The 57,671-nt window shown below is 59.9% G+C and carries 50 protein-coding genes (2 of these 50 cut by a window edge); 18 read left to right on the top strand and 32 right to left on the bottom strand.

Going from position 1 to position 57,671, the window contains the following annotated elements; genetic code table 11:
• Both EAH74_RS20235 and EAH74_RS20230 read right to left on the bottom strand, forming a co-directional pair.
• A protein-coding gene (locus EAH74_RS20235; protein ID WP_140680639.1) for a phasin family protein crosses the window boundary here: on the bottom strand, positions 1-318 show its 5' portion. It extends 105 nt beyond the left edge of the window; the window shows 318 of its 423 coding nt (coding positions 1-318); its start codon is at positions 316-318; its stop codon lies beyond the left edge, outside the window.
• Positions 319-543: 225 nt separating this feature from the next.
• Positions 544-819, bottom strand: coding sequence for a polyhydroxyalkanoic acid system family protein (locus tag EAH74_RS20230; RefSeq protein ID WP_074872865.1), 276 nt, complete (start codon positions 817-819; stop codon positions 544-546).
• Between the two features lie 155 nt (positions 820-974).
• On the opposite strand from EAH74_RS20230, the gene ubiE reads away from it, so the two are divergent.
• From ubiE to EAH74_RS20180, 10 genes are all read left to right on the top strand, one after another.
• A complete protein-coding gene (gene ubiE, locus EAH74_RS20225; RefSeq protein WP_007948968.1) occupies positions 975-1,745 on the top strand; it encodes a bifunctional demethylmenaquinone methyltransferase/2-methoxy-6-polyprenyl-1,4-benzoquinol methylase UbiE in 771 nt (256 codons plus the stop codon).
• Entirely contained in the window at positions 1,745-2,368 is a 624-nt protein-coding gene (locus tag EAH74_RS20220; RefSeq protein ID WP_140680637.1) for a ubiquinone biosynthesis accessory factor UbiJ, read from the top strand. The genes ubiE and EAH74_RS20220 overlap by 1 nt, the downstream gene beginning before the upstream one ends.
• Positions 2,365-3,969 carry a ubiquinone biosynthesis regulatory protein kinase UbiB gene (gene ubiB, locus EAH74_RS20215; RefSeq protein ID WP_046052145.1) on the top strand — a complete coding sequence of 535 codons (1,605 nt, stop codon included), beginning with the start codon at positions 2,365-2,367 and terminating at the stop codon, positions 3,967-3,969. Before EAH74_RS20220 ends, ubiB begins: the two co-directional genes overlap by 4 nt.
• Before the next feature lie 80 nt (positions 3,970-4,049).
• Complete coding sequence (hisI, locus tag EAH74_RS20210) at positions 4,050-4,451, top strand: phosphoribosyl-AMP cyclohydrolase (protein WP_140680635.1); 402 nt, start codon at positions 4,050-4,052, stop codon at positions 4,449-4,451.
• A complete protein-coding gene (locus tag EAH74_RS20205) occupies positions 4,444-4,776 on the top strand; it encodes a phosphoribosyl-ATP diphosphatase (protein WP_007899279.1) in 333 nt (110 codons plus the stop codon). The genes hisI and EAH74_RS20205 overlap by 8 nt, the downstream gene beginning before the upstream one ends.
• A 25-nt stretch (positions 4,777-4,801) precedes the next feature.
• A complete protein-coding gene (locus EAH74_RS20200) occupies positions 4,802-5,074 on the top strand; it encodes a twin-arginine translocase TatA/TatE family subunit (protein WP_140680633.1) in 273 nt (90 codons plus the stop codon).
• Positions 5,075-5,084: 10 nt separating this feature from the next.
• Positions 5,085-5,537, top strand: coding sequence for a Sec-independent protein translocase protein TatB (tatB, locus tag EAH74_RS20195; RefSeq protein WP_140680631.1), 453 nt, complete (start codon positions 5,085-5,087; stop codon positions 5,535-5,537).
• On the top strand, positions 5,534-6,328 hold the full coding sequence (tatC, locus tag EAH74_RS20190; RefSeq protein WP_123366959.1) for a twin-arginine translocase subunit TatC: 795 nt from the start codon (positions 5,534-5,536) through the stop codon (positions 6,326-6,328). Before tatB ends, tatC begins: the two co-directional genes overlap by 4 nt.
• Positions 6,325-7,032 (top strand): 16S rRNA (uracil(1498)-N(3))-methyltransferase, encoded by a 708-nt coding sequence (locus EAH74_RS20185; RefSeq protein WP_140680629.1) that lies wholly within the window; start codon positions 6,325-6,327, stop codon positions 7,030-7,032. The genes tatC and EAH74_RS20185 overlap by 4 nt, the downstream gene beginning before the upstream one ends.
• A gap of 245 nt (positions 7,033-7,277) precedes the next feature.
• Entirely contained in the window at positions 7,278-9,194 is a 1,917-nt protein-coding gene (locus EAH74_RS20180) for a methyl-accepting chemotaxis protein (RefSeq protein ID WP_140680627.1), read from the top strand.
• 157 nt (positions 9,195-9,351) lie between these two features.
• Here the strand turns inward: EAH74_RS20180 and EAH74_RS20175 are convergent, their stop codons facing one another.
• The 21 genes from EAH74_RS20175 to hutC all read right to left on the bottom strand — a co-directional run bounded on the left by EAH74_RS20175 (position 9,352) and on the right by hutC (position 35,500).
• On the bottom strand, positions 9,352-10,086 hold the full coding sequence (locus EAH74_RS20175) for an amino acid ABC transporter ATP-binding protein (protein ID WP_140680625.1): 735 nt from the start codon (positions 10,084-10,086) through the stop codon (positions 9,352-9,354).
• Complete coding sequence (locus tag EAH74_RS20170; protein ID WP_140680623.1) at positions 10,079-11,038, bottom strand: amino acid ABC transporter permease; 960 nt, start codon at positions 11,036-11,038, stop codon at positions 10,079-10,081. The genes EAH74_RS20175 and EAH74_RS20170 overlap by 8 nt, the downstream gene beginning before the upstream one ends.
• Positions 11,039-11,185: 147 nt before the next feature.
• Positions 11,186-11,983 (bottom strand): transporter substrate-binding domain-containing protein, encoded by a 798-nt coding sequence (locus tag EAH74_RS20165; protein WP_046052327.1) that lies wholly within the window; start codon positions 11,981-11,983, stop codon positions 11,186-11,188.
• 287 nt (positions 11,984-12,270) lie between these two features.
• The gene (mdoH, locus tag EAH74_RS20160) at positions 12,271-14,841 is read right to left on the bottom strand and encodes a glucans biosynthesis glucosyltransferase MdoH (protein WP_140680621.1); all 2,571 of its coding nucleotides are present in this window, start codon (positions 14,839-14,841) and stop codon (positions 12,271-12,273) included.
• A complete protein-coding gene (locus EAH74_RS20155) occupies positions 14,834-16,669 on the bottom strand; it encodes a glucan biosynthesis protein G (RefSeq protein WP_140680619.1) in 1,836 nt (611 codons plus the stop codon). The genes mdoH and EAH74_RS20155 overlap by 8 nt, the downstream gene beginning before the upstream one ends.
• 321 nt (positions 16,670-16,990) lie before the next feature.
• Positions 16,991-17,428: a D-aminoacyl-tRNA deacylase gene (gene dtd / locus EAH74_RS20150; RefSeq protein WP_008149496.1), complete on the bottom strand. Its 438-nt coding sequence runs from the start codon at positions 17,426-17,428 to the stop codon at positions 16,991-16,993.
• Positions 17,425-18,396, bottom strand: coding sequence for a prolyl aminopeptidase (pip, locus tag EAH74_RS20145; protein ID WP_111449393.1), 972 nt, complete (start codon positions 18,394-18,396; stop codon positions 17,425-17,427). The genes dtd and pip overlap by 4 nt, the downstream gene beginning before the upstream one ends.
• Before the next feature lie 113 nt (positions 18,397-18,509).
• Positions 18,510-19,457: an alpha/beta hydrolase gene (locus tag EAH74_RS20140; protein WP_140680617.1), complete on the bottom strand. Its 948-nt coding sequence runs from the start codon at positions 19,455-19,457 to the stop codon at positions 18,510-18,512.
• A 147-nt stretch (positions 19,458-19,604) separates the two neighbouring features.
• Complete coding sequence (locus EAH74_RS20135; RefSeq protein WP_140680615.1) at positions 19,605-20,552, bottom strand: choline ABC transporter substrate-binding protein; 948 nt, start codon at positions 20,550-20,552, stop codon at positions 19,605-19,607.
• A 273-nt stretch (positions 20,553-20,825) separates the two neighbouring features.
• A complete protein-coding gene (gene hutG, locus EAH74_RS20130; RefSeq protein ID WP_140680613.1) occupies positions 20,826-21,629 on the bottom strand; it encodes an N-formylglutamate deformylase in 804 nt (267 codons plus the stop codon).
• 10 nt (positions 21,630-21,639) lie between these two features.
• Positions 21,640-22,845, bottom strand: a complete 1,206-nt coding sequence (gene hutI / locus EAH74_RS20125; RefSeq protein WP_140680611.1) for an imidazolonepropionase — start codon at positions 22,843-22,845, stop codon at positions 21,640-21,642.
• Positions 22,846-22,862: 17 nt separating this feature from the next.
• Entirely contained in the window at positions 22,863-24,272 is a 1,410-nt protein-coding gene (locus tag EAH74_RS20120; protein WP_140680610.1) for an amino acid permease, read from the bottom strand.
• A gap of 110 nt (positions 24,273-24,382) precedes the next feature.
• The gene (gene hutH / locus EAH74_RS20115) at positions 24,383-25,915 is read right to left on the bottom strand and encodes a histidine ammonia-lyase (protein WP_140680608.1); all 1,533 of its coding nucleotides are present in this window, start codon (positions 25,913-25,915) and stop codon (positions 24,383-24,385) included.
• 115 nt (positions 25,916-26,030) lie between these two features.
• Positions 26,031-27,554: a histidine ammonia-lyase gene (hutH, locus tag EAH74_RS20110; RefSeq protein WP_140680606.1), complete on the bottom strand. Its 1,524-nt coding sequence runs from the start codon at positions 27,552-27,554 to the stop codon at positions 26,031-26,033.
• 140 nt (positions 27,555-27,694) lie between these two features.
• On the bottom strand, positions 27,695-28,525 hold the full coding sequence (locus EAH74_RS20105) for a quaternary amine ABC transporter ATP-binding protein (RefSeq protein ID WP_008149478.1): 831 nt from the start codon (positions 28,523-28,525) through the stop codon (positions 27,695-27,697).
• On the bottom strand, positions 28,522-29,373 hold the full coding sequence (locus tag EAH74_RS20100) for an ABC transporter permease (protein WP_140680604.1): 852 nt from the start codon (positions 29,371-29,373) through the stop codon (positions 28,522-28,524). Before EAH74_RS20100 ends, EAH74_RS20105 begins: the two co-directional genes overlap by 4 nt.
• Positions 29,374-29,443: 70 nt before the next feature.
• Positions 29,444-30,412: an ABC transporter substrate-binding protein gene (locus tag EAH74_RS20095; RefSeq protein ID WP_140680602.1), complete on the bottom strand. Its 969-nt coding sequence runs from the start codon at positions 30,410-30,412 to the stop codon at positions 29,444-29,446.
• Positions 30,413-30,481: 69 nt separating this feature from the next.
• Positions 30,482-31,954, bottom strand: a complete 1,473-nt coding sequence (locus EAH74_RS20090) for a purine-cytosine permease family protein (RefSeq protein ID WP_140680600.1) — start codon at positions 31,952-31,954, stop codon at positions 30,482-30,484.
• A 151-nt stretch (positions 31,955-32,105) separates the two neighbouring features.
• The gene (gene hutU, locus EAH74_RS20085; RefSeq protein WP_140680598.1) at positions 32,106-33,794 is read right to left on the bottom strand and encodes a urocanate hydratase; all 1,689 of its coding nucleotides are present in this window, start codon (positions 33,792-33,794) and stop codon (positions 32,106-32,108) included.
• Positions 33,795-34,265: 471 nt separating this feature from the next.
• Complete coding sequence (locus EAH74_RS20080) at positions 34,266-34,835, bottom strand: HutD/Ves family protein (protein ID WP_140680596.1); 570 nt, start codon at positions 34,833-34,835, stop codon at positions 34,266-34,268.
• Positions 34,832-35,500: a histidine utilization repressor gene (gene hutC, locus EAH74_RS20075; RefSeq protein WP_240050539.1), complete on the bottom strand. Its 669-nt coding sequence runs from the start codon at positions 35,498-35,500 to the stop codon at positions 34,832-34,834. Before hutC ends, EAH74_RS20080 begins: the two co-directional genes overlap by 4 nt.
• Positions 35,501-35,700: 200 nt before the next feature.
• On the opposite strand from hutC, the gene EAH74_RS20070 reads away from it, so the two are divergent.
• On the top strand, positions 35,701-37,065 hold the full coding sequence (locus EAH74_RS20070) for a formimidoylglutamate deiminase (protein ID WP_140680592.1): 1,365 nt from the start codon (positions 35,701-35,703) through the stop codon (positions 37,063-37,065).
• Positions 37,066-37,158: 93 nt separating this feature from the next.
• Here EAH74_RS20070 and EAH74_RS20065 read toward each other — a convergent pair whose 3' ends face one another.
• Both EAH74_RS20065 and EAH74_RS20060 read right to left on the bottom strand, forming a co-directional pair.
• Complete coding sequence (locus tag EAH74_RS20065) at positions 37,159-37,728, bottom strand: lipocalin family protein (protein WP_123366981.1); 570 nt, start codon at positions 37,726-37,728, stop codon at positions 37,159-37,161.
• 31 nt (positions 37,729-37,759) lie between these two features.
• A complete protein-coding gene (locus EAH74_RS20060; protein WP_033055306.1) occupies positions 37,760-38,014 on the bottom strand; it encodes a lipoprotein in 255 nt (84 codons plus the stop codon).
• 30 nt (positions 38,015-38,044) lie between these two features.
• On the opposite strand from EAH74_RS20060, the gene EAH74_RS33005 reads away from it, so the two are divergent.
• A complete protein-coding gene (locus EAH74_RS33005) occupies positions 38,045-38,221 on the top strand; it encodes a hypothetical protein (RefSeq protein ID WP_161600337.1) in 177 nt (58 codons plus the stop codon).
• Positions 38,222-38,296: 75 nt separating this feature from the next.
• The gene (locus EAH74_RS20055) at positions 38,297-40,189 is read left to right on the top strand and encodes a methyl-accepting chemotaxis protein (RefSeq protein ID WP_153269340.1); all 1,893 of its coding nucleotides are present in this window, start codon (positions 38,297-38,299) and stop codon (positions 40,187-40,189) included.
• A 131-nt stretch (positions 40,190-40,320) separates the two neighbouring features.
• Here the strand turns inward: EAH74_RS20055 and EAH74_RS20050 are convergent, their stop codons facing one another.
• The 5 genes from EAH74_RS20050 to EAH74_RS20030 form a co-directional block, all read right to left on the bottom strand.
• Positions 40,321-40,923, bottom strand: a complete 603-nt coding sequence (locus tag EAH74_RS20050) for a DUF924 family protein (RefSeq protein ID WP_140680589.1) — start codon at positions 40,921-40,923, stop codon at positions 40,321-40,323.
• Between the two features lie 3 nt (positions 40,924-40,926).
• Positions 40,927-41,937, bottom strand: a complete 1,011-nt coding sequence (locus EAH74_RS20045; RefSeq protein ID WP_140680587.1) for a class 1 fructose-bisphosphatase — start codon at positions 41,935-41,937, stop codon at positions 40,927-40,929.
• 238 nt (positions 41,938-42,175) lie between these two features.
• Positions 42,176-43,549 carry a DUF3999 domain-containing protein gene (locus tag EAH74_RS20040; protein ID WP_140680585.1) on the bottom strand — a complete coding sequence of 458 codons (1,374 nt, stop codon included), beginning with the start codon at positions 43,547-43,549 and terminating at the stop codon, positions 42,176-42,178.
• The gene (locus EAH74_RS20035) at positions 43,546-47,133 is read right to left on the bottom strand and encodes a DUF2339 domain-containing protein (protein ID WP_140680584.1); all 3,588 of its coding nucleotides are present in this window, start codon (positions 47,131-47,133) and stop codon (positions 43,546-43,548) included. The genes EAH74_RS20040 and EAH74_RS20035 overlap by 4 nt, the downstream gene beginning before the upstream one ends.
• A 185-nt stretch (positions 47,134-47,318) precedes the next feature.
• The gene (locus EAH74_RS20030) at positions 47,319-49,769 is read right to left on the bottom strand and encodes a glycogen/starch/alpha-glucan phosphorylase (protein ID WP_140680582.1); all 2,451 of its coding nucleotides are present in this window, start codon (positions 49,767-49,769) and stop codon (positions 47,319-47,321) included.
• Between the two features lie 254 nt (positions 49,770-50,023).
• On the opposite strand from EAH74_RS20030, the gene EAH74_RS20025 reads away from it, so the two are divergent.
• Entirely contained in the window at positions 50,024-50,467 is a 444-nt protein-coding gene (locus tag EAH74_RS20025) for a YkgJ family cysteine cluster protein (RefSeq protein ID WP_123366988.1), read from the top strand.
• A 167-nt stretch (positions 50,468-50,634) separates the two neighbouring features.
• Here EAH74_RS20025 and typA read toward each other — a convergent pair whose 3' ends face one another.
• Together typA and thiI are read right to left on the bottom strand one after the other, a co-directional pair.
• On the bottom strand, positions 50,635-52,455 hold the full coding sequence (gene typA, locus EAH74_RS20020) for a translational GTPase TypA (protein WP_033055293.1): 1,821 nt from the start codon (positions 52,453-52,455) through the stop codon (positions 50,635-50,637).
• A gap of 139 nt (positions 52,456-52,594) precedes the next feature.
• The gene (gene thiI / locus EAH74_RS20015) at positions 52,595-54,049 is read right to left on the bottom strand and encodes a tRNA uracil 4-sulfurtransferase ThiI (protein ID WP_140680580.1); all 1,455 of its coding nucleotides are present in this window, start codon (positions 54,047-54,049) and stop codon (positions 52,595-52,597) included.
• Positions 54,050-54,379: 330 nt separating this feature from the next.
• On the opposite strand from thiI, the gene glnA reads away from it, so the two are divergent.
• The 4 genes from glnA to glnL all read left to right on the top strand — a co-directional run.
• Positions 54,380-55,786 carry a glutamate--ammonia ligase gene (gene glnA / locus EAH74_RS20005; protein ID WP_046045568.1) on the top strand — a complete coding sequence of 469 codons (1,407 nt, stop codon included), beginning with the start codon at positions 54,380-54,382 and terminating at the stop codon, positions 55,784-55,786.
• Between the two features lie 244 nt (positions 55,787-56,030).
• Positions 56,031-56,540 carry a DUF4124 domain-containing protein gene (locus EAH74_RS20000; RefSeq protein WP_140680576.1) on the top strand — a complete coding sequence of 170 codons (510 nt, stop codon included), beginning with the start codon at positions 56,031-56,033 and terminating at the stop codon, positions 56,538-56,540.
• Positions 56,537-57,157, top strand: a complete 621-nt coding sequence (locus tag EAH74_RS19995; protein WP_140680574.1) for a DUF4124 domain-containing protein — start codon at positions 56,537-56,539, stop codon at positions 57,155-57,157. Before EAH74_RS20000 ends, EAH74_RS19995 begins: the two co-directional genes overlap by 4 nt.
• 230 nt (positions 57,158-57,387) lie before the next feature.
• On the top strand, positions 57,388-57,671 hold the start of the coding sequence (gene glnL / locus EAH74_RS19990; protein ID WP_008024908.1) for a nitrogen regulation protein NR(II). It continues 802 nt past the right edge of the window; the window shows 284 of its 1,086 coding nt (coding positions 1-284); its start codon is at positions 57,388-57,390; its stop codon lies off the right edge, out of view.

The following is a 57,671-nucleotide window of genomic DNA, read 5'->3' as shown; positions in this document are numbered from 1 at the left end:
ACTTGCGACACGCGAGTCAAAAGCCTTCTCGACCTTGTCGAGTTGAAGTTCGACTTTGCCTTTGAAAGTGCTCACTTCACTCTTGGCTTCATCGATCTCGGCATTGGCCGCTTCAAGTTTCTCGGAAACTACTTTTTTGCCTTTCTTTTCAACAGCTTGACCCGCCTGGATCAACTCTTGAAAGTACTCGCTGCCCTCTTGGCCGACCTTGGTGTAGGCACCCAGGCCTGCCAGCCAGATCTTGCGGGCATAAGATTTAACGTCGCTCAGAGCAGTCGTCGAAGCGTCGATTTTTTTCTTCAAAATAACTTTGGCCATGGTGCACCTCACGCGCAGAAGGTTTGAGGAACTGCCCGCGAAAGAGTCGGGCTCAGGCACAAAGTAGTGAGAATAATTAGAAACGGCACCCTAACAACTGACATGAATCGGTGGTGCCTTTGGGAAAAAGATCGCAGCCTCGTTTCACTCGACAGCTCCTACAGAGGATGGCGGTGCTCACCTGTAGGAGCTGTCGAGTGAAACGAGGCTGCGATCTTTTCGGCATCACGCCAACGCTTTGTCGAGGGCCTTCTCGATTTCCGATTTGATCGTGCCGCTCATGGCCGACATCAACAGGCCCAGTTCGACATCGACCTTGATCGAATCCTCACCCACATACACCGCGCCTTTCACACCGGAACGCTTGAGGTTCAGGGTGTCGCCGGACCATTGCGGCTCCAGGCCATATTGATCGGACAGTTTCTGCGCCAACAGATCGGCCTTCTCGCGGGCCGCTTCCTTACCCAGGCCATGGGCACGCTCAACACTAATACGGGCCATCGAATGACTCCTGCTTTATGAATACTTTCCCGAAGCATCCTGACCGCTACTGCGGCAAAACGTCCCGGTGGTTACCTATCTTACCTGCAGCCTTGCCAAGACAAAGCAGGCCACCGGGATTAGAATGTCCCGCATTCTCTTCTGGTGACAGCGATATGACTGATCAGCGCAAAGGCAGCGATGCCGAACCCACCACTCACTTCGGTTTCAAAAACGTTCCGGAAAGCCAAAAAGCGGAAAAAGTCGCTGAGGTGTTCCACTCGGTAGCCGCCAAGTACGACTTGATGAACGACCTCCTGTCGGGCGGCATGCACCGTCTGTGGAAGCGTTTCGCGATCGAGCTGTCGGGCGTTCGCACCGGTAACCGCGTGCTGGACATCGCTGGCGGCACCGGCGACCTGACCAAGAAGTTCTCGCACCTCGTTGGCCCGACCGGCCAGGTCGTATTGGCCGACATCAACGAATCCATGCTCAAGGTCGGTCGTGACCGTTTGCTGGACCTGGGTGTGGCCGGCAACGTCGAATTCGTCCAGGCCGATGCTGAAAAGCTGCCGTTCCCGGACAACCATTTCGATTGCGTGACCATCGCCTTCGGCCTGCGCAACGTTACCCATAAAGAAGACGCCCTGCGCTCGATGCTGCGCGTGCTGAAACCGGGCGGCCGCTTGCTGGTGCTGGAGTTCTCCAAGCCGACCAATGCGCTGATGTCCAAAGCCTACGACGCCTACTCGTTCGCCTTCATGCCGCTGATGGGCAAGCTGATCACCAACGACTCGGAAAGCTATCGCTACCTGGCCGAATCGATCCGCATGCACCCGAATCAGGAAACCCTGAAGTCGATGATGGTCGAGGCCGGTTTCGACCGCGTGACCTACCACAACATGACCGCAGGCATCGTCGCCCTGCACCGTGGCATCAAACCCTGATGTTGCTGGCCGGCCTGCTCGCCAGCGTTGAACTCGGTCTGAACCGAGTGCTGCGTCTCGACAGCACAGCGCTGCCGCGGCTGGCGCATTTGAGTGGCAAGGTGATTGCCGTCGACTGCCGCAGCCCGGCGCTGCAAGTGTTCATCCTGCCCAGCGACGAAGGCTTGATGCTGGCTTCCCACTGGGAAACCGGCGCCGACTGCACCTTGCGCGCACCGGCCTCCAGCCTGTTGAAACTGGCCATGAGCAAGGACAAGACTTCGGTCCTGCATGCTCCTGAAGTCGAGCTCGATGGCGACAGCGGCGTGCTGCTGGAACTGGCGGCGATCCTTCAGGACCTTGAGCTGGACTGGGAGTACGAACTCTCGCGCTGGCTGGGACCTGTCACCACGCAACTGCTCGGCGGTCACCTGCGCAGTCGCGCACGCTGGTATCAGCAAGGGTTCGCCAGCCTGAACCAGAATCTTGGCGAGTACCTGGCCGAAGAATCGCGCACCCTCGTCGGTCAGCGCGAAGCCGAAGCCCGTTTCAGTGAACTGGACCAGATCAAACTCGATCTGGAACGTCTCGAGGCGCGTTTTGAGCGCCTCTCCCGATCCCTCGACCCAAGCGATAACGCATGAAGCTGCTTGCCGTCCGCCGTTTGTTGCGCATCCAGCGCGTTGTGATTCGCTACCGCCTCGATGACCTGTTGTTCGCCCTGCCACTGCCGTGGTTTCTGCTGGCGCTGCGCTACGCCTTGCCGTGGCGCTGGTTCCCGCGCAAGACGCTGGACCTGAGCCGCGGCGCCCGATTGCGTCTGGCGTTGCAGGACCTGGGACCGATTTTCATCAAGTTCGGGCAAATCCTGTCCACCCGCCGCGACTTGCTGCCGGAAGACATCGCCGATGAGCTGATGAAGCTGCAGGACCGCGTGCCGCCGTTCGATTCGCAAGTGTCGGTCAATCTGATCGAAGAACAGCTCGGCAAAAAGATCAGTGAAGTCTTCAGCCGCTTCGACGTCGAACCGCTGGCCTCGGCCTCGGTGGCACAAGTGCATGCCGCGCAGCTGAAAACCGGTGAAGAAGTGGTGGTCAAGGTCATCCGCCCGGGCCTCAAACCGATCATCGCGCAGGATCTGGCGTGGCTGTTCATCCTCGCCCGCGCCGCCGAAAAGCTCTCGGCCGACGCGCGCCTGCTGCACCCGGTGGACGTGGTCCAGGACTACGAAAAAACCATCTACGACGAACTCGACCTGCTGCGCGAGGCGGCCAACGCCAGCCAGTTGCGACGTAACTTCGACGGCTCGCCGCTGCTCTACGTGCCGCAAGTCTATTGGGACTGGTGCCGGCCGAAAGTGCTGGTGATGGAGCGCATCTACGGCATTCAGGTCACCGACCTGACAACCTTGGCCGACCAGCGCACAGACATGAAAATGCTCGCTGAGCGCGGCGTCGAGATCTTCTTCACCCAGGTGTTCCGCGATAGCTTCTTCCACGCCGACATGCACCCCGGCAACATCTTCGTCAGCACCGTGAACCCGTGGAGCCCGCAGTACATTGCGATCGACTGCGGCATCGTCGGCAGCCTGACCCCGGAAGACCAGGATTACCTGGCGCGCAACCTGTTCGCGTTCTTCAAGCGTGATTACCGTCGTGTCGCGCAGCTGCACATCGATTCGGGCTGGGTGCCGGCGGAAACCAAACTCAACGAATTCGAGGCGGCGATCCGCACCGTGTGCGAGCCGATCTTCGAAAAACCGTTAAAAGATATTTCTTTCGGCCAGGTGCTGATGCGCCTGTTCCAGACCGCTCGACGCTTCAACATGGAAGTGCAGCCGCAGCTCGTTTTGCTGCAAAAAACCCTGCTGAACATTGAAGGCCTGGGTCGTCAGCTGTACCCGGACCTCGATTTGTGGAACACCGCCCAGCCATTCCTCGAACGCTGGATGCGTGAGCGCGTCAGCCCCAAAGCCTTGATCGGCAACGTGCAGAGCCAGTTCGAACAGCTGCCGCACCTGGCCAACATGGCCCGCGACCTGCTCGAACGCATGTCCCAGCCCCACGCCTACGACCCGCCGCCACCGTGGCACCGCCGCAAGGACGATTGGCTGCTGCGACTGCTCGGCTGTGCGCACCTGGCCGGCGGCACAATACTCGCTGCCGGTGGGCCGCTGAACGAACTGGGACATTGGCCGGCCGGCATCATGGTGGCGGTTGGTTTGTATCTGGTCGTTCGCCGATAGCCAGCGCCCCCGCACGCTGGCACACTGTTTCAACGCTTGGGTTCTACTCATGAAGTGTGGAACCGCTGTCGGAGTCGAAGATGAAAAACTGGCTGGACGAGATCAAGTGGGACGCCGATGGCCTTGTGCCGGCGATTGCCCAGGATCACAAGACCGGGCGCGTCCTGATGATGGCCTGGATGAACCGTGAAGCGCTGGAACTGACCGCTGCCGAGAACCGTGCTATTTACTGGTCACGTTCCCGTGGCAAGCTGTGGCGCAAGGGCGAAGAGTCCGGCCATGTGCAAACCCTGCATGAGATGCGCCTGGACTGTGACGCTGACGTGATCATCCTGATGGTCGAGCAGATCGGCGACATCGCTTGCCATACCGGCCGTCAGAGCTGCTTCTACCGCGTCTTCGAGAACGACGACTGGAAAACCGTCGACCCGGTGCTCAAGGACCCGCACGCCATCTATTCCGCAGGACACAGCCATGAGTGACACGTTGACCCGTCTGGCCCAGGTGCTGGAGGAGCGCAAAGGCGCCGCCGCCGACAGCTCGTATGTCGCCAGCTTGTACCACAAGGGCTTGAACAAGATTCTGGAAAAAGTCGGCGAAGAGTCGGTCGAAACCATCATTGCCGCCAAGGACGCCGCCATCAGCGGTGACTGCAGCGATGTGATCTACGAAACCGCCGATTTGTGGTTCCACAGCATGGTCATGCTCGCCCAACTGGGGCAGCATCCACAGGCTGTACTCGATGAACTGGACCGTCGTTTCGGTCTGTCCGGACACGCCGAGAAAGCCTCGCGCCCGTCCGCCTGAACAATTATTAGAGAGGAGCAGCAACATGGGCATTTTTGACTGGAAACACTGGATCGTCATCCTGGTTGTTGTCGTACTGGTGTTCGGCACCAAAAAACTGAAAAACCTGGGCACCGATGTCGGCGAATCGATCAAGGGCTTCAAGAAAGCCATGAACGACGACGAAAAACCGGCCGATCCGACCGTGACGCCGTCCCAACCGGTACCGCCGGTTCAGCCGCAGTCCTCGGTGAACCAGCCGCACACCATCGACGTGCAGGCGCAAAAAGTCGAAGAGCCGATCCGCAAAGACGTGTGAGCACTGACTAATGTTTGGTATCAGCTTCTCTGAACTGCTGCTCGTCGGCCTCGTGGCCCTGCTGGTGCTGGGCCCCGAGCGTCTGCCGGGTGCTGCGCGCACCGCCGGCCTGTGGGTCGGCCGTCTGAAGCGCAGCTTCAACGCGATCAAACAGGAAGTTGAACGTGAAATCGGTGCCGACGAGATTCGTCGGCAACTGCACAACGAGCACATTCTGTCGCTGGAGCAGGAGGCGCGGAAGATTTTCACGCCGACTCAGCAGGAGGCTACGCCGGTTCAGCCGGTTGAGCCTGTGGCGGAGCAGACGATTCATGCTCCAGCCGCTGCCGAACCTGCACCTGTTGTAGCAGCCGTTGAACCTGCGCCCGTTGTTGCAGTAACACCGGTTGAACCTGTTACGCCTGCGGCTGCGCCTGTTGCGCCGGCCCCTCATGACCCAACACTGCCGCCGCGAGCCCCATGAGCGAACTCCCCGAAAACGACCAGCACATGCCGCTGGTTTCGCACCTCACCGAGTTGCGTACCCGCCTGCTGCGTTGTGTAGCGGCGATCTTCATCATCTTCGCCGGGTTGTTTGCCTTCACCCAGCAGATCTACACCTTCGTCTCCACGCCGCTGCGCGCGTACCTGCCAGCCGGCGCGACGATGATCGCCACCGACGTGTCGTCGCCGTTCCTGACGCCACTGAAGTTGACCATGATGGTTTCGCTGTTCCTGGCGATTCCGGTGATCCTGCATCAGATCTGGGGCTTCATCGCACCGGGCCTGTACAAGCATGAGAAGCGCATCGCGGTGCCGTTGCTGATGTCCAGCATCGTGCTGTTCTACACCGGCATGGCGTTCGCCTATTACCTGGTGTTCCCGTTGATCTTCAAGTTCTTCGCCGCCGCCACCCCGGCCGGCGTGGAAATGATGACTGACATCACCAGCTACCTCGATTTCGTCATGACGCTGTTCTTCGCCTTCGGCGTGGCGTTTGAAATTCCGGTGGCCGTGGTGTTGCTGGTGTGGATCGGCGTGGTCGACGTCAAATACCTGAAGAAAATCCGCCCGTACGTGGTCATCGGCTGCTTCGTGGTCGGCATGATCCTGACGCCACCGGACATCTTCTCGCAGACCCTGTTGGCCGTACCGATGTGGCTGCTGTTTGAAATCGGCATCCTGTTCGGCAGCCTGGTCAGCAAGCGCGGCGAGCACCCTGACGACCAGCCGGCCGACGATCACAACGACCAGCCGCCAGCGACTCAACCGTGAACCTGCTGCTGCTCGAAGAGGCCGACTTCATTGCGGCCGACCGGGCCATCCTGCGTGATCGCCGGTTAACGCACATGCAAGAAGTCCACCGCTCCGTTGTCGGCGACAGCCTGCGAGTCGGGCGTATCGGCGGGCTGATGGGCTCGGCCGAACTGCTGCGCCTGGACGCCGACGAAGCCGAGTTGCGCGTCACCCTCGACCAGCCGCCACCGGCCAAGCTGCCGCTGACCCTGGTGCTGGCCCTGCCACGGCCGAAAATGCTGCGCAGGGTGTTTCAAACCGTAGCGGCCATGGGTGTGCCACGAATCATTCTGGTGAACAGCTATCGCGTCGAGAAGAGCTTCTGGCAAACCCCGTTCCTGGGCCCAGAGGCGATTCGCGAGCAACTAATCCTCGGCCTTGAACAGGCCCGGGACAGCGTGCTGCCGGAAATCGTCATCGAGAAGCGCTTCAAGCCGTTCGTCGAAGACCGTCTGCCGGCGATCACCGAGGGCACCCTCGGCCTCGTCGGCCACCCCGGCAACTACCCGCCCTGCCCTCGCGGCCTGAACGAACCGGTAACCCTCGCCATCGGCCCCGAAGGTGGCTGGATTCCTTACGAAATCGACCTGCTCGGCAAGGCCGGCCTGCAACCGGTACAGCTTGGCGACCGCATCCTGCGGGTCGAAACCGCCGTCACTGCGCTGCTCTCTCGCCTCTTCTAAACACCGCAAACCTGTAGCAGCTGGCGAAGCCTGCGTTCGGCTGCGCAGCAGTCGCAAATCGGGCGCCGCGGTCTTTCAGGTTTACCAAGTACGCCGGATTGACGACTGCTTCGTCCGAACGCGGCCCGAGCCGAACGCAGGCTTCGCCAGCTGCTACAAGGAAAGCGCCCTGGCATCTACAGAATGTCGCCACACGGCCGATACAGCCCCTATAAAACCAACAAATGGTTCGAGGGAGTTGCAGCATGTACCGATGGCTAGCCGAGAAACTGGGGAACGTCAGCGTCAATCGCAAACTGGGTGCCGGCTTCGGTCTGGTGCTGCTGCTTACCTTGTTGATCACCTTCACCGGTTGGACCGGCCTGAGCGGTGTGATGAGTCGCGGCGATAAGCTGGGGTTTATTGCCAGCCTCAATGACCTGACCAAAGACCTGCACCTGGCCCGCCTGGAATACGAAATGCGTCGCGGCGAACAAGGCCCCGGTGCGGTCAACGACCTGCTCGGCCAACTCGATACTGGCCTGAAAACCGCGCGCACGTTGATCGAGCAACCGGCCGACGTGGCTATGATCGACCAGCAACTGGCCGCCGTCAGTGAGTACAAACAAGCCTTCACGGCCATGACCCAGGCCGGCGCCAACCGCGAAGACGCCCGTGGCAAACTCGGCGCCACCGCCGACAACGCCGTGGCCCGTGTCGCCGAAGTCGAAAAATCCATGCTGCAAGGTGACAGCGTCGCCGATTTCAACAGCGTGATCGACCTGAGCAAACTGATCCAGCAAGCGCGCTTTCAGGTGCGCGGTTACACCTACAGCGGCAAAACCGAGGCCGAGCAACCGGCGCTGGACGCCATCGACAACGCGTTGAAAAACCTCGAAAGCCTGCCCTCCAAACTGCCGGAACAGCACATCGCCAACCTGCAGCAGGCCACTGACTCGCTCAAGGCCTATCGCGCCGCCGTCAGCCAGTTCCGTGACTCTCAGGTTGCCAGCGCCGCGGCCCTCCAACGTATGGCCGATCAAGGCCAGATCCTGCGCGACACCAGCAAAAAACTTACCGTGTCGCAAACCATCGTCCGTGACACCGACGCCGCGCACGCCAAAAACCTGCTGCTGCTGGCCACCCTCCTGGCGCTGGCCTTCGGCATGCTTGCCGCGTGGGCCATCACTCGCCAGATCGTGATTCCCCTGAGCCAGACTCTCAAAGTGGCGGAGCGCGTTGCTGCCGGTGACCTGACCCAAAACCTTATCTCTGAGCGTCAGGATGAACTCGGTCAGCTACAGCGTGCCATGCAGAGCATGACCCTGGGCCTGCGCGAATTGATCGGTGGTATCAGTGACGGCGTCACGCAAATCGCCAATGCTGCCGAAGAACTGTCGGCAGTTACTGAGCAGACCCGCACCGGGGTCAACAGCCAGAAGGTCGAGACCGACCAGGTGGCCACCGCCATGAACGAAATGACCGCCACCGTGCAGGAAGTCGCGCGTAACGCCGAAGAAGCGTCCGAAGCCGCCGTCGCCGCTGACCAGCAGGCCCGCGAAGGTGACAAAGTGGTCGCCGAAGCCATCGCCCAGATCGAGCGCCTGGCCAAGGAAGTCGGCAACTCCACCGAAGCCATGGGTCATCTCAAACGCGAAAGCGACAAGATCGGCAGCGTGCTCGACGTGATCAAATCCGTGGCCCAGCAAACCAACCTGCTGGCCCTCAACGCCGCCATCGAGGCCGCCCGTGCCGGTGAGGCCGGACGTGGTTTTGCGGTGGTCGCCGACGAAGTCCGCAGCTTGGCCCAGCGTACCCAGAAGTCCACCGAAGAAATCGAAGAGCTGATCGTCGGCCTGCAAACCGGGACCCAGCAAGTGGCGACCATCATGGACAACAGCCGCAGCCTGACCGACAGCAGCGTCGAACTGACCCGCCGCGCCGGTGGCTCGCTGGAAAGCATTACCCGCACCGTCTCGGCGATTCAGTCGATGAACCAGCAGATCGCCGCCGCTGCCGAGCAGCAGAGCGCGGTGGCCGAAGAGATCAACCGTAGCGTGCTGAACGTGCGCGACGTGTCCGAGCAGACCTCGGCAGCCAGTGAAGAGACCGCGGCGTCCAGCGTTGAGCTGGCACGGCTGGGGACGCATCTGCAGATGCTGGTGGGACGGTTCAAGGTTTAAGGTGATGTGAGTGCCTCAGTCCGCTTAGGACCGAGGTGATGCATTCGCGAGCAGGCTCGCTCCCACAGAGGTTAGGCGTCGGACACAAGTTTTGTGTGCGCCGCCGGTCAATGTGGGAGCGAGCCTGCTCGCGAATGCGGTTCGTCAGGCGCAGAGGTTAGAGGACCTGGCGCAAAAAGGCCTGAGCCCGCGGATCCTTCGGCGCATCGAAGAATTCGGCCGGTGAAGCGTCTTCCAGCAATTTGCCGTGATCGAAGAACAGCACCCGATCCGCCACTTCCCGGGCGAAGCCCATTTCGTGGGTGACGCAAACCATGGTCATGCCTTCCACCGCCAGGGTTTTCATCACGTCCAGTACTTCGCCGACCATTTCCGGGTCGAGCGCCGAGGTCGGCTCATCGAACAGCATGACCTTCGGTTCCGTCGCCAGTGCCCGGGCGATGGCCACGCGCTGCTGCTGACCGCCGGACAGGCGCGACGGAAACTCGTTGGCCTTCTGCGCAATACCGACCTTCTCCAGCAACGCCAAGGCCTTGGCCTCGCGCTCCTTCTTGCCGCGCTTGCGCACGACTTTCTGGGCCAGGCAGAGGTTTTCCAGCACGGTCATGTGCGGGAACAGGTTGAAATGCTGGAATACCATGCCGACTTCGCGGCGGTAGGCATTCACATCGGTTTTGGGGTCGGCCAGTTGCAAGCCGTCGATACTCACCGAGCCCGAGTCAAACTCTTCCAGGCCGTTGAGGCAGCGCAGGAAGGTCGACTTGCCGGAACCGGACGGGCCGATCACCACCAGCACTTCGCCCTTGGCCACCTGTGTGGTGACGTTATCCACCGCGCGAACCACGTGGCCGCGGGTGTCGAAAACTTTTACCAGATCGCGGACTTCAATCACTTTGCGCGAGCCTCCGCTCAAGCCGGCTGGCGATTTTCGACAGCGGCAGGTTGATCAACAGGTACAGACCGGCCACGCAGAACAGGATTTCGAACGGCGAGAACGAGGTGGTGATGACTTCGCGACCGCTTTTGAGCAGCTCGGTGATGGCGATCACCGACACCAGCGAGGTGTCCTTGACCAGACTGATGAACTGACCGGCCAGCGGCGGCAGCACCCGTTTGAAGGCTTGCGGCAGCACCACGTGGCGCATCGACTGACCAGCGCTCAGGCCCAGGGAGCGCGCGGCTTCGTTCTGGCCACGGGCAATGGATTGCACGCCGGAACGGATGATTTCCGCCACATAAGCGCCGGTGAACAGCGACAGCGCGGCGATCCCGGCGAACTCCCGGGAGAGGTTCATCACGGTGCCGATGAAGAAGTAGAAAATGAAGATTTGCACCAGCAGCGGCGTACCGCGCACCAGTTCGACGTAGATCGTCGAGAGATCGCGCAGGGTCGGGTTGCTCGACAGTCGGCACAGGCCTGTCGCCAGGCCGATCAGCAGACCGAGCACACCTGAAACCACGGACAACCATAAGGTGGTCCAAAGTCCCCACATCAGCGGTCCGGCGGCCCAATGACGGGTCACGCCGATCACGTCGCCTTCGGCCACATCATCACCCTGGGCGACTTGCAGGCTGTTGTCGTCGACGGTCAGGTGCTGCTCGACGCCCGCATCATTGCGCAGGGTGACTTCAGCCTTGTCGCCCTTGCGCACCAGTTCGCTGACGGTGGAGATGTCGGCGGCACGCTGGGATTCTTCGGCGTGGTAGGCGAAGTATTGCGGCACACGGTTCCAGCGCCATTCGTAGGACATCAGCGAGGTAGCGTAATACAACGCGCCGGCCAGGCCGATCAGCAGCAGCACGGTTAACACGTGCCACGGCCATTGGGCTTTTTTCTGTTTCATGGGTTTAGCAAAATCCGAAAGTTGTGTCGCCAGGAAGGCCGTCATCGCCAGCAGGCTGGCTCCCACACTGGATCAGTGGCGTACACAAATCCCCTGTGGGAGCCAGCCTGCTGGCGATGGGAGCGGCGCGGTCTAACTGACCGGGCCTTATTCCATGTCCTTGAGCCAAGCGGTGTCTTTGAACCACTTGTCATGGATGCGATCGTAGGTGCCGTCTTCGTGGATCTGGCGCAGGAAGTTATTGATGAAGTTGATGCTGTCGTAGTCACCCTTCTTCAGGCCGAAGGCCAGCGGCTCGTAGGTGAACGGCTTGTCGAGGAACACCAGTTTGCCAGCACCGACCTTGTTCACGGCCACGACGTTGTAAGGCGCGTCGTAGATAAAGGCGTCGGCCTTGCCGTTGACCACGTCAAGCACGGCTTCCTGCTCGTTGTCGTAGCCGTGGTAGTTGGCTTTGGAGATAAGCTTTTTGGCCACCATCTCGCCAGTGGTGCCGAGCTTGGAAGTGATGCGGTAGTCGGCGGTGTTCAGGTCTTTATAGGACTTGATGGTGCCTTCCAGTTCCTTGCGGATCAGCAGGGTCTGGCCCACCACGATGAACGGTTCGCTGAAGTTCAGGCGCAGGTTGCGCTCCTGGGTCAGGGTCATGCCGCTGCCGATCATGTCGAACTTGTCGGTGAGCAAGGCCGGGATAATGCCGTCGTAGCCGGTGGAAACCATCTCCAGCTTGACGCCCATGGCCTTGGTCATGGCTTTGAGGAGGTCGACTTCGAAGCCGATGATTTCACCGCGCTTGTTGGTCATTTCGAACGGCATGTAGGTCGGGTCCATGCCGACTTTCAGCGTGCCGCGCTTGACCGCGTCATCGATGGCGCCGGCGTGCGCCGCGTTGACTGCAACCAATGCCGTGACGCCGACCAGCAGCATCGAGAGATACTTCTTCATCATCAAGTCCCCAAAACCATCGCGTTGTGAGGCGCGCAAACTGCGGGTTTTCCTTGGAAAACCGGCAGATACGAACAGAAAGTTGTCCGGGCGCACCAATTCGGGGACGGATGCTAACGCACTCGTTCGTTTGCACAAGGGTTTGGGTGGGATTTGTTGTTTCGGTGGGCGGAAAGCAAAAGATCGCAGCCTTCGGCAGCTCCTACAGATGTACACCCTGTAGGAGCTGCCGAAGGCTGCGATCTTTTTGAAGCGCCCCCGATCCCAAAGGATGCGGGGGGATTTCATCACGCCAACTGAGGCTGCGCACTCAGCGGTTTGAGCGGCAACAGCGGTGCATGGGGATCGGCTTTCACCGATTTACGCCACGCTTCCAGCCACTCGGGGTGACCTTCGCTCCAGATCTGCTCATGCAGACGACCCAGTGCTACCGGGTCACTGAGCAGTTGCACGCGCTCATTGTTGTTCAGACCCTCAGGCCCGGCTTTCAGCGCATGACGAACCCGTTCGATCCGCAGCCATTCGATCGGCTCGGCCTCACGGTGGCGGGACGTCGCCAGCGAGCACGCCAAGGCGTTCTGCTGTGGATCGACCACTGCCCGGACGAAGCCGTCGTTCAGCGCATGCCAACGGTTTTCGTGGGTGTACTGGTCGGTCGCCAGCAACGCCTGTGGCGGATTGTATTCCTCAGGGATCAGGAACAGGCTTTCGTCACGGGACTTGAGGCCCAGGCCAACTCGACTGGAGATCACCGATACCGGAATCGACAGCATCAACGAACCGACGATCGGCACCAGCCACCAGAGGAAGCTCGGGTTCAGCCAGATCACCAACAGGGCCCAGAAGAAGCCCAGCAAGGTTTGCGGACCGTGGCGTTTGACCGCTTCGCTCCATGGCGTGGAGTCGTCGTCACGTTGCGGCGAGTTCCAGGTCGCAGCCCAGCCGAGGAACGCGGCGAGCACGAAGCGGGTGTGGAAAATCATCCGTACCGGCGCCAGCAGCATGGAGAACAGCATCTCCAGCAGCATCGACAGGGTCACCTTGAACTTGCCACCGAACTCTTTCGCGCCCTTGGCCCAGATCAGGATGATGCTCAACAGCTTCGGCAGGAACAGCAGCACGACGGTGGTCGAGAACAGCGCGATCGCCTTGTCCGGGTGCCATTGTGGCCACAACGGATAGAGCTGACGTGGCTCAAGGAAGTACTGCGGCTCCATCAGCGTGTTGACCGCCAGCAGCGCCGTCGACAGCACGAGGAAGAAGAACCACAACGGCGCCGACAAGTAAGACATCACGCCCGTCAGGAACACCGCACGGTGCACCGGGTGCATGCCTTTTACCAGGAACAACCGGAAGTTCATCAGGTTGCCGTGACACCAGCGACGGTCACGCTTGAGTTCGTCCAGCAGGTTCGGCGGCAATTCTTCGTAGCTGCCCGGCAAGTCGTAGGCAATCCACACGCCCCAGCCGGCACGGCGCATCAGCGCCGCTTCAACGAAGTCATGGGACAGAATGGCACCGGCAAACGCGCCTTTACCGGGCAACGGCGCCAGGGCGCAGTGCTCGATGAACGGCTTCATGCGGATGATGGCGTTGTGGCCCCAGTAGTGGGATTCGCCCAACTGCCAGAAGTGCAGACCGGCGGTAAACAGCGGACCGTACACGCGGGTGGCGAACTGCTGCATGCGTGCATACAACGTGTCCATGCCAGACGCGCGCGGCGCGGTCTGGATGATCCCGGCGTCCGGGGTGGCTTCCATCAAGCGCACCAGACTGGTCAGGCAATCGCCGCTCATCACGGAGTCCGCGTCGAGCACGACCATGTACTTGTAATCACCGCCCCAACGACGGCAGAAGTCGTCGAGGTTACCGCTTTTACGCTTGACGCGACGGCGACGGCGGCGATAGAAGATCTTGCCGAAGCCCTTGGCTTCACGGCAGACGTCCAGCCAGGCTTGTTGCTCGGCAACGCAGATATCGGCGTCGTTACTGTCGCTGAGGACAAAGAAGTCGAAGCGATCCAGGTCACCCGTGGCCGCGACTGACTCGAAGGTCGCCCGCAGACCTGCAAATACCCGCGGCACGTCTTCGTTGCAGATCGGCATCACCAGTGCAGTGCGCGCGTCCTTGGGGATCGGCTCGTTACCGGCGCTTTTGCCGGAAATGCGGTATTTGTCATGGCCTGTGAGCAACTCGAGAAAGCCCATCAGCGCTGTCCAGAAACCGGCCGACACCCAGCAGAACAGAATCCCGAACAGAATCAGGATGCTGGTTTGCAGCGCATACGGCAGCACTTGCGTGACGGTTTGCAGGAACGGCTGGTGCAGGACTTCGTTCAGGTCGACGAACGACCAGCCCTGGTACGGCATGATGCCTTTCATGTACCAGCCGGCGACGATGGTCTGACCGAGCATCAATACCAGCAGAATGTAGCGGCGGATCGAACCGACGGTGCGCCAGCGAGCCGCCGGCAGCACATTTTCATCCTTCGGCGGGGCCGGTGGATTGGTGCGACCGGTCAGACGACGCCAGCCACGCACCAGAATGTTGGTGCGCCACGGCTCCGGCACGACTTTGGTCCGACGAATCGGCGGGGTTGCCCGCAGGCAGACCCGACCGCTGGCGTCGAGCACCAGCATTTCAGCGTCGGCCAGTTCTTCGGCGGTGTTCAGGGTCAGGCGACGACCCACCGAGGCTTGAGCAGCCTCGGTCGGCGCGTCGAACGTCGAGGACGAAAGGCGCTCATGCAATTCGCTGAAAGACTGGCAGCCCGCGAGTTCCGCGCGCTGCTCGTCGGTCATTGGTAGATGCGCCAGATACTCGGCAAGAGTCTCTGGCTGTACTTGAGAATTACTCATCGGCAGGCAACTGGTAGCTCCAGGTCTCGGTCAGGACTTCTTCAGTCGGTACCGATTCCGGTGTGGCTGGGGCCGCTTCGGCAGCAACTGGCTGCTTGGCGTCTTTGTTGTCCTTGTCCTTGGAAACTGCGGCTGGCTTGGCTTCGACCTGCTTGGTTTCAACCTGCTTGGCTTCAGCTTGCTTGGTTTCCTTGGCTTCCTTGTCCAGCTTCTCCTGCTGCCGAGCGGCAATCTTGTCAGCCTTGGCGACGGAAGAATTGGATGCCGGATACGATGTTTTGGCCAGGTCGGCAGGCACGATGTTCTCGACCAGTGCAGCACGCATCTCGGTAGGCTTGCCCGGATCCTTGATCTTCATCCGTAACGTCAGGCGCCAGCCTTTGGTTTCAGGGTTGTAACGCACACTGTTCTCGACCAGCTCGGCATTGTCGCCAACGCTGACCTGGCTACGAACGTCCGCAGTTTCCGGCAATGCCGCAAGGGACGGGCCTTCGAAGTCCACCAGATAAGCAACGCTGCCGTCCGGCTGACGGATCAGGTTGGACTGTTTCACGTCACCCGTGGAACGCAGGGTCTGTTGAACCCAGGCGCTGTCCGGTGCGTGAAGTGCGGCTTCGTCGATGGTCCAGTGCATGCGATAAGCGACGTCCAGCGGCTGACCAGGCTCAGGCAGTTTTTCCGGACTCCAGAACGCAACGATATTGTCGTTGGTTTCGTCGGCAGTCGGAATCTCTACCAGATCGACGGAGCCCTTGCCCCAATCGCCTTTTGGTTCGATCCAGGCACTTGGGCGCTTGTCGTAGCGGTCGTCGAGGTCTTCGTAGTGGCTGAAGTCGCGGCCACGTTGCAGCAGGCCGAAACCGCGCGGGTTCTCGATCGAGAAGTTGCTCACCGCCAGGTGTTTCGGGTTGTTCAGTGGGCGCCAGATCCATTCGCCATTGCCGGCATGGATCGACAGACCGCTGGAATCGTGCAGTTCGCGACGGTAGTTCAGCACTTTCGACGGCTGATTGGCGCCGAACAGGAACATGCTGGTCAGCGGCGCAACGCCAAGCTTGGTGACCTTGTCACGCAGGAACATCTGGGCCTTGACGTCGACAACGGTGTCGCTGCCCGGACGCAGGGTCAGGCGATAGGCACCGGTCGCGCGTGGCGAATCCAGCAGCGCAAAGATCACCAGGTGCTTGTCACCCGGTTTTGGCTGTTGAATCCAGAATTCGGTGAAGCGCGGGAATTCTTCGCCGGACGGCAACGCGGTATCGATGGCCATGCCGCGAGCGGACAAGCCATAGGTGTGACCCTTGCCGACAACGCGGAAGTAACTCGCGCCGAGCATGGTCATGATTTCGTCTTGCTTGTCAGCCTTGTTGATCGGGTACAGCACACGGAAACCGGCATAACCCAGTTGCTCGGTGGCTTTAGGATCGAACTTCAGATCGCCGAAATCGAAACGACTTGGGTCGTATTTGATCTCTTCGACGGTGTTAGCTGTGATTTCGTTGATTTTCACCGGTGTATCGAAATGCATACCCTGGTGATAGAACGACAGCTTGAACGGGGTTTTCTGATCGGCCCACTCGGCTTTTTCGGTCAGGAAACGAATTTTTTGATAGTCCGCGAATTTCATTTCGCGGAACTCGTTCGGCAGGTTACTGCGCGGAGCTTCGTATTTCTGCCCGGCCAGCTCTTTTGCCTTGACCGATACATCATCCAGATTGAATGCCCAAAGCTGACCGGCGCTGAGCAGGCAGAGCAGTGCAGAGCCCGCTACCAGAGCGCTTCGTAACCGTTTGGCAGACAATTTTGCATTACAGGGACTAACAATCACGAGCAACCCTCGCCGAAAACAGATCAAAAAACCAACGGCCAGTTAAAGTGCCTGTGAGGTGTACGGCATGAAAAAACCGACCCTACAGACCACTCTTGCCAAGTTGGCGAGCATTGTTCCGACTCCTATGGGGCTAAATGATTCCCCAAGAGGTCCAGGACAAGTCTCTACCTAAGTCAAAATGGACCAACGAACGCTGATCCCCGTAGCGCGCGATTATCTAGTAGGCCGCGTTACAACGCATCAGGGGTAACAAAGTATTTATCGCGAAAAACGCCTGTTTTCAGTCGAAAAGCCCTTAAAAACATGTTTCAAGCGCTTTCAGGTCTGTAACAGGAAGGTTACCGGGCCGTCATTGACCAGGTGCACCTGCATATCCGCGCCGAATCTACCTGATGCCACAGTGCCATGCACCTGTTTCGCCTTACCTAATAAATAGTCGAAAAGCTCCTCGCCCAAGGCAGGAGGGGCGGCGGTCGAAAAACTCGGACGCAACCCGCTCTTGGTATCGGCGGCCAGGGTGAACTGTGAGACCAGCAGCAACCCACCGCCTACATCCGCCAGGGACAGATTCATCTTGCCCTCAGCGTCACTGAACACTCGATAGTTAAGCAGTTTCTGCAGAAGTTTGTCGGCGCTGGCCCGAGTATCCTCGGGCTCGACCGCCACCAGCACCAGCAATCCCTGATCGACGGCGCCAACCACCTCCCCCGCTACCTCGACTCGCGCGCCACGCACGCGTTGCAGCAGGCCCTTCATGCTTCTTCAGGGGCCAGGTCGAGCAGACGATGGGCCATCAGATCGGCGGCGCGAACCAGTGCGTCAGTAATGCCAGGTTCGGAGGCGGCATGGCCAGCATCTCGGATCACCTGCAATTCACTGTTCGGCCAGTTCTGATGCAGTTCCCAGGCGTTGTCCAGCGGGCAGATCACGTCGTAGCGACCGTGGACGATCACGCCAGGCAAATGGGCGATCTTGCCCATGTCGCGGATCAGCTGGTTTGGCTCAAGGAACGCATTGTTGGTGAAGTAGTGACATTCGATGCGGGCGATGGACAACGCGCGCTGTGGCTCGGAGAAACGATCGACCACCATCGGGTTCGGGCGCAGGGTGGCGGTCCGGCCTTCCCAGGTGGACCAGGCTTTGGCCGCGTGCATCTGGGCAATCTGATCGTTGCCGATCAGGCGTTTGTGGAAAGCCGAGAGCAAGTCTTCGCGCTCGTCCAGCGGGATCGGCGCGATGTAGTCCTGCCAGTAATCGGGGAACAGACGACTGGCGCCACACTGGTAGAACCACTCGATTTCCTGCGGGCGGCAGAGAAAAATCCCGCGCAGAATCAGACCGTGCACACGCTCCGGGTGGGTTTGCGCATAGGCAAGCGCCAGGGTCGAGCCCCATGAACCGCCGAACAACACCCACTTATCGATGCCAAGGTGCTGGCGAATTCGCTCAAGGTCGGCGACCAGATCCCAGGTGGTGTTGTTTTCCAGGCTGGCGTGGGGCGTGGAGCGACCGCAACCACGCTGGTCGAAGGTCACGATGCGATACAGGTTTGGATCGAAATACCGACGGCTCTGGGCATCACACCCGGCGCCGGGGCCGCCGTGAATGAACACGACCGGCAAACCTTCCGGCGAACCGCTTTCGTCGACATACAGCGTGTGGGTTTCATCGACGGCCAGATCGTGCCGGGCGTGGGGTTTGATCTGCGGGTACAAAGTCTGCATTGAGCGCTCCGTAAGGGGTCGAGGTCATCCCTGGGGGGACTTCTATTATTCTGCCGTCCGGCATCATAAACCCGAATTACGCCAATGAGCATGCCTTGCAGAATCAGAGTTTTTCAGCCTGTTTTTTCAGACAAATAGCCGAGCAGCGTTTCATAGAGTGCATCGACCTCGGCGACCTGCCCCCGGGCCCGCAGACAGCCGTGAACCAACCCCTCGCCGTAGTAAAGCGTCGCGGTCACATCTGCTGCGTTCAGTCGCTCGGCGTAGAGCATGCCGTCATCGCGTAACGGGTCGAATTGCGCCACGGCGATCATGGCCGGCGGTAACCCCCTGAAATCCTCGGCGAGCAACGGCATCGCATAGGCATTCGGCTGTCCAGTGCCGCGCAAGTACAGGGTGTGATAACAATCCACATCGCTGCTGCTGAGCAAGGGAGCGTCGCTGCACTCGCTGCGCGACGGCAATCGGTAATCACCGCCCAGCCCCGGGTAAATCAGGACCTGCGCCGCTGGCAATGGCTCGCCCGCATCGCGCAACGCCAGGCACAACGCCGCCGCCAGGTTGCCGCCGGCGCTGTCCCCGGCCACCAACGTTCGCTCGGGATCGAGCCGGAATGGCCCGGTCCGTAGTGCGCGCCAGACACCCAGGCAATCCTCGAACGCCGCTGGAAACGGATGTTCCGGCGCCAGCCGATAATCGACCGCGATCACCAGCACGCCGAGCGTCGACGCCAGTTCGGCGCAAATGAAGTCATGGGAATCCAGGTCCCCCACCACCCAACCGCCGCCGTGCAGATAAACGATGCACGGGCAACCGCCGGTCGGTGACGAAACCGGCGGTTGATAAGACCGCACCGGCACCCCGGCCAATTCGAAATCCACCACATAAAGCCCGGCGGGACGAGACGGGGTGAATGCCAGGCACATGTCGCTGTAGGCCTGACGCAAACCGGCGAGGCTGCTGTTGGTGCTGTTGGTGCTGTTGGTGCTGTTGGTGCTGTTGAAGCTGACGGTTTTCTCGACGAAAGCCATCATCTGTGCAGAAAGCGGGTAAGTAGCCATGAGCCGGTGCCCGTTCAAGGAGACAAGTAGGGTCAACCCCCTGTGGGAGCGAGCCTGCTGGCGAAGAGGGCGTGTCATACAAATTGATGTTGCCTGACACACCGCCTTCGCGAGCAGGCTCGCTCCCACAGGGTTTTGCGGTTACGGTCAGTTTTTCAAACGGGTCTGAACGGTCGCCACGCCATCCTTGCCATCAAAACTGCTGACACCGGCGAGCCAGCGCTGCAGATCCTCGGGATGATCACGTAGCCATTGTCTGGCAACATCCTGCGGCGTCTTGCGCTCCATGATCGGCACCATCAACTGGCTTTCCTGGGCGGCGGTGAAGGTCAGGTTTTCCAACAGACGGTTTACGTTGGGGCAGCGCTGGGCGTAGTCCGGGGCGGTCACGGTGGAGACGGTGGCGGCGCCTTCGTTCGGGCCATAAACGTCTTCACTGCCAGTCAGGTAGGCGATTTTCATGTTGATGTTCATCGGGTGCGGGGTCCAGCCGACGAACACCACGAATTCCTTGCGATTCACCGCCCGCTGAACGGCGGCAAGCATGCCGGCCTCACCCGACTCGATCAGCTTGAAATCCTTCAAGCCAAATTGATTGGTCTCGATCATGGTTTTGATGGTGGTGTTGGCGCCGCTGCCCGGCTCGATGCCGTAGATCTTGCCGCCGAGTTGATCCTTGAATTTGGCGATATCGGCGAAAGTTTTCAGACCCGCTTCGGCGACATATTCAGGTACGGCGAGGGTTGCCTGAGCATCGGCCAGGCTCGGTTTGTCCATGACCTTCACCTGATTGGCAGCCAGGAACGGCGCGATGTTTTTGTCCATCGCCGGTTTCCAGTAACCGAGGTAGATGTCCAGACGCTTGTCGCGGATGCCGGCGAAGATGATTTGCTGCACGGCGCTGGTTTGCTTGCTTTCGTAGCCGAGGCCATTGAGCAGTACGTCAGCCATGCCGCTGGTGGCGATCACGTCGGTCCAGTTGACCACGCCCATGCGCACGGCCTTGCAGGAAGCGTCGTCACTGGCCAGAACGCTGGTGCTCAGCAGAGCAGTGCCGCAGAGGATTGAGAGACAGCGGGTAAACAGTCTTTTCATTGGGAGGATCTCGTGCGGCAGCGGATTATTGTGGGCCGGTGTCTTTGTGCACCGTGCCCGGAACATTACGCAGCGTCGAGAGGGTAAAAGCGAACTGTAGCGACCGTGTTTTGCACGGTGGCGACTGTCGTGATCGAACACCAACCTGTGGGAGCGAGCCTGCTCGCGAAGAGGGAGTGCCAGCCGACATCAATGTTGACTGACCCACCGCTTTCGCGAGCAGGCTCGCTCCCACAGGGTATGCGTCAGGGGTCAGGGGTCAGGGGTCAGGGGTCAGCGGTTGTAGTGCTTCTCGGCCCAAGCCAGCAGGCCTTGCAACAATTCCTTGAGCACCACCTGAGTCGGCGCCGCCAGATCCGGGCGATAACGGAACGGCTCGAACTCTTCCATGTACGTGCACTGGCCCAACTCCAGTTGCACGGCATGGATGTTCTCGGCCGGGTTGCCGTAATGCCGGGTGATGTGGCCGCCCTTGAAGCGACCGTTCAGCACATGGCTGTAATCGGTGTGCTTCGCGCAGATCGCCTCCAGTTCATTGGCCAGCTGTGGATCGCAACTGGCGCCGTTGAAGGTGCCGAGGTTGAAGTCCGGCAGCTTGCCGTCGAACAGGTGCGGGATGATCGAGCGGATCGAGTGCGCATCGAACAGCAGCGCGTAGCCGAACTCGGCCTTCAGGCGCGCCAGCTCGTTCTGCAACGTGCTGTGATACGGCGTCCAGACTTGCTTCAGGTAAGTCGCGCGTTCTGCGGCCGATGGCTCATGCCCTTCGCGGAACAGCGGAATGCCGTCGAACAGCGTCGCCGGGTACAGGCCGGTGGTCGCGCCGACGTACAAAGGCTTGTCGTCAGACGGTCGATTCAGGTCGATGACAAAACGCGAGTACTCGGCGGCCAAGGTACTGGCACCCAGCTCGGCAGCAAATTCGTAAAGCTGCGGGATATGCCAGTCAGTGTCGGGCAGGCTTTTCGCGTCGGCGATCAACCCGGCTTCAACCGCAGGGGTCAGGCGCAGGCCGGCGTGGGGCATGCTGATCAGCAGCGGTACGCGGCCTTGTTTAAAGTTCAGAACCTTATCCACAACTGCTCTCCTAAACGCTTGTTTCGACGCCGTGACGCACGACGCGTTTTTCCAGGTCACCGCCCAGCCAGTACGACAGGTCGGCGGGACGATCGATTTGCCAGGCGACGAAATCCGCGACCTTGCCGACTTCCAGCGAGCCATGAGTTTCGGCCATGCCCAGCGCTGTGGCGGCATGCAGGGTTGCACCGGCCAGCGCTTCTTCCGGGGTCATGCGGAAACAGGTGCACGCCATGTTCAACATCAAACGCAACGACAGCGCCGGTGAGGTGCCTGGGTTGAGGTCGGTGGCGATGGCGATTTTCACGCCGTGTTTGCGTAGAGCCTCCATCGGCGGCAATTGGGTTTCCCGCAGAAAGTAGAACGCGCCGGGCAGCAGCACCGCGACGGTGCCGGACTTGGCCATGGCGATGGCGTCGTCTTCGGTCATGAACTCCAGGTGATCGGCCGACAGTGCGTGGTAACGCGCGGCCAGACTCGAACCATGCAACGACGACAACTGTTCGGCGTGCAGTTTCACCGGCAGACCGAGTTGTTGCGCAGTGATGAACACCCGCTCGACCTGCGCCGGCGAAAACGCCAGGTATTCACAGAACGCGTCCACCGCATCCACCAGCCCTTCGGCGGCCAGGGCCGGGAGCATCTCGGCGCAGATGTGATCGATGTAGTCGTCGGCACGGTCCGCGTATTCCGGCGGCAAGGCGTGAGCGGCCAGGCAGGTGCTGCGCACGCTGACCGGCAGTTCGGCGCCGAGACGGCGGATGACCCGCAGGATCTTGCGTTCGCTGGCCAGGTCCAGGCCGTAGCCGGATTTCATTTCGACCGTGGTCACGCCGTCGCGCATCAGGCTCTTCAGACGCTTGGCGGCACTGGCGAACAGTTCATCTTCAGTGGCCGCGCGAGTGGCGCGCACGGTGCTGGCGATGCCACCACCGGCCGCTGCGATTTCTGCATAGCTGACGCCTTGCAGACGCTGTTCGAATTCACCGCTGCGGTTACCGCCGAACACCGTGTGGGTGTGGCAGTCGATCAGGCCCGGCGTCACCCAGGCCCCTTTAAGATCATTGACTGCCGGGTACTCGCCCGACGGCAGTTCAGCGCGCGGGCCGATCCACTCAATGTGCGCTCCTGACGTCACGATGGCCGCATCCTCGATGATCGAGTAGGCGCCTTGCGCCATGGTTGCGACGTGGCAGTGTTGCCAGAGAGTTTTCATCCGTGGCCTCCGTTAGGTTATCGATGAGAAAAAGATGGTTCCCGCTCCACCGGTACTGCCTTCCCTGCCGCCGGTTTCACCCACGTCAGGTAGGCCAGCACCAGCAATACAATCCAGACCACGCCGACGATCAGAGCCGCCTGGGTATCCGGGAAATAGCCCAGCACGCCAAAGATGAACAGCATGAAGGCGATCGCCGCCATCGGCGCATAAGGCCAGAACGGTACCGGGAACTTCAGTTGGGCGACCTGTTCGGCACTCATGGAGCGACGCATGGCCACTTGGGTGAACAGAATCATCAACCAGACCCATACAGTGGCGAAGGTTGCGATGGACGCGATCAACAGAAATACGTTTTCCGGAATCAGGTAGTTCAGCAGCACGCCCAGCAGCAGCGCGGCACTCATCACCACTACCGTCATCCATGGCACACCATTGCGCGACAAACTCGCGAAGCCCTTGGGCGCATGCCCTTGCTGGGCCAAACCGTACATCATGCGGCCAGCGCCGAAGATGTCACTGTTGATCGCCGACACCGCCGCCGAGATCACCACGATATTGAGAATGGTCGCCGCCGAGCTGATCCCCAGGTTGTCGAAAATCTGCACGAATGGGCTGCCTTGGCTGCCGATCTGCTGCCATGGAAAAATCGACATCAGTACGAACATCGTCAGCACGTAGAACAAGAGGATACGCAACGGTACGGCATTGATCGCCCGGGGCAGCACGTGTTGCGGGTCTTTGGCTTCGCCGGCCGTTACGCCGATGATTTCAATGCCGCCAAAAGCAAACATCACCACCGCGAACGAAGCGATCAGGCCGCCCACGCCGTTGGGCATGAAGCCGCCATGGCTCCAGAGATTGCTGATGTCGGTCGCCTGGGCGCCAGGCGCCGTGCTGATGCCGAACAGCATGATGCCGAAGCCACCGAGGATCATCGCAACGATGGCCGCGACCTTGAGCAACGACAGCCAGAACTCCATTTCACCGAAGACTTTGACGTTGCACAGGTTCAAGCCGCCAACCACCGAAACGATGCCCAGTACCCAGATCCAGCGGGCGACTTCAGGAAACCAGAAGCCCATGTAAATACCGAACGCGGTGACGTCGGCCATGCCGACGATGACCATTTCAAACGCGTAGGTCCAACCGAGGATGAAGCCCGCCATCGGCCCCAGGTAGGTACTGGCGTATTGACCGAATGAGCCGGCCACCGGGTTGTGCACCGCCATCTCGCCGAGGGCGCGCATGACCATGAACACCGCCGCGCCACCGATCAGGTAAGCGAGCAGGACCGCAGGACCAGCCATCTGAATGGCCGAGGCAGAACCGTAAAACAGCCCGGTGCCGATCGCCGACCCCAGTGCCATGAAGCGAATATGTCGGGCAGAGAGCCCGCGTTTCAAACCTTTTGCTGGCTGTTGCATTGCTCGTCCTTAATTATTCTTATTCGACGCTAAATCGAATCGCGAGCAAGCTCGCTCCCACAGGTCCAGCGCAATCCAATGTGGGAGCGAGCCTGCTCGCGAAGAGTTCATCACAGGCTAGGCAGCAACTTCGCCGATACCAGTTCGTTCAGGCAGCGGGTCGCCAACAACTCGCTCGCCGCATTGATATCCGGCGCAAAGAAGCGATCCTTCTCATAGAACGGCACTTCAGCACGCAGGATGGCGCGAGCCTTTTCCAGCTTCGTCGAGGTCTTCAGACCATCACGCAAATCCAGACCCTGGCAGGCCGCCAACCATTCCACCGCAAGAACGCCGCGCGTGTTTTCGGCCATTTCCCACAGACGCTTGCCGGCAGCCGGCGCCATGGAAACGTGGTCTTCCTGGTTCGCGGAAGTCGGCAGGCTGTCCACCGAGTGCGGATGGGACAACGCCTTGTTCTCGCTGGCCAGTGCCGCAGCGGTCACCTGGGCGATCATGAAGCCGGAGTTCACGCCGCCATTGGCCACCAGGAACGGCGGCAGTTGCGACATGTGCTTGTCCATCATCAGCGAGATACGACGTTCGCTCAGGGAACCGATTTCAGCGATGGCCAAGGCCATGTTGTCGGCGGCCATGGCGACCGGTTCGGCGTGGAAGTTACCGCCGGAGATCACGTCGCCTTCAGCGGCGAATACCAGCGGGTTGTCCGAAACGGCGTTGGCTTCGATGGCAAGCACTTCGGCAGCCTGACGGAACTGGGTCAGGCAGGCGCCCATGACTTGCGGCTGGCAGCGCAGGGAGTACGGGTCCTGGACCTTTTCGCAGTTCTGGTGCGAGTCGGACACTTCGCTACGCTCGCCCAGCAGATCGCGGTAAGCGGCGGCGGCGTCGATCTGGCCTTTCTGGCCACGAGCGGCGTGGATGCGCGCGTCGAACGGCGAGCGCGAGCCCAGCACGGCTTCAACCGTCATACCACCAATGGCCAGGGCGCCAGCAAACAGGTCTTCGCCTTCGAACAGACCACGCAACGCATAAGCGGTAGACACCTGAGTGCCGTTGAGCAGCGCCAGACCTTCTTTCGCGGCCAGGGTCAGCGGGGTCAGACCGGCCACTTTCAGCGCTTCGGTCGCTTCCATCCATTCGCCTTTGTAGCGAGCCTTGCCTTCGCCCAGCAACACCAGGGACATGTGGGCCAGAGGCGCCAAGTCACCGGAGGCACCGACCGAACCTTTCAATGGAATGTGCGGGTAAACCTCGGCGTTGATCAGCGCGATCAGCGCGTCGATCACAACGCGACGAATGCCGGAGAAACCACGGCTCAGGCTGTTGACCTTGAGCACCATGACCAGTCGAACCAGCGCGTCGCTGATCGGCTCGCCAACACCGGCGGCGTGGGACAGCACCAGCGAGCGCTGCAGGTTTTCCAGGTCTTCGCTGGCGATACGGGTCGAAGCCAGCAGGCCGAAACCGGTGTTGATGCCATAAGCGGTGCGGTTCTCGGCGAGGATCTGTTCCACGCAGGCAACGCTGGCTTCAATCTGGGCCGAGGCACTGTTGTCCAGGGTGATTTTGACCGGCTGCTGATACACATCACGCAGTTGGGCAAGGCTCAGTTGGCCGGGAATCAGGTTTAACGCAGTCATTTCGTGCTCCTTTTGAGAGTTTGTCATTAACTCACCAGACGCTCCGGAGTTGTCCGTTGTCCGTCGCGTCTCGCCTTCTGGGGAGCCGCGCCTTGGCACGCTGGTGTGGTGGAAATCAGTTCAGGTTCGGTAACGCGTTGTGCAGCAAAATCGGGTCTTTCAAAACGGCGGCAGCACTGGCGATGTCCGGTGCCAGCCAGCGGTCCTGGTCGTAGGCCGGGACTCGCTCGCGCAGCAGACGCCAAGCGGCATCGGTACCGGCGCCGAAGCGTTGCTCTTTCAAGAACTCAAACGCCTGAGACGCCAGCAGGTACTCGATGGCGAGGATCTGGGTGCAGTTTTCCAGGGCGCGATGCAGCTTCAACGCGGCGTTGGTGCCCATGCTCAGGTGGTCTTCCTGCAGGCCCGAGGTGACGTAGTTGTCGAGTACCGCCGGTTGTGCCAGTTGACGGTTTTCCGCACACAGCGAAGCGGCGACGTACTGGACGATCATCATCCCGGAGTTAACCCCCGGATTGGCCACCAGGAATGCCGGCAAACCGCTGACATGCGGGTTGATCAAGCGGTCCAGACGACGTTCGGCGATGGAGCCGATTTCCGCCATGGCGATCGCCAGCAAATCCGCGGCGAGCGCGACCGATTGACCGTGCGGGTTGGCTTGGGACATGACGCGGAAGTTGTCCGGCGTGCCCAGCAGCATCGGGTTGTCGGTGACCGAGTTGAGTTCGGTTTCGATCTGCTTTTTCGCGTGCTCAAGCTGATCGCGAGCGGCACCGTGAACTTGCGGAATCGAGCGGATGCTCAATGCATCCTGAGTACGAATGCCTTTGCTGCTGGCAATCACTTCGCTGCCATCAAGCAACGCACGCAGGTTGATCCCGACTTGCTGCATGCCTGGATGCGGTTTGAGCGCGATGATCTCGGCATCGAACGCGGCAATCTGACCGCGCTGGGCTTCGAAGCTCATGGCCCCGATCACGTCAGCCCATTGCAGCAGACGCGAGGCGTCGGCGAGGGCCAGGCAGCTGAGGCCGGACATGCACGGCGTGCCGTTCACCAGGCACAGGCCATCTTTGGCGCCCAGTTGAACCGGTTGCAGACCTTCTTCGGCCAGGGCTTGCTGCGCGGAAACGATCTGCCCGCGATAGCTGACATTGCCGACACCCAGCAGCGCGATGCTGATGTGGGCCATGTGGGTCAGGTAACCCACCGAACCCTGGGACGGCACCTGCGGGGTGATGCCGCGATTGAGCAGCGCCAACAGGGCTTCGACCACCCGGCGATGAATACCGGATTTGCCGTGGCTGTAGTTGCGAATGGCGGCGCAGATGATTGCGCGGGTCTGTTCGTCGGCCAGTGGCGCGCCAACGCCACAGGCGTGACTGAGCAGGGTGTTGCGCGACAATTGGCTGAGTTGCTCGTCTTTAAGCGAGACATTGCACAGCGCGCCGAGGCCGGTGTTGACGCCATAGGCGCGCTCGCCGCTGACGACGATGCGCTGGACGATGGCCTGGGCATTGTCGATCCGCGCCCAGACCTGTGGTGACAGCTCAAGCTGTGCGCCATGGCGAGCGACGGCCACCACATCCTGCCAACGCAACGGGGCGTCGGCGATAACGATTTTTTCAGCCTGGGACATCTTCAACCTCGTGCGTACAACTTGAATATTGATGCAGCTTTGCCGACGCTATCGCGAGCAGGCTCGCTCCCACAGGGTACGCATTCCAATTGTGGGAGCGAGCCTGCTCGCGAAGAGGCCGGCACAACCACCGCAAACCTTTAAACCACTGCCGCCCGACGCTGGACGAACCGATCCACATACTCATCCGCCGGCGAATGCAGGATCTCTCTTGGCGTACCCACCTGAATCAGGCGGCCATCCTTGAGAATCGCAATGCGGTTGCCGATGCGCACGGCCTCGTCGAGGTCGTGGGTGATGAAGACGATGGTCTTGTGCAGGGTCTTTTGCAGCTCCAGCAACTGGTCCTGCATTTCGGCGCGTATCAGCGGGTCGAGGGCGCTGAAAGCTTCGTCCATCAGGATGATGTCGGTGTCCGCCGCCAAGGCGCGGGCCAGGCCCACACGCTGACGCATGCCGCCCGAGAGCTGATGCGGGTATTTGTTTTCGTAGCCCTTGAGGCCCACGGTGTTGATCCAGTGCAGCGCGCGCTCGGAGCACATTTGCTTGGTCTCGCCACGCACTTTCAGGCCGTAAGCGACGTTATCCACCACGGTCTTGTGCGGCAGCAGGCCGAAGCTCTGGAACACCATGCTGATCTTGTGCCGGCGAAATTCGCGCAGGGCTTCCATGTCGTATTGCAGGATGTCCACGCCGTCTACCAGGATCGCGCCGCTGGTCGGGTCGATCAGGCGGTTGAAGTGGCGCACCAGGGTCGATTTGCCGGAACCTGACAGGCCCATGATCACGAAGATCTCGCCGGTGCCGATGCTCAGAGACAAGTCGTTCACGCCGACCACACAGCCGGTTTCGGACAGTACCTGATCTTTGGTTTTGCCCTGACCAATCATGGCCAGCGCATCCTTGGAACGGTTGCCGAAAATCTTGAAGACGTTTTTGACTTCGATCTTGCTGATGGCTTCGTTGTTCATTTGCTCACCTCATGCCGTGGCCGACCATACGCCTGAGTAATACGGTCGATAACCACTGCCAGAATCACGATCGCCAGACCCGCCTCAAGACCACGTCCAACGTTGAGGGTCTGAATCCCCACCAACACGTCTTCGCCCAAGCCACGGGCACCGATCATCGAGGCAATCACGACCATCGACAGGGCCATCATGGTGGTCTGGTTAATCCCGGCCATGATGCTCGGCAGGGCCAGCGGCAGTTGCACGCCAAACAGTTGCTGCCAGCGGTTGGCACCGAAGGCGTTGATCGCTTCCATCACTTCGCCGTCGACCTGGCGAATGCCCAGATCAGTCAGGCGGATCAGCGGTGGTGCAGCGTAGATCACGGTGGCGAAAATCGCCGGGACCTTGCCCAGGCCGAACAGCATCAGCACCGGGATCAGGTACACGAAACTCGGCATGGTCTGCATGATGTCCAGCAGCGGCATCAATATCGAACGCAGGCGATTGCTGCGCGCCGAAAGAATGCCCAGCGGAATGCCGATCATCACCGAAATGATGGTCGCCACCATCATCAACGCCAGGGTCTGCATCAGCTTGTCCCAGAGGCCGACCGCGCCCACCAGGAACAACAAGCCTACGATCACGGCGGTGGTCACGACTTTGCGGGTCGCGTGCCAGGCAACGCCCGCCACGATCGCCAGCATCAGCCACCAGGGCGCCGCACGCAGCAGCCCTTCAAGATTGACGATGGCCCACAACAGAGTGTCGGAGATGTGCCGGAACACGTCGCCGTAGTTGGTGACCAGCGAATCGACCCAACTGTTGACCCAGTCGGCGATGGAAAAAGTAAAGCTTTCGGGAAACATAAGAGACTCTCAATCAAGGGGTTGCGATCAAGCATCCGACTGCCGCTCAGGGCAGACGGAGAGGCTCAACCTACAAGGCCGCGTCGATCTTTTTGGCTGCGTCTTCGCTCACCCACGCGTGCCAGACTTCAGGATGTTCCTTGAGGAAGATTTTCGCCAGTTTTGGTGACTCGATCCGCTCTTTGGCCATGCGCCCGAGGTTCTGGTTGAGCAGGTCGATTGGCAGGTTGACCTTTTCCAGCACAGCCACCAGTTCCGGGGCTTGCTCGTGGAAGGTCTTGGACAGGCCGACCTTGATGGTCACTTGCTTGTTCACGCCTGGTTTCTCATCGAGTTTGACCAGATCGACCTGGCCCATCAGCGGAGTTGGCGACCAGTAGTAGAACAGGATCGGCTCGCCACGCTTGTAGCTCGACAGCACCGCGGCATCCAGCGCCGGGCCGGTACCCGGACGGAAGTTGGTGTAGGTGCTTTCCAGGCCGTAGCTTTTCAGCATTTCGCTGTTGTCGAGTTCACAGGTCCAGCCGGCCGGGCAGTTGTAGAAACGGCCCTTGGCTGGTTCTTCGGCGTCCTTGAACACTGCCGCGTATTTACCCAGATCGGCGATCGCTTTCAGGTCCGGAGCTTTAGGCTCCAGCTTGCGCTTGGCGTCGCCTTCGATCACGTAACGCGGCACGTACCAACCTTCGACAGCACCCACGACAGGCGCGCCAACACCGACAACCTTGCCGGCCTTCTCGGCCTTGTTCCAGACTTCGCTACGACCAACCCACTCTTCGGCGAAGATTTGAATATCGTTGCTGCTCAGGGCGTTTTCCATGGTGATGGAGTTGCCCGGCAGGCTGTCGGTCTTGCAGTCGTAGCCTTTCTCCAACACGACTTGCAGCACGTCGGTCAGCAGCATGGCGCTTTCCCAGTTCAGGCCGGCAAATTTCACCGGTTTACCCGACTCGCACCAACCAGCCGCCTGAGTGGCGCCGGCACTGGCCAGCAGGCCCATGGAAAGCAATGTGGTCAGCAGGGTCTTGTTCGATTTCATTGTAGTGACGCTCCTAATCATGAGTTGGCTTACGGCAGTCAAGAGGCATCCAGCCCTGTCCACGTCCAATCAGGCCTGCGCCGCAGCGCGACCAGCCCCGCTATTTTTAGGTTGTACAACGCTGTCCTGCTCGACCGGCAGGATCAGGTGATCGGGTACTGCGCTGTGCCATTTTTTCGCGCACACGTAATACAGGGCTGCGGGAAGCACCAGACCGATGATCCAGGAAATATCCACACCACCCAGAGCGTCCACCAGCGGACCGGTATAGAACTTGGTAGAGATGAACGGCAGTTGCACCAGCACACCGAAGACATAAACGCTGATACCGAGAGGGTTCCAACGGCCGTAGCGACCGTTCGGATCGGCCAGCGCCGGCACGTCATAGCGCTCGCGAGTGATGCAGTAGTAGTCCACCAGGTTGATCGCGCTCCATGGGGTAAAGAACGCCAGCAAGAACAGGATGAAAGATTTGAACGCACCAAGGAACGAGTGCTGACCGAGCAACGCGATCAGGGTCGCAGTGCCGACGATGACCAGCACGAAGACCAGACGCTGCAAGCGCGTTACCCGCAGGTCACCACGGAAACCGCTGATGACGGTCGCAATGCACATGAAGCTGCCGTAGGAGTTCAGCGTGGAGATGGTGACCTTGCCGAACGCGATGCTGAAGTACAGCAGCGCAGCGGTGGCACCGGTACCGCCCAGACCCACGATGTAGGCCACTTCGTGGCCGGCGAACTGCCCGTTGGCCGAGGCGGCGGCAAGCACGCCGAGGATCATCGCCACCTGTGCGCCAATGACCGAACCCGCGCCTGCGGCGAAAAAGGTTTTCACCGAGGAAGTCTTGCTCGGCAGGTAGCGTGAATAGTCAGCCACGTAGGGGCCGAAGGCGATCTGCCAGGACGCCGCGAGCGACACCGCGAGCAGGAAGCTGGTCCAGCTGAAGTGGCGGATTTGCAGGAGTGCGCCAACGTCAGTCTGGCTCATCAAACGACTGAACAGGTAAACAAAGGCAATCACGCCAATGACGCTGGCGACACGGCCGATGAAATGAATCACCCGATAACCAAGCACCGTGACCAGCACGATGACACTGGCGAAGATGAGGATACCGACGCTGTCGCTGACGCCAAACAACTGGCCCAGCGCCTGGCCGGAAAGCACAGTGCCCGTCGCGGTGAAACCGAGGTACATCAGACAGACCAGCACGATCGGGATGGCCGCGCCATACACGCCGAACTGTACCCGGCTGGAAATCATCTGCGGCAGGCCAAGCTTGGGCCCTTGCGCCGCATGCAGCGCCATTACGCCACCGCCGAGCAGTTGACCGATCAACAGACCGATCAACGACCAGAACACGTCACCGCCCAGCACCACGGCCAGGGCCCCGGTGACAATCGCGGTGATTTGCAGGTTGGCACCCATCCACAGGGTGAACTGGCTCAACAGACGACCGTGTCTCTCCGCTTCCGGGATGTAGTCGATCGAACGTTTCTCGATCAACGGTTTACTGCCTGCACGATCGCTGTTAACAGCCATGATTCAACCTCTGTGGATTGTTATTCGGTGTTGGTTAGATCTCTGTAGGAGCTGTCGAGTGAAACGAGGCTGCGATCTTTTCAATGATCAAGATCAAAAGATCGCAGACTGCGGCAGCTCCTACAGGTTTTGCATCAAGCCATGGCCCGTTTTATTTACCGGTGATCATCGGCAGGTTCAGACCCTGTTCCTTGGCGCAGTCGATTGCGATCTGGTAACCCGCATCGGCGTGACGCATGACACCGGTAGCCGGGTCGTTGTGCAGGACGCGAGCGATACGCTCGGCCGCTTCGTCAGTACCGTCGCAGACAATCACCATGCCCGAGTGCTGGGAGAAGCCCATGCCGACGCCGCCGCCGTGGTGCAGGGAAACCCAGGTCGCGCCGCTCGCGGTGTTGAGCAGAGCGTTGAGCAGTGGCCAGTCGGACACGGCATCGGAACCGTCTTGCATGGATTCGGTTTCGCGGTTCGGGCTGGCTACCGAACCGGAGTCCAGATGGTCACGACCGATCACGATTGGCGCGGACAATTCACCGCTGCGCACCATTTCGTTGAACGCCAGACCGAGCTTGGCGCGCAGGCCCAGGCCCACCCAGCAGATACGTGCCGGCAGACCCTGGAAGCTGATGCGCTCGCGCGCCATGTCCAGCCAGTTGTGCAGGTGCGCGTCGTCCGGGATCAGCTCTTTTACTTTGGCGTCGGTTTTGTAGATGTCTTGCGGATCGCCCGACAGTGCAGCCCAACGGAACGGGCCGATGCCGCGGCAGAACAGCGGACGGATGTAAGCGGGTACGAAGCCTGGGAAGTCGAATGCGTTTTCCACGCCTTCTTCCTGGGCCATCTGACGGATGTTGTTACCGTAGTCGAAGGTCGGAATACCCATTTTCTGGAATTCGAGCATCGCTTTAACGTGCACGGCCATGGATTGCTTGGCGGCTTTGACGACAGCGGCTGGCTCGGTCTTGGCGCGAGCGCGGTACTCTTCCCAGGTCCAGCCGGCTGGCAGGTAACCGTTGAGCGGGTCGTGGGCGCTGGTCTGGTCGGTGACCATGTCCGGGCGCACGCCGCGCTTGACCAGTTCCGGCAGGATTTCCGCCGCGTTACCGAGCAGGGCGATGGAAATCGCTTTGCCTTCCTTGGTGTATTTGGCGATGCGGGCCAGCGCGTCGTCGAGGTCGGTGGCTTGCTCATCGACGTAACGGCTGTTCAAACGGAAATCGATGCTGACTTGTTGGCATTCGATGTTCAGCGAGCAAGCACCGGCCAGGGTCGCGGCCAGAGGCTGAGCGCCGCCCATGCCGCCGAGGCCTGCGGTCAGGACCCAACGACCTTTGAGGTCATCGTTGTAGTGTTGGCGACCGGCCTCGACGAAGGTTTCGTAGGTGCCTTGAACGATGCCCTGGCTGCCGATGTAGATCCAGCTGCCGGCGGTCATCTGGCCGTACATGGCCAGGCCTTTGGCGTCGAGTTCGTTGAAGTGCTCCCAGCTCGCCCAGTGTGGCACCAGGTTGGAGTTGGCGATCAGTACGCGCGGGGCATTGCTGTGGGTCTTGAACACGCCGACCGGCTTGCCGGATTGCACCAGCAGGGTCTCGTCGTCGTTCAGGTTGGTCAGGCTTTCGACGATCTTGTCGTAGCATTCCCAGTTACGCGCCGCACGACCGATACCACCGTAAACCACCAGTTCTTTAGGGTTCTCGGCGACTTCCGGGTCGAGGTTGTTCATCAACATGCGCAGCGGCGCTTCAGTCAGCCAGCTCTTGGCGGTCAGCTTGTTACCGCGAGCGGCACGAATTTCAACGTCACGAAACTTAGTAGGTTTCTGGGTATTGTCAGTCACGAAAAAGACTCCTCAGCGATCAATCCAAACCAACCCTGGCGGTGGGTAAGCCAGCCTGTGTGCGTCAAAGCGACACAAGCGAATCAGTGGACGTTGCGAGGAGTCTCGATCGACTCATACGCATACGTCTTTACTTGTACATACAAGCATATGCAATCAAGCGGCCAACTTGCTGGATGAGTGTTCAATAAAAGTTTTGAAAGGGCTGGAAGGCGCCTGGATCAAGGGTTTTGGCAAAGATGAAATTTTTTGGGGGGATTTTGCGAGGAGGGTTGCAGCTGTTACTTGATCGGGGTTTTGTGCCACGCTGGGGCATTCGGTAACAAAGTGGTGCGCGTTGGGGAACGTTGAAAAGCAAAAAGATCGCAGCCTTCGGCAGCTCCTACAGGTTCGATGCCCAACCGCAACATTTGCGGCGAACACGATCACTGTAGGAGCTGCCGAAGGCTGCGATCTTTTGGGGATTTTGAATCAGCGTGCAGTCAGTTCGATCACACAGCACGGGCCATTGCTGGAGACTTCCAGCAGGTCAACGTTACCGTCGAGTTGCAGGCAATCATGGCGACCCAGTTGTGAGGCACTGTTACCGACCTTCACTTCAAGCTCGTCGGTGACACTAAATACGAGCACGGTGCCTGCCGAGCTGAAACACCGCTGCTCGCCGTCCAGCCACTGCAACCGCGCGCGATAACGCTGCGGCGCATAAATCAGGTTGAAGTCGCGGATCGGCCCACCGAGCAATGTGCAGGAAACCTGGCTCTCGCCGCTGAAAGCAAACGGGTCCAGCGGTAACAATGGCCGAGTGTCCTGACCATCAACCCGCAAGGTCATGCCGTCGCCTTGCAGCACAGTGATCACTCGCTCATAGCCGGCGAATGTCGAGAAGCCGCCCGACTCGCCGATATCGGCAATCGACAGGCGCCAGCCGAAACCCTCAAGACCGGTGCCCGCATCACGGGTGATTTCTTCGGTACTGCCGCCGCCGTTTTTCCATGGCATACGCGGGTAATCTTTTGCTCGTAAAACCTTCACTTCACTCATTTATGAAAGCGCCCTTCCAGACGATGACGGGAACCGGGGTGGATCAAACGGGCGGCGGTCACTGGCTGACGGCCGGACCAGGTGCGGCGACGAATCAGCAGGCACGGCTCGCCCTTTTCAATCTGCAGCAACTTGCATTCGCTGGCCTCGGCCAGAATCGCCTCGACCACGTGTTCGCCTTCGGTCAGCGGCGCGACCTGGTTCAGATAGGCGTATGGCGTTTGCACGGTGAAGTCCTGCTTGAGGTAGTCCGGCGCCACCAGTGCGTTGACGAAACGGTCTTCGATTTGCACCGGGATATCATTTTCGAAATGCACGATCAGCGAGTGAAAGACTTTCTGGCCTTCACGCATGTCCAGGGCCAGTGCGCGCTCGGAACCGGCGGCCTCTTCTTCGAGGGTGATGACCTTGCAAGTGTGGCGATGGCCACGGGAGGCGATTTCGTCGGCGATGTTGTGGACTTCAAACAGCGCGGACTGACTTTTCGGCTCGGCGACGAACGTGCCGACACCCTGCATGCGCACCAGCAGACCGTCGGCGGTCATTTCGCGCAGGGCGCGGTTGATGGTCATGCGGCTGAAACCCAGCTGGTTGACCAGCTCGCTTTCCGACGGAACGCGGTAGTGCGGCGGCCAGTTTCCACTGTCGATTTGCTGGGTGATCATCTGTTTGACGCGGGCGTACAAGGGCGCCGGACTGTCGCCCAGATTGGCGCTCAGATTGGCATTCGGCGGCAATGTGGCAGACGGAGTTGGCACGGTTAATCCTTGTTCATTTGTTGAGGGCTACTAGCTTGCCGGAGTTTACCGAGCAGGCAAACGTCTGTATATGTATATACAAATAACACACGATGGGGTGCTGAACCATGTCCGCCTTCTTTGCCGAACGCGCGCTGCTGCCTAGTGGATGGGCCAACAATGTACGTCTTGAGGTCAGCGCCGATGGCGTATTGACCCATATCCAGGCCGATTCCAACGCAGATGGCACCGAACGGCTTAGCGGTCCGCTGCTGCCGGGAATGCCGAATCTACACTCTCACGCCTTCCAGCGGGCCATGGCCGGGCTGGCGGAAGTGGCGGGTAATCCGAATGACAGTTTCTGGACCTGGCGCGATTTGATGTATCGCCTCGTCGGAAAAATCAGCCCGGATCAACTCGGCGTCATCGCCCGTCAGCTGTACATCGAAATGCTCAAGGCCGGTTACACCTCGGTTGCGGAATTTCATTACGTACACCACGACACCAACGGCCAGCCTTACGCGGACCCGGCCGAACTGGCGCTGCGCATCAGCCAGGCCGCCAGTTCCGCCGGGATCGGCCTGACCCTGCTGCCAGTGCTCTACAGCCATTCCGGTTTCGGCGGCCAGGCCCCGAACGAAGGCCAGCGTCGCTTTATCAACAGCACCGAAAACTACCTCAAGCTTCAGTCGCGCTTGCAGCCGATCCTGGCGCAGCAACCGGCGCAGTCGCTGGGTTTGTGTTTCCACTCGTTGCGCGCGGTAACACCGCAGCAGATCAGCGAAGTGCTGGCGGCCAGCGACCAGCAGTGTCCGGTGCACATTCACATCGCCGAGCAGCAGAAGGAAGTCGATGACTGCTTGAGCTGGAGCGGTCGTCGTCCACTGCAATGGCTGTACGAGAACACCGAAGTCGATCAGCGCTGGTGCCTGGTTCACGCAACCCACGCCAACCCGGAAGAAGTCACGCTGATGGCCAAGAGCCGCGCCATCGCCGGCTTGTGCCTGACCACCGAAGCGAACCTGGGCGACGGCATATTCCCGGCCGTGGATTTCCTCGCTCAGGGCGGCCGCATGGGCATCGGTTCCGACAGCCATGTGTCATTGAGCGTGGTAGAGGAATTGCGTTGGTTGGAATACGGCCAGCGTCTGCGCGACCAACGCCGTAACCGTTTGTATGGCGCGGATCAGCCGATGGTTGGCCGTACGCTGTACGACGCGGCGCTGGATGGTGGGGCTCAGGCGCTGGGTCAGCCGATTGGTGCACTGGAAGTTGGTAAACGTGCGGATTGGCTGGTGCTGGATGGCAACGATCCGTACCTGGCGACAGCCAGCGGCGACGGGATTCTCAATCGTTGGTTGTTTGCCGGTGGCGATCGCCAGGTGCGGGATGTGCTGGTCAATGGCCAGTGGGTTGTGCGTGATGGGCGTCATGCCGGTGAAGAAGAAAGTAACCGCGCGTTCACCCAAGTCTTGCGCGACTTGCTCGGTTAAAAGCAAAAGATCGCAGGCTGCGGCAGCTCCTACAGAATCACTCGATCCCTGTAGGAGCTGCCGCAGGCTGCGATCTTTTTTTCAGCCGCACCGTTAGTTCGAAGTCTTGGCCATCTGCGTATCTGTCGCGCGCCAGATCAGCCGCGTAGTGTCGTAACCCTGCTGACGCGCCTTGCTCAGCAGTTCCTCACGCACTACGCCATTGACCGTCGGGGTCCGTGACAGCAGCCATAGATACTTGCGGCTCGGGTCGCCAACAATGGCAGTCTTGTAGTCATCGCTGACGTACAACACCCAGTACTCTCCCTTCGCCGCACCCGGAATCAGCCGCGAAAACCAGGTATCGAACTCGACCCACAGCTTGTCGGTTTTGCCCGGGTCCTGTGGCCAGGCCGTGCCTTTGGCCTCTTCCCACTGCCAGTCCGCCGTCAGGCAGCGATTGAGCACCAACACCTTGCCGTCAGGCTTGAGTGTGTAATGGGCTTCGGATTGCGCGCAGTTGCGCTGGAAATACATCGGCAGACGGGCCAACTCGTACCAGGTCCCTTGGTACTTCTTGAGATTGACGCTATTGGCGGTTTTGGGTGCCAACGGATCTACGCCAGACGTGGCGCAGCCGGCCAATACCAGGCCGGCTAAAAGGACTATCAATAACCGCTTCATTGTTTTTCTCCCGTGGGCGCATAGCCCCGGATTACTTCAGGCCTTGGCCGGAAAACATCAGCACTTTGTCACCGGCGTACTGCACGCTGATAAAGCTGTTCTTGTCGCCCCAGGTACAGCTGGACATGCCGAGCGCGCCCGAGCAATCGGCGGGTTTGCCCAGCAAGGTTTCTACCTCGGCCTTGGGCATGCCAGACGACAGCTTCGAGTAGTTTTCCTGATTGATCTTGCTGCAAGCGGCCAACAACACGCAGAACGAAAGCAGGGCGATAGAACGCAGCGACATGGTGTAGCTCCTGGGGCGAAGGGGAATGGCATGGCTGCCAAGCAGAAGCTTAGAAGAGAAAACCCCTATCTGGTTCCGTGGCCGGCCGGCTATTTTTGGGCCGGTCGTCCACCTTTCGTGAAATATAAGGAACTTTTGTTTGCTGTTGACCATTTCGTCGGTATTCGCAAAAGCCGCCTAATCTTTGGCGCCGCTCAGTCGACATAAAACCAGCGCAAAGCCCACGACTGTGGCAAATTGACGCCCCCCTTGTTGACCAGCCTCTCCGCGGTAGCTCATTTAATGACCAGAAACATGAAGTTCAGCCACAAGATCTTGTTGGCTGCCGCCCTTGTGGTGGCCGTTGCATTCGCTTGTTTCATCCTCTTCAACGACTACCGCCAGCGGCAAACCCTGCGCAGCAGTACCGAATCCTCGATGCAGGAACTCGGCAGCCTGACCACCAGCAACATCCAGACCTGGCTGGAAAGCCGCATTCAGTTGCTGCAATCGCTGTCCCAGCAGATCGCGGTGGACGGCAGCGCCCAGGCCAACCTCAAGCGCGCCATCGACCTGCCGGCCTACACCAGTAATTTTCAGCTGAGCTACTTCGGTGGCACCGACGGCGTGATGTTCTCGGTCCCGGCCGGCAATCGTGCCGCGGATTACGACCCCCGTGCCCGTGGCTGGTACAAGGCGGCCAACGGTGCGCAACAGACCATCGTCACCGAACCTTATATCGCCGCGTCGTCGGGCAAACTGGTGATCACCGTTGCCACCCCGGTGAAACATCAGAATCAAATGATCGGCATCGCCGGCGCAGACATCGACCTGTCCAGCGTCAGCGCGATCATCAACTCGCTGAACTTCGGCGGCCACGGCCATGCGTTTATCGTCAGCGCCGACGGCAAGATCCTGATTCACCCGGACAGCAAACTGGTGCTCAAGAGCCTGACCGACGCCTACCCGAATGGCGCGCCGAAAGTCAGCCCGGGCATGAAAGAAGTCGAGATCGACGGCAAGACTCAATTCATCTCCTTTACCCACGTCAATGGTGTGCCTTCGGCAGACTGGTACGTGGCGCTCGTGCTGGATCAGGACACCGCGTTCTCGATGCTCAGCGAATTCCGCACCTCGGCGATCATCGCCATGGTCATTGCCGTGGTGATCATCATCGCGTTGCTGGGCATGCTGATCAGCTTCCTGATGCAGCCGCTGCTGACCATGGGCCGCGCCATGCATGACATCGCCGAAGGCGAAGGTGACCTGACCAAACGCCTGACCATTCACGGCCAGGACGAATTCGGTGCACTGGGCACCTCGTTCAACCGTTTTGTAGAGCGTATTCATACGTCGATTCGCGAAGTGTCCTCGGCCACCGGCCAGGTCAACGAAGTCGCGCTGCGTGTGGTTGCCGCGTCGAACTCATCGATGTTCAACTCCGACCAGCAAGCCTCGCGCACCAGCAGCGTGGCAGCAGCGATCAACGAACTGGGTGCCGCTGCACAGGAAATCGCCCAGAACGCCGCCCTCGCCTCTCAGCATTCGAGCGATGCTCGCGCATTGGCCGAGGACGGCCAGCAAGTCGTGGATAAAACCATCGCGGCGATGCAGCAGCTCTCGGCGAAGATCAGCGATTCGTGCGGCAACATCGAAACGCTCAACAGCAACACGGTCAACATCGGGCAGATTCTGGAAGTGATCACCAGCATCTCCCAGCAGACCAACCTGCTGGCACTCAACGCCGCCATCGAAGCGGCCCGTGCCGGTGAAGCCGGTCGCGGTTTTGCCGTGGTAGCGGACGAGGTGCGCAACCTCGCGCACCGTACTCAGGATTCGGCGCAGCAAGTGCAGAAGATGATCGAGGAGCTGCAAGTCGGCGCCCGGGAAGCCGTGATCACCATGACCGACAGCCAGCGCCAAAGCGAAAGCAGCGTCGGCATCGCCAACCAGGCGGGCGAACGTCTGGGCAGCGTGACTCAGCGTATCGGTGAGATCGACGGGATGAATCAGTCGGTGGCCACTGCGACAGAAGAGCAAACGGCGGTGGTGGAGTCGATCAACGTCGACATTTCCGAGATCAACACGCTGAACCAGGAAGGCGTGGAGAATTTGCAGTCGACCTTGCGCGCGTGTGCGGATCTTGAGCAGCAGGCGGCGCGGTTGAAGCAGTTGGTCGGCAGCTTCAGAATCTAAGTCATTCTTGCGGGCCCCTTCGCGAGCAGGCTCGCTCCCACAGGGGATTTGTGAACGACACAGATCAAATGTGGGAGCGAGCCGGCTCCGGGCGGCGTTCCGACGAAGGCGGCATCAGCAACAACAAAGAATCAGAACCGTGACCCAGGTCCCGAAAGAAACGCCAACTCCTCAGCTGTAGACGCCCGCCCCAACACCGCATTGCGATGCGGAAACCGCCCAAACCTGGCAATCACCTGCTGATGCTTCTCGGCGTAGTTCAGATAATCGGAAAACAGTGCTCGATCGCCCCCCGGCTGCTGCGCAACCAGATCGATGTACCTTGAAACCGCCTCGTTCTGCACCATCAGATTCTCGCAATGCTCAAACACCAGATAGATGAATACCCGCTGTATGGGCCGCAACTGCCGATCGAAATCCGCAGCAATGCCTTGCGCCACCATTGCCTGAGCCCTGAGATCGCCGGAAAAGGATTTGGGAGTGTCGCGATAGATCATTCGTGGCAGTTGATCGAGCAGCAGCACCAGGGCCAGCCAACCTTCGGGACGTTGCGCCCACTCGGTCAATCCGCCGGCCAGTGCCTGCTCGACGCAGTCCCCGAAACGCGTGCGCGCTTCGAGGTCCTGGCTGTCACGCTTGCCGAACCATAACTTGCCCTTGTCAGCCGCTATTTCGCTGGAGGATTCGAGGGTTCCGAACCACCATTCGAGCAACGGCTGCCAGGGCGCGGTCATGGTTTATTCCTTGTGGTAAGCCGTAACGCGTTCGACTTCTTCTTTCGAACCGAGGAACACGGCGACACGCTGGTGCAGGCCGTCAGGCTTGATGTCGAGGATGCGCTGATGGCCATCGGTGGAAGCGCCGCCAGCCTGTTCAACCAGGAACGACATCGGGTTGGCTTCGTACATCAGACGCAGCTTGCCCGGCTTGGACGGCTCGCGGCTGTCGCGTGGGTACATGAACAGACCGCCACGGGTCAGGATGCGGTGCACGTCCGCGACCATCGCGGCGACCCAGCGCATGTTGTAGTTCTTTTTCAGCGGGCCTTCTTCGCCAGCCAGCAATTCGCCGACGTAGCGTTGTACCGGCGCTTCCCAGTGACGCTGGTTGGACGAGTTGATCGCGAACTCCTGAGTGGAGGTCGGGATCTTGATGTCTTCATGGGTCAGGACGAAGCTGCCCATTTCGCGGTCCAGGGTGAAGCCTTTTACGCCGTCGCCCAGGGTCAGGATCAACATGGTCTGTGGACCGTAGATCGCGTAACCGGCAGCCACCTGCTCGGTGCCTGGCTGCAGGAAAGCCTTTTCGTTCAAGGGCTCGTTTTGGCTCAGGTATTCGTTCGGGCAACGCAGCACCGAGAAGATCGTACCGACCGGCGCATTGATATCGATGTTCGACGAGCCGTCCAGTGGGTCGAAAACCAGCAGGTACGCGCCTTTCGGGTATTTGCCCGGGATCTGGTAGGCGTTGTCCATTTCTTCGGACGCCATGCCGGCCAGGTGACCGCCCCATTCGTTGGCTTCGAGCAGGATCTCGTTGGAGATCACGTCGAGTTTCTTCTGCACTTCACCTTGGACGTTTTCAGTGCCCATGCTGCCCAGAACACCACCGAGGGCGCCTTTGGACACGGCGTGGTTGATCTCTTTGCAAGCACGCGCCACCACTTCGATCAGGAAACGCAGATCGGCAGGGGTGTTATTGCTACGGGTCTGCTCAATCAAATAGCGACTCAGGGTAACGCGGGACATGGAAGGCTCCGGTGGAATGGGGGGCTAAAAACCCGCGCAGTTTAACGCGAGTCGGGGCGCATTTCCTCCTATCAGACGTGTTACACCCAATAGAGTTCATGCGCCCGGTTGAGCGTAGTTCGAAACCGGCATTTTTACCGACCTAGAAACCGCCATCGCGAGCAAGCTCGCTCCCACAGAGGAATGCGGCCCCTGTGGGAGCGAGCTTGCTCGCGATTGGGGTGCGCAGCACCCGCCTTCAGGGTTTGACTGGTGGCTTGCGCAACAGACTGAACGCCATCGCGCCCAGGAACAAAACGCTCAGCAGCAACACCGCCCACAGCCCAATTTTCTTCCAGTTTGTGTCGATCGTCGCCGCCGTGGTCACGGTCGACGCTGGTGTGGCCACCGCCCCGCCGTCCACCGCAGCCTTGCCCAATGTCGCCAACTTTGCAGCGCTGTAATCCGGAATCAGCGTCGACAGCGGCAGGCTCGCCGCCTTCACCGTGGCACTTCCCAGCGCGAGCGTATAAGGCCCCGCCCCGCGCGCCAGGAACACCAACTGAATGGAGCGCACGGCGAATCGCACAGTCGGTGCCTCGGCACCCAGACCGCCGCCGCGCTCGTCCACCGTCAGCTTCAACTGCTGAACGGTTTGCCCCGACAGCTGCAATTCGTTCTGCACCACGTCCTGGCCACTCTGGGTCAGGCGATAGAGCAAACCGCTGCTCATCGGCTGCCACGGCAGGCTGCTTTCCCGACGACCGGACAAGGTCACGGGCGCCAAACTGTTGGGCTGACTCAACTCGACCTGCAAGCGCTCGACATTCAGCCCCATGGGTAATTGCCAGGTGTATTCACCGGCCTTTACGCTGCTGCCGGCCAGCGGTTGCGACCAGACAAGCGGTAGCGGCAGGCTGCGGGTCTTGGCGCTTTGCAGTTGAGCCGAGGTCAACGTCGGTGCCGATTGCGGCGTGTTCCATAGCAAGCGCAGATAACGGGCCGACTGACCCGGCAGGGTGACTTCATGTTGCTCGACCTGCTCGTCGGCAAACGTCAGGCGGGCCACCTGCCCTTCGCCCCATGCCTGCCAATGCTGCAGGTCGTCGCTGGCTTCGATGGTGAAACGCTGAAAGCCATCGCGTTCGCTGGTCCAGTCGAGAATCAACTGCTGCAACGGTGCCTTGATGCTGCTGGCGTCGAGCAACCAGCCGCGCAGCATTTCTTCCCCCGCCTCCAGCTGACTGGACGGCTGCACTTCGACCAGCGTGCCATTGGCGCTCGATTGCACCCGCACGCTCGGCGCGTGCTCGGTGGAATCCGCCGAGTTGTACAGCGGGAACCACTTCACGTCAGTCAGGGTGCGGTTTTCGCTGGTCTGCGACGGCGCGCGCGCCAAGGAATACGCCTGAGCCTCACCGGCGGCATTGAACACACGCACATCGCTGAGATCGGTTTGCCGCGCATTCAATTGCACGTTCAACGGCATTTCGAGGCGATACCACGGCCCTTCGCCGCTGACCGACAACGGCACCTGCGTGGCGAAGTCCGCCGGTTTTTCCTGAGCGCTGGCCGACAGCGCCACACCCAGCGCAACGGCGCCCAACCAGACAAGGTTCAGCTTCTGACTCAAGACGACACTCCTTCGGTTTGCGGGGCCGGTTTTTCAGCCTCCGGCTCAGCATCAGCGCGCTTGGGCGGCAATGGGGCGAAATAGCCCACCACCAACAGCAACACGCCAACGCCGATAAACGAGACGATCCGGGCGAGTCCGCCGCGGTTACTCAACTCAACAAAGAACAGTTTGGCCACCACTACACCGATCAGCGCCGCACCGATCAGCCAGACTTCGCGGCGATGACGCAAATGGCCGCCGATCATCAGACTCAGGGCCATCAAGGTCCAGACTATGGACAGACCGGCCTGCACCAGCATGGATTCGAGCAACGCATCCAGCTCGTACGGCACGCCGCCCCAATGAAGGGCCGTGCGCATCACCAGCGCCGTGAAGAACACAAACAGCGAGGCGCCAGCGATCAGTTGCGTGGCGTGTTCGGCATAGTCTTTGCGAATCGCCAGTTGCGCCACGGCGCTGCGAGACCAGACATAAACCCCGAACAGCGCAAACAGCAGGCCCAACTCCAGCGGGTTGATCAGCGGCACGTAAGGCAATGGCTCGGCGGTGCCATCGCTGACGACGTTGGCCAACCAGAACCAACCGAGCATCAGCAACGCCAGCGGTGCCGCCGCGTACACACGGTATTCGCGCGAATAAGCCGACACCGGCCATGGCCAGGCACGGGGTGCCGCCATCAGCACCAGATACAGGCTCGGCAGAATTGCCCAACCCAACCAGCGCCACGCGTTGTACTGCTCAGACAACAGCAGCAGGCCGTAACGCAGCTCCAGGGCCAACACACCGATCAACAGCCAGCAGCCGAGCACATGGGCAGTACTGAGGGCACGCGCCGGCAACATCGGTGCCAAACGCCGCACAGAGATGAAGTGCACAACGAACACGCCCGCCCATGCCAGCCAACCTATGTTGGCCGCCGGGTGATAACGCGAGTGCCAGGCTGCCAGCAACACCAAACCGGCCGCAGGTATCAGCAAGGTGCAGAGCAAGCCCAGCGACGACCAATTCAAACGCAACGCCAACCCCGCCCACAGCGCAACGCTCAGCGCCGCGACCGCCAGCAATAACGTCGCTTGCAGATTCAACGGTGCGAAGCGCAGCACTTCACTGACCCACGCCAGCGCGCACCAACCCGCGCCCCACACCAGCAATACTTCGGACAAACGTTGCAAGCTCAGCACATCGAAGGCCGAGGCATGGTTGCCGAGCTGCAAGCGCCAAGCGCCAACCATCGCGGCCAGGCCCAACACCAGCGGCGTCCAGAAACCGCTATGAGCCAACGGGCGCAAACCTTCGCTGCCCAGCGGTCCGAGCAAATCAGGCCCGGCCATCAGGAACGCCGCGCCGCCGATGACCTGCAACAACAAACCGAAGACAAAACTCACGCGCTGCTTGAGGTACAGACTCAGCCAGATAATGAACAGACCGCTGGCCGCCCATACCGCACTCGCCGTTTGCCACGGCAGGACGAACAGCACCGCCAGATTGATCAACACCAGACCGGCGAGCAACACCACCGACAAGCCGCGAAGCAATCGCACGTCGCTTCGGACCATCTCATCGCGCGCCGCCAGCAACATGCCAGCGATCAGCGCCAGGCCGATCAACGACGCGCTCAGCAGACCGCTCCAACCTGCACTGAACACGGCGCCGGACTCACCGTTCGAACCCTGCAGGTGCAGCAGGAACAACGCACCGCCAAGCAATTGCACGGCGAACGCGGTGAACAGGAAGGTGCGCGATTGCAGACGCAAGCCAACAAACAACGTCGCCAACCCCGCCAGCGCCCAACTGATCGCCGTGCCGTGAGTGAAGAAGAACAACGGCGCCAGCAGATAGAGGAAGGTCAGACCGAGGCAGGCCAATATCGGCAACCCTTTGCGCTCCCATTCCGACGTCTGCTCGGGCACGGCTTTGCGCAACTGGTAGAAGCTGAACAACAACGCCACGCCAAGCATCAACGCACCGAGCGGCGCACCGTCGAGCAGGCTGCTTTCACCGATCCGCAGCTCGCTGATAAACGCCAGCGCCGAGCCCAATTGCAGCAGCAAGGCAAAGGCTCGGGCCAGCGGTCGTTGCTGACGCAGGCCCAGCCAGAAGATGCCGGCGCCTTCGACGGCCCAGGCAGCAGCGGTCCAGCGGGCATCGAGCCCTAACGGAATCGCCAGGCTGGCGAAGATCACCCCCAACGCCAGACAGGTTTCCGCCAGCAACAACGCTCGTCCGCCCATCAGCAGCCGCGCCAGGCCCATGTAAATCATGCCCAACGCCAACGCGCTGAAGGCTGCGGCGAATTCAAAGTGCTGGACCAATGCGAACTGCAAACCGAAGCCCACCAACGGAGGACCGAACAGCATTGTGCCGTCGACGTAATCGCCCTTGCGCGCCGACCAGTGCAGAAGCGCTTCACGACTGTCGTCCTCGGGGGCGTCGCTCATTTCCAGCAACTTGCGCCGGGCGAACAGCAGACCAATGGCCAGGTACATCAGGAAAAACACAATCAGGAACGGCTCAGTACTCCATAACAATTCCGGGGTATAGGAGCGCAGGCCCCAGGCGAAACCGATGCCGAAGGTGCCGACGAAGCCGATCAGGTTGAGCAGCCGCCAGGCCTTGAACCAGGCGATGGCGAGGATGCCGGCGTTGAGCAGGGCGAAGTAGCTGAACAGCGCGACATGGTTGCCGGCACCGGTGGAAGTCAGGATCGGCGCGGCAAAACCGCCCAACGCTGCAGCGGCAGCCAGGCCCAAGGCATCCTGGGTGATGGCAAGAATCGCCGAGAACACCGTCACCGCGACCAGCAGGCCTAACGCCGCCGTAGGATCGAGCAGCGGATGCAGGCGCATTGCAGCAAACACGGTCAGGTACAACACCGCGATCCCGGTGCCTTGCAACATCAACGCGTAATGGCTGTTGCGTGTCCTGAGCCACCAACCCAGCCCCAGAAGACCCAATGCCGCCGCCGCAACACCGGCGTAACGCAACTCGATCGGCACCACCATGCCTTCGGTGGCGTAACGCAGCAGGAAGGCCAAGCCGAGAAACAACAGCACCACACCGACCCGCAGCACAGTGTTGCCGCCGAACAGCCAGTTGCGGGCGCCACTGATGGCGCGGTCGATGAAATTCGGTCCACGCGGGATAGCGGGTTGTTGCGGCTCGCGGGCGACCGGTTCGGGTCTCCAGGCATCGACGGGCACTGGACGGCTGGTTTCAGCGGCGGCCGCGGTGATCGGTTCGAGTTCGGGAGGGAGTTCCCAGATCAACTCCGGGGCTTCGACAGGGATTTCGTCGAGCGTGAATTCAGGAGGTGCAGCGGCTTCACTGGCAACTGGCTCACTGGTTTGTGGCGCCCTGACGCCTGATACCTCCAGCAATGCCAGACGTTGCTCGACCGCATTCAGCGCCACCTGCGCCTGTTCAAGCAGCCGGCGCTGCTGGCCAGCTTGTGAACCCAAGCTGCCAATGCGAATGGCCTGGCCAATACCCAACCCGAGCAGCCCGCCCAGCAGCGCATCGCTGAACGACTCGTCGAGTACCCAGCCCAGCACCAGCCCAATCAGCATGAACATCCATTGCATGGTCGATATCCCTAAGCGCAGTGGCCAATCCAAGAAGATTAGCGCAGCCCGTACAGCAAAGATCGCAGCCTTCGGCAGCTCCTACACCGACCGCGGTTACCCAATGTTAGGTGAACGCTGACTGTAGGAGCTGCCGAAGGCTGCGATCTTTTCCGGGGCGCCAGTATATCGACCCGAACGAAGGCTTACTCCAGCGCTTTCCAAATATCCGTGGCGTACTCGCGAATGGTCCGGTCGGAGGAGAACCAGCCCATCCGGGAGGTGCTCAACACTGCCGAACGCCACCATTCCTTCGAATCGTGCCAATGGGCTTCTACCCGCATCTGCGCCTCCCAGTAAGAGTCGAAATCGGCGCAGACCAGGAAGCGATCGTAGTCGATCAGCGAATCGATCAATCCTGTGTAACGGGAAGGATCATCCGGCGAGAACACCCCGCCGCGTATCGCTTGAAGCACGTCATTAAGCCGATGGGATGCCGCAATATCCGGCGTCGCGTTGAACTCATGGTTCTGCTTGCGCGCTTCAACCTGCTGAGCGGTGAGGCCGAAGATGAACATGTGTTCGGCGCCGATGAACTCGCACATTTCCACGTTGGCCCCGTCCAGGGTGCCTATGGTCAGCGCGCCGTTCAGGCCGAACTTCATGTTGCTGGTGCCCGAGGCTTCGAAACCTGCGGTGGAAATCTGCTCCGACAAATCCGCTGCCGGGATGATGCTTTCCGCCAGGCTGACGTTGTAGTTGGGCAAGAACACCACTTTCAGCAAACCGCGCACGGTCGGGTCGTTGTTCACCACCCGGGCGATGTCGTTGGTCAGCTTGATGATCAGCTTGGCCTGGTGATAACTGGCCGCCGCCTTGCCGGCGAAGATCTTCACTCGCGGCACCCAATCGATTTCCGGTTCGGCGCGAATGGCCTGATACAGCGCAACGGTGTGCAACAGGTTAAGCAACTGACGTTTGTATTCGTGGATCCGCTTGACCTGTACGTCGAACATCGCCGCCGGGTTGACCGCAACGCCCAGTCGTTCGTGAATGATGTACGCCAGGGCTTTTTTGCTGTGCAGGCGCTGCTCGGCGAAAGCTTTGCGGAACGCGGCTTTCTCGGCAAACGGTTCCAGGTCGCGCAAACGTGCTTCGGCGTTGTCCAGCAGATCCGGGCCGAGGGCGTCGACCATCATCGAGGTCAACTCCGGGTTGGCCTGGTAGAGCCAGCGGCGGAAGGTGATGCCGTTGGTCTTGTTGTTGATCCGGTCCGGGTAGATTTTGTGCAGTTCGGAGAACACGGTTTTGCGCATCAGTTGCGTGTGCAACGCGGACACACCGTTGACACTGTGGGAGCCAAGGAACGCGAGGTTGCCCATGCGCACGCGGCGGCCGTTGTCTTCCTCGATCAGCGACACCGCACGCAGGACCTCGAAGTCATGGATACCCTTGGCCCGCAACGAATCGATGTGCTGGGCGTTGATCAGGTAAATGATCTGCATGTGCCGCGGCAGCATCCGCTCCATCAAACCGACGGGCCAGGTTTCCAGCGCTTCCGGCAGCAGCGTGTGGTTGGTGTAGGACAGCGTGTCGACGGTGACCTGCCACGCCGCATCCCACGCGACGTCATAGACATCGACCAGTTGCCGCATCAGTTCGGCCACGGCAATCGAGGGGTGGGTGTCGTTGAGCTGGATCGCGGCATGATCGCCCAGGGTCAGGACCGAGGTGTGCATGTTGCGATGGCGGCGCAGCAAGTCCTGCAAGGACGCGGCGACGAAGAAATACTCCTGACGCAGGCGTAGCTCCTGGCCCGCTTCAGTGCTGTCCGCCGGGTAGAGCACCCGGGAAATACTTTCGGCCCGGGCGACTTCTGCCACGGCGCCCAAGTGGTCGCCGGCGTTGAAGCGTTCCAGGTGCAAATCTTCCATGGCCCGGGCGCGCCACAGCCGCAGCGTGTTGACGCTCGCTCCGCGCCAGCCGACGACCGGCGTGTCGTAAGCAATGGCGCGAACGGTTTCCGCTGGCGTCCAGACTTGCTTGGACTTGCCTGCTTCGTCGGTGACGGTTTCGACACTGCCGCCGAAACCGATCGGGTAAACGACCTCTGGCCGTTCAAACTCCCAAGGGTTACCGAAATCCAGCCAGTGTTCGGTCTGTTCCTGTTGCCAGCCGTCGACGATGGCCTGGCGGAACAAGCCGTGTTCGTAACGAATGCCGTAACCGTGGCCGGCAATGCCGAGGGTCGACATGCTTTCCATGAAGCACGCGGCCAGACGACCGAGGCCGCCGTTGCCCAGCGCTGCGTCGGGCTCCAGCAGGCGGATGCGCTCAAGGTCGACGCCGAGCTCAGTCAGGGCCTCGCGGGCGACGTCCAGCAGGCCAAGGTTGCTCAGGCTGTCGTAGAGCAGACGGCCGATCAGAAATTCGAGGGAGAGGTAATAAACCCGCTTTTGACCTTTGCGGTAAATCTGCCGGGTGTGATCCATCCAGTGCTCGACCATGTGATCGCGCGCCGCCAGGGCAATGGCTTCGAACCAGTCGTGGTCGAAGGCGTGATCCGGGTCTTTGCCCACCGCGTAGGTGAGTTTGGTCAAGACGGCGTCGCGGAATGCGGCCACCTCTGCTTCGCGAACAAGTGGTTCTTGAGTCATTGATAGGACCTCGAGCGAGCGTGGAGTTGTTGAGCCTAGACGGTCTGACAGGCCGTTGGAACTCTGGTTCGGCAGTTTTTCCCGTTAGTGTGAGATAGATCGACATTACCTTGTCGCGCACCGGAAAGAATGCAGGGGCCGTGCCGGGTTACAGGTGTTATTGGGCGGCATACGAAAAAATCTGGCGAAAGGTTGTTCAAAAATCCACCAGTCCCGGTATGATCGCGCGCCCTGATGCACGCTGGTAACAACCGATGATGAAGTCCAACCTGATCGCCGCCGCGGAGATCGATCGCCTCGATACCTGGGCCAAGTACTCCGCCCCGATGTGTGGTTCGTGCGTTTCCAGCTGCTGCACCCTGCCGGTCGAGGTCAAGATCAAGGATCTGATCCGTATCGGCATCGTCGATGAGTTCGAGCGCGGCGAGCCGCCGAAGAACATCGCCAAGCGTTTGCAGAAGGAAGGGATCGTCGAGCGTTACAACCAGAAGTCCGAGATCTTCACCCTTCAGCGCATGAGCAACAACGATTGCCTGTACCTGGATCGTAAGAGCCGTCTGTGCACTATTTATGAAAAGCGCCCGGATACTTGCCGCAACCACCCGAAAATCGGGCCGCGGCCGGGGTATTGCGCGTATAAGCCCAAAGAAGTGGCGCGCGAGACCAGCGCCAGCCGTCGGACGCTCGAAAAATTCTAAAGCCGAAAAGATCGCAGCCTTCGGCAGCTCCTACAGGACCGCGTTATACCGCGCTTTTGTAGGAGCTGCCGAAGGCTGCGATCTTTTGCTTTATACCCCAGACAAACAAAAACGCCCCCGACCTTGCGGTCGGGGGCGTTTTTTTTAAGCGCTAACTAAGTCGAAACTCAGTTACCGGCTTTCTTGGCAGCGCGGGTACGCTCGCTTTCGCCCAGGATCTTCTTACGAAGACGGATGGACTTAGGAGTGACTTCGCACAGTTCGTCTTCTTGCACGAACTCAAGCGCTTGTTCCAGGGTGAAACGGATAGGCGGAACCAAAGCGATGGTTTCGTCTTTACCCGAGGCACGCATGTTGTCGAGCTTCTTGCCTTTGGTTGGGTTAACGCCCAGGTCGTTGTCGCGGCTGTTGATGCCGACGATTTGACCTTCGTACACGTCTTCACCGTGACCCAGGAACAGTTTGCCGCGAGCTTGCAGGGTTTCCAGCGAGTAAGTCAGAGCCTTACCGGTAGCAACCGAAACCAGCACGCCGTTTTGACGGCCGGACATGTCGCCGGACTTCATCACGTCGTAACGGTCGAAGATCGAGGTCAGGATGCCTGCACCGGAGGTCAGGGTCAGGAACTCGTTACGGAAACCGATCAAGCCACGAGCCGGGATGTTGTACTCAAGGCGCACACGGCCCTTGCCATCCGGAACCATGTTGGTCAGGTCGCCCTTACGGATACCGATCTGTTCCATGATCGAACCTTGCGATTCTTCCGGCAGGTCGATGGTCACGTTTTCGTACGGTTCGTGCTTGACGCCGTCAACCATGCGGATGATCACTTCCGGACGACCAACACCCATTTCGAAGCCTTCGCGACGCATGGTTTCGATCAGTACCGAGAGGTGCAACTCACCACGGCCGGAGACTTTGAACTTGTCGGCGGTGTCGCCTTCTTCAACGCGCAGAGCAACGTTGTAGAGCAGTTCTTTGTCCAGACGTTCCTTGATGTTACGGCTGGTGACGAACTTGCCTTCACGACCGCAGAACGGCGAGTCGTTAACCTGGAAGGTCATGGAAACGGTTGGTTCGTCAACGGTCAGCGGCTTCATCGCTTCGACGTTCAGTGGGTCGCACAGAGTGTCGGAGATGAACAGCTGGTCGAAGCCGCTGATGCAGACGATGTCGCCGGCAGCTGCTTCGTCAACGTCGATACGGTGCAGACCGTGGTGACCCATCAGCTTCAGGATACGACCGTTACGGCGCTTGCCGTCGGCGTCGATAGCCACAACTTGAGTGTTCGGCTTGACGCGACCACGGGCGATACGGCCAACGCCGATAACACCCAGGAAGCTGTTGTAGTCCAGTGCCGAGATTTGCATCTGGAACGGACCGTCACGGTCAACCTTTGGAGCCGGTACGTGGTCAATGATCGCCTGGTACAGCGGGGTCATGTCTTCAGCCATGTCGGTGTGTTCCAGACCGGCAATGCCGTTCAGGGCCGAGGCGTAGACGACTTTGAAGTCCAGCTGTTCTTCGGTAGCACCCAGGTTGTCGAACAGGTCGAAGATCTGGTCCAGAACCCAGTCCGGACGCGCGCCTGGACGGTCAACCTTGTTGATGACCACGATTGGACGCAGGCCGGCTTCGAAAGCCTTCTTGGTCACGAAACGGGTTTGCGGCATAGGGCCGTCTTGAGCGTCAACCAGCAGCAGAACGGAGTCAACCATCGACATTACGCGTTCAACTTCGCCGCCGAAGTCGGCGTGGCCCGGGGTGTCCACGATGTTGATGTGGTGGCCGTTCCAGTTGATGGCGGTGTTTTTCGCCAGAATGGTAATACCGCGCTCTTTCTCCTGGTCGTTGGAGTCCATCACGCGCTCGTCGTTGAGCTCGTTGCGCTCCAGGGTGCCGGATTGACGCAAGAGTTTGTCTACCAGGGTGGTCTTACCATGGTCAACGTGAGCAATGATGGCGATGTTGCGTAGATTTTCGATCACTTGTGTATCTCGATCAGAGGATTCGGTGTGCTGACAAGTCTTGGCAGCGATTAACAGTAGAGTCCGGCAAAGCCGTTACAGCTTGACGGCGGCGTCGGGGGGCCGGTGACGCAGGCCACAGGCAAACAGCCCCGGGCACTTAGCTCGGTCGATAAACGCGCACATTGGCATGCCCCTCACTGAGCAAATGGTGGGCATGCAGGCGACTCATCACGCCTTTGTCGCAATACAGCAGGTACTGGCGAGTAGGGTCCAGTTCCTTGAAACGAGCGTTCAATGCATAAAACGGCATCGCTTGTACCTCAATGCCAACGAGGCCCAGCGGGTCGTCTTCAGCGGCATCCGGATGACGGATATCGATGACGATCTGACCAGCCAGCGCTTCACTGACTTCTTCGATCTGCAAGTCCTGGCCCAATTCGTCGATCACACGATCGATCGGCACCAGTTTGGCGTTCTCGAGCGCACGCTCAAGTACTGCCATGTCGAACTGTTGTTCTTCGTACTCCACGCGTGGACGCTTGGCGTGGGTCTTGGGGTTCACCGAGATGACCCCGCAGTATTCCGGCATGTGCTTGGCGAAGTCGGCAGTACCGATTTCGTTGGCCAGGTCGATGATGTCCTGCTTGTGACTGGCGATCAGCGGACGCAAGACCAGCTTGTCGGTCACGCAGTCGATCACGGACAGGTTCGGCAGCGTCTGGCTCGACACCTGGGAAATCGCTTCGCCGGTGACCAGCGCATCGATCTCCAGCCGATCGGCAATACGGGAAGCAGCGCGCAACATCATACGCTTCAAAACTACGCCCATATGACTGTTATCGACTTTACCGAGAATTTCTCCCAGTACTTCCTCGAACGGCACACTCACAAATAACACGCGTTGAGAGCTGCCGTACTTCTTCCAGATGAAGTGCGCGACTTCCATAACGCCCAGTTCATGGGCTCGTCCGCCCAGATTGAAGAAGCAGAAATGGCTCATCAGCCCGCGCCGCATGATCTGGTAAGCAGCCACAGTGGAATCGAAGCCGCCGGACATCAGCACAAGCGTCTGTTCCAGGGCACCCAGCGGATAACCGCCGATGCTGTTGTGCTGGCTGTGGATCACAAACAACCGTTTGTCGCGAATTTCGAGGCGAACTTCGATTTCCGGCTCTTTCAGCGAGATTCCGGCGGCGCCGCACTGACGACGCAGTTGGCTGCCGACGTATTTCTCGACGTCCATCGAACTGAATTCATGCTTGCCGGCACGCTTGCAGCGCACCGAAAAAATCTTCCCGGCCAACGCATCACCAAAGTGCTGCTTGCACTTGGCGACGATGTCGTCGAAGTCACCCAGCGGGTATTCGTCGACTTGCAGGAAATGCGCGATGCCCGGCATGCAGCTCAGGCGCTCGGTCATCTCCTTCAGGGCTTTGGGCTCGCTGACGCGGGTTTCCAGCTCGAGATTGTCCCACACACCGTTCACCACCACAGCCGGGTCCAGGTCGCGGAGCACGGTACGGATGTTTTTGGCCAACTGGCGGATGAAACGCATCCGTACCGGGCGGCTCTTGATGGTGATCTCGGGGAAGACTTTTACGATTAGTTTCATGAAAACAGCGCGCGCTGGGCCAGCCGAAAAAGGGGGGCGCGGATTATAGCGGAAATTGCTCAAGGTTTAACCAGTTAATGTGCAGAAGGTTTTGCGCGCACCAAAACAGGTCATTTGTTGAATTTAGCGCTACATTACGGGGCGCTATTTCCCGCATTGCGCCGCTTTGTACCTTTATAAGCGTGAAATTGGGGCAAAAAACCCATGGTGGGGCACTGGCATGCAATTTGCTCCCTTGTGAGGCAGGTTGCCTTGGCAGAGTATTCGCGCCGGCATCACCCACATTCTAAGGGCATCCACTACTAAGCCCGAAGCCACCCGGAGGACACTATGTCGAAGTCGGTTCAACTCATCAAAGATCATGACGTCAAGTGGATTGATCTGCGCTTCACGGACACCAAAGGCACTCAGCACCACGTGACCATGCCGGCTCGCGACGCGCTGGATGAAGCTTTCTTCGAAGAAGGCAAAATGTTCGACGGTTCCTCCATTGCTGGCTGGAAAGGCATCGAAGCCTCCGACATGATCCTGATGCCGGACGACAGCACTGCCGTTCTCGACCCGTTCACCGAAGAGCCAACCCTGATCCTGGTTTGCGACGTGATCGAGCCTTCGACCATGCAAGGCTACGACCGTGACCCACGTGCGATCGCCAAGCGTGCCGAGGAATACCTGAAGTCGACCGGTATCGGCGACACCGTATTTGTTGGTCCAGAGCCTGAATTCTTCATCTTCGACGAAGTGAAGTTCAAGTCCGACATCTCCGGCTCCATGTTCAAGATCTACTCCGAACAAGGTTCGTGGATGTCCGACCAGGACGTGGAAGGCGGCAACAAAGGCCACCGTCCAGGCGTCAAAGGCGGCTACTTCCCGGTTCCGCCGTTCGACCACGACCACGAAATCCGTACCTCCATGTGCAACGCCATGGAAGAAATGGGCCTGGTTATCGAAGTTCACCACCACGAAGTGGCCACTGCCGGCCAGAACGAAATCGGTGTGAAGTTCAACACCCTGGTGGCCAAGGCTGACGAAGTTCAGACCCTGAAGTACTGCGTACACAACGTTGCCGATGCATACGGCCGCACCGCGACCTTCATGCCTAAGCCGCTGTACGGCGACAACGGCTCGGGTATGCACGTTCACCTGTCCATCGCCAAAGATGGCAAGAACACCTTCGCTGGCGAAGGCTATGCCGGCCTGTCCGACACCGCTCTGTACTTCATCGGCGGCATTATCAAGCACGGTAAGGCCCTGAACGGCTTCACCAACCCGTCGACCAACTCCTACAAGCGTCTGGTCCCAGGTTTCGAAGCTCCGGTAATGCTGGCCTACTCGGCTCGCAACCGTTCCGCTTCGATCCGTATTCCTTACGTGTCCAGCCCTCGCGCTCGCCGTATCGAAGCTCGCTTCCCGGATCCGGCAGCCAACCCGTACCTGGCCTTCGCTGCCCTGGTAATGGCCGGCCTGGACGGTATCCAGAACAAGATCCACCCTGGCGATGCTGCTGACAAAAACCTGTACGACCTGCCGCCTGAAGAGGCGAAAGAGATCCCACAAGTTTGCGGCAGCCTGAAAGAAGCCCTGGAAGAGCTGGACAAAGGTCGTGCGTTCCTGACCAAAGGCGGCGTTTTCAGCGACGACTTCATCGACGCTTACATCGCTCTGAAAAGCGAAGAAGAAATCAAGGTTCGTACCTTCGTACACCCACTGGAATACGAGCTGTACTACAGCTGCTGATCCGGTAGCGCCTGCGCAAGCGGCGTGACAAAAAAGAGGCCTCCTTCGGGAGGCCTTTTTTGTGGGCAAATCAAAAGATCGCAGCCTTCGGCAGCTCCTACATTGGAACGCGTACACCCTGTAGGAGCTGCCGAAGGCTGCGATCTTTTGATCTGGCTTTTCCATACCAAAATGTTTACAACTTGGGTCAACCACCGCCCCTGACCTATGCTGCAACCCAACGCCTTCGCTTCCGGTCAATTTTATGGGTCGTGGTTTTCTACTGATGTTGCTGTTGATCGCCCTGCCCGCCGCAGCGCAGATCTATAAGTACACCGACGCCGACGGCAACACCGCCTACAGCAATCAACCGCCCGATGGCGTGAAGGCTCAGCCGGTCGAGTTGCCACCGCTGAACAGGGTTGAGCCCCAAGCCCCTCCTGCGCCACCTGTCGAAGCCACCAGTGGCGAACAACCGAGCAGCGCTTACGAGGTGCTGGAGCTGACCAACTTACCCACTACCGAAGCGCTGCGCGCCAACAACGGCACCTTCACCGTCAACGTGCTGATCAAACCCCGCCTGCAAGGCCCTCATCTGTTCAGGCTGTTGCTGGACGATCAACCTTACGGCCAGCCGAGCAACGTGCCGATCCTGCAACTGGTCAATATTGATCGCGGCACACACAGCCTCGCGGTGCAGGTGATCGACGGGGAAAACATCGTTCAACAAAGTCCCTCCGTGACGTTCACCGTACAACGGGTGCATAAGCCGTGAGGCTGTGGCTGCTGATCACATGCTTGATCGCCCTGCCGGCGACGGCCGAGGTGTTCACCTACGTCGACGCCCAGGGCAATCGGGTCTATACCGACCAGCCAGGCTCCGGCAACGCCAAGCGCGTGCCGATGGCGACGAGTAACCGCATGTCCGCCAACCCAACCGGTGCTACGCCGATGACAGCGCCGAAGAAACCCGAAGCCAAAGCGCTTTTCCACTACGACATGCTGAGAATCCTGGTGCCGGAGCCAGACGCCACGGTACGCAGCAGCGCTGGCGAAATAATCGTCAGCGTTACCAGCGAACCCGGCCTGCAACATGGCCATCGCTACCGATTGCTACTCGACGGCCAACCTACCGCAGATCCCGGCCTGAGCCCTGTATTCGCCCTGAGCAACATCGATCGCGGCAGCCATAATCTCTCTGTGGAAATCCTCGACGAGCACGGCCGCACGGTCGAACGCACAGCCAACCAGCCGTTCCACATGCTGCGCATCTCCCTCGCGCAGAAGCGTCAGGTCAAACCCTGCGCCCTCCCCGATTACGGCCAACGGCCGGAATGCCCACTCAAAGACAAACCCGTAGAAGAAAAAAATCCCTTCCTGCGCTTCTTCTAACGCCGTTCAGGTTTGCGCACTATATTGGTGCAATTGGTTGCACCATACTCACATCCCATCCCATTTTGGTTCGAAAGTACCCGCGAAAGCTGGCAGAACGCCACGCAAATGAGCGTCAAACGCCCGTTTCAGGCCTTAAACGCTTCTTTTCGGAGCCTTGGTTTGGTTTTTGCATTTTCCTCGTATCGGCGCGTTATTCACGCGCATGCCCTGCTCCAAAAGAGGTCCTGATGACCATTAGTGACGCACTGCATCGATTGCTACTCGACAACCTGACCACCGCCACCATTCTGCTCGACGCCGAACTGCGCCTCGAGTACATGAACCCGGCGGCGGAGATGCTCCTGGCCATCAGCGGTCAGCGTAGCCATGGGCAGTTCATCAGCGAGCTGTTCACAGAATCTACCGAGGCGCTGAACTCCCTGCGCCAGGCGGTCGAGCAGGCACATCCGTTCACCAAGCGCGAAGCGATGCTCACCGCCCTCACCGGCCAGACGCTGACCGTCGACTACGC

The organism is Pseudomonas mandelii, assembly GCF_006438925.1.
Classification (GTDB): Bacteria; Pseudomonadota; Gammaproteobacteria; order Pseudomonadales; family Pseudomonadaceae; genus Aquipseudomonas; species Aquipseudomonas mandelii_C.
The sequence above is the reverse complement of the archived record's forward strand: the minus strand, read 5'-3'. Positions and strand labels throughout refer to the sequence as shown.

Excerpts from the sequence above, each read along its gene's own strand:
- EAH74_RS20230 (WP_074872865.1), bottom strand. The coding sequence starts at position 819 with ATGGCCCGTATTAGTGTTGAGCGTGCCCATGGCCTGGGTAAGGAAGCG.
- ubiE (WP_007948968.1), top strand. The coding sequence starts at position 975 with ATGACTGATCAGCGCAAAGGCAGCGATGCCGAACCCACCACTCACTTC.
- EAH74_RS20220 (WP_140680637.1), top strand. The coding sequence starts at position 1,745 with ATGTTGCTGGCCGGCCTGCTCGCCAGCGTTGAACTCGGTCTGAACCGA.
- ubiB (WP_046052145.1), top strand. The coding sequence starts at position 2,365 with ATGAAGCTGCTTGCCGTCCGCCGTTTGTTGCGCATCCAGCGCGTTGTG.
- hisI (WP_140680635.1), top strand. The coding sequence starts at position 4,050 with ATGAAAAACTGGCTGGACGAGATCAAGTGGGACGCCGATGGCCTTGTG.
- EAH74_RS20205 (WP_007899279.1), top strand. The coding sequence starts at position 4,444 with ATGAGTGACACGTTGACCCGTCTGGCCCAGGTGCTGGAGGAGCGCAAA.
- EAH74_RS20200 (WP_140680633.1), top strand. The coding sequence starts at position 4,802 with ATGGGCATTTTTGACTGGAAACACTGGATCGTCATCCTGGTTGTTGTC.
- tatB (WP_140680631.1), top strand. The coding sequence starts at position 5,085 with ATGTTTGGTATCAGCTTCTCTGAACTGCTGCTCGTCGGCCTCGTGGCC.
- tatC (WP_123366959.1), top strand. The coding sequence starts at position 5,534 with ATGAGCGAACTCCCCGAAAACGACCAGCACATGCCGCTGGTTTCGCAC.
- EAH74_RS20180 (WP_140680627.1), top strand. The coding sequence starts at position 7,278 with ATGTACCGATGGCTAGCCGAGAAACTGGGGAACGTCAGCGTCAATCGC.
- EAH74_RS20170 (WP_140680623.1), bottom strand. The coding sequence starts at position 11,038 with ATGAAACAGAAAAAAGCCCAATGGCCGTGGCACGTGTTAACCGTGCTG.
- EAH74_RS20165 (WP_046052327.1), bottom strand. The coding sequence starts at position 11,983 with ATGAAGAAGTATCTCTCGATGCTGCTGGTCGGCGTCACGGCATTGGTT.
- mdoH (WP_140680621.1), bottom strand. The coding sequence starts at position 14,841 with ATGAGTAATTCTCAAGTACAGCCAGAGACTCTTGCCGAGTATCTGGCG.
- dtd (WP_008149496.1), bottom strand. The coding sequence starts at position 17,428 with ATGAAGGGCCTGCTGCAACGCGTGCGTGGCGCGCGAGTCGAGGTAGCG.
- pip (WP_111449393.1), bottom strand. The coding sequence starts at position 18,396 with ATGCAGACTTTGTACCCGCAGATCAAACCCCACGCCCGGCACGATCTG.
- EAH74_RS20140 (WP_140680617.1), bottom strand. The coding sequence starts at position 19,457 with ATGGCTACTTACCCGCTTTCTGCACAGATGATGGCTTTCGTCGAGAAA.
- EAH74_RS20135 (WP_140680615.1), bottom strand. The coding sequence starts at position 20,552 with ATGAAAAGACTGTTTACCCGCTGTCTCTCAATCCTCTGCGGCACTGCT.
- hutI (WP_140680611.1), bottom strand. The coding sequence starts at position 22,845 with ATGAAAACTCTCTGGCAACACTGCCACGTCGCAACCATGGCGCAAGGC.
- EAH74_RS20120 (WP_140680610.1), bottom strand. The coding sequence starts at position 24,272 with ATGCAACAGCCAGCAAAAGGTTTGAAACGCGGGCTCTCTGCCCGACAT.
- hutH (WP_140680608.1), bottom strand. The coding sequence starts at position 25,915 with ATGACTGCGTTAAACCTGATTCCCGGCCAACTGAGCCTTGCCCAACTG.
- hutH (WP_140680606.1), bottom strand. The coding sequence starts at position 27,554 with ATGTCCCAGGCTGAAAAAATCGTTATCGCCGACGCCCCGTTGCGTTGG.
- EAH74_RS20105 (WP_008149478.1), bottom strand. The coding sequence starts at position 28,525 with ATGAACAACGAAGCCATCAGCAAGATCGAAGTCAAAAACGTCTTCAAG.
- EAH74_RS20100 (WP_140680604.1), bottom strand. The coding sequence starts at position 29,373 with ATGTTTCCCGAAAGCTTTACTTTTTCCATCGCCGACTGGGTCAACAGT.
- EAH74_RS20095 (WP_140680602.1), bottom strand. The coding sequence starts at position 30,412 with ATGAAATCGAACAAGACCCTGCTGACCACATTGCTTTCCATGGGCCTG.
- EAH74_RS20090 (WP_140680600.1), bottom strand. The coding sequence starts at position 31,954 with ATGGCTGTTAACAGCGATCGTGCAGGCAGTAAACCGTTGATCGAGAAA.
- EAH74_RS20080 (WP_140680596.1), bottom strand. The coding sequence starts at position 34,835 with ATGAGTGAAGTGAAGGTTTTACGAGCAAAAGATTACCCGCGTATGCCA.
- hutC (WP_240050539.1), bottom strand. The coding sequence starts at position 35,500 with ATGATCACCCAGCAAATCGACAGTGGAAACTGGCCGCCGCACTACCGC.
- EAH74_RS20070 (WP_140680592.1), top strand. The coding sequence starts at position 35,701 with ATGTCCGCCTTCTTTGCCGAACGCGCGCTGCTGCCTAGTGGATGGGCC.
- EAH74_RS20065 (WP_123366981.1), bottom strand. The coding sequence starts at position 37,728 with ATGAAGCGGTTATTGATAGTCCTTTTAGCCGGCCTGGTATTGGCCGGC.
- EAH74_RS20060 (WP_033055306.1), bottom strand. The coding sequence starts at position 38,014 with ATGTCGCTGCGTTCTATCGCCCTGCTTTCGTTCTGCGTGTTGTTGGCC.
- EAH74_RS33005 (WP_161600337.1), top strand. The coding sequence starts at position 38,045 with ATGGCTGCCAAGCAGAAGCTTAGAAGAGAAAACCCCTATCTGGTTCCG.
- EAH74_RS20055 (WP_153269340.1), top strand. The coding sequence starts at position 38,297 with ATGACCAGAAACATGAAGTTCAGCCACAAGATCTTGTTGGCTGCCGCC.
- EAH74_RS20050 (WP_140680589.1), bottom strand. The coding sequence starts at position 40,923 with ATGACCGCGCCCTGGCAGCCGTTGCTCGAATGGTGGTTCGGAACCCTC.
- EAH74_RS20045 (WP_140680587.1), bottom strand. The coding sequence starts at position 41,937 with ATGTCCCGCGTTACCCTGAGTCGCTATTTGATTGAGCAGACCCGTAGC.
- EAH74_RS20035 (WP_140680584.1), bottom strand. The coding sequence starts at position 47,133 with ATGCAATGGATGTTCATGCTGATTGGGCTGGTGCTGGGCTGGGTACTC.
- EAH74_RS20030 (WP_140680582.1), bottom strand. The coding sequence starts at position 49,769 with ATGACTCAAGAACCACTTGTTCGCGAAGCAGAGGTGGCCGCATTCCGC.
- EAH74_RS20025 (WP_123366988.1), top strand. The coding sequence starts at position 50,024 with ATGATGAAGTCCAACCTGATCGCCGCCGCGGAGATCGATCGCCTCGAT.
- thiI (WP_140680580.1), bottom strand. The coding sequence starts at position 54,049 with ATGAAACTAATCGTAAAAGTCTTCCCCGAGATCACCATCAAGAGCCGC.
- glnA (WP_046045568.1), top strand. The coding sequence starts at position 54,380 with ATGTCGAAGTCGGTTCAACTCATCAAAGATCATGACGTCAAGTGGATT.
- EAH74_RS20000 (WP_140680576.1), top strand. The coding sequence starts at position 56,031 with ATGGGTCGTGGTTTTCTACTGATGTTGCTGTTGATCGCCCTGCCCGCC.